Genomic DNA, 41,255 nt, shown 5'->3' with positions numbered 1-41,255 from the left:
ATATGTCTATTTTATTGCAACAAAAAAATGTTGGTGACTACTCTTATATGAGTAGCCCCAACATTTATTATAGAGCCTTTTTTTTGAGTTGGGATATGTACTGATGGTGTTAGTATATAAATCAATAATTGTATGATACAATAACGGTATATTAATGAGTAAAAGTGATGAATAATTTTAATACTATCGAATATTTAGGGATTTGGGAGAAGTTAAATAGTCCAGAATTTAACCCCCTCGAATTCGAGGGGTTTTAAATATGCAAGTGAAGCAGATATGTTAAATGTTTCCTTATTTGATAAATTGGCCACAATGCAATCCTCATTGAAAAAGGTTTAGAACAAAAAAAAGAATGATAGAACTTAGGATTCTATTTTTAAAATACGTGGTGAAAGATTAGGAATAGGGTAGAACGATAAATTTTTAAAGGAGTATATATGAATACAACAAAAGAATGGATTGAAAAATATGAAACAGTAAAACATTTATTAGTTGCCCCTATGAACTATGCAGAAGTTTTTGAAAAAAATGAAATTCATGGAAAAAAATTATTTGTTTTAGAAATGGGAGAAATCATATTTCCGACGGGAGAACTTTTGGTAAGAGATCCTTTGGTTTGGCTGAGTAGAGCAGAAAAACCTTATTTAACCAAAGTACCAAGAGGAAAGTATAGCATTGAAACTTTGGTAGTAAAAATCGAAGAAGAACACTATCGTTATGTACTTACAAGAGTAAAATTTAATGAAAATAAGCCAGTGATTTATTACGAAGCTTTAAAAGGTGATGAAAACCTAGAAGGTGTAGATAGTGAAAGTATTTTTGGATTTATGGTTGATGCAGGATTGGCAACTATAGTTGATGTAGAAACAAGAGATAAATATTGTGATTTTGTAGAGAAGTGGTATAAAGAAAATACTGAAAAAAATATTTATAATGATTTTTTTGCAAAGGAATTTAAAGAAAATGCCATGAAATATCCAAAATTTCAAAGAGAAGATGGAGACTGGATAAACTTTAAAATTCCTAATACAGATTTATCAATTCCTATGATTCAGTCTGGTTTTGGAGATGGACAGTATCCTGTATATTTTGGGTATGATGAAAAGGGAAAGCTTTGTGATATTGTTTTAGAGTATATACCGATAAATTAATTTCAAAGGGGGATATATGAACTATTTATTAAATAAAGAAGATTTTATTTATATGAATCTAAGTTTTCCCGAAGAAACTGTAGAAAGTATTATCCCTACACTTGGAATTGATGCAGAAAATGGATAGATGTAACAAGTTAATTTATAGAATAAATAAAAAGTGTAATGAGGTAGAATATGGAAAAAATAAAACATGAATTTTTTGGAGAATTAGATTTAGTAAATGGATTAGACGATGGTATGGGATTTAGTAACGATGTTGTTGTATTGTGGGAAGAAGAGGTAAATGGAATTAATACAACACTTTGGTATGGTAAACCAGCTAAAATCACAACAGAATTATTAGATAATTTTACGAAGTTTTTACAAAATTTTGGTGAATATAACAAAAAAGCTAGAAAAGTAATAGGAGAATATCTATTAGAAGATAATACATATATTACATTTCATAAAGAAGAATTAGAACTTGATTTACCAGAAGATGTAAATGAATTTGTACAATGTATGAAAGTTACGAATATTGGATTATGGACAGATGGAGAGAATGTAATGATTGTAGATTATATGATTTCTCCAGAAGAAAGTGATGAAATTTTAGCTGTTAAATTTGATGATAGTCTTGATATTATAGATATTTCTTGGGAAAGTTAAAATTTAAAAAGCAACAAGATAGCAAATTAAAATGCATGCTATACAGTATATAGGTTACTATATACGTTAGCATGCATTTTATCGCTTATAATTGTACTTTCACACCATAGATAATATTGACTAATTCAGCCATAGCCTCTGGTGTTTCCAAGCCTGGATTCAATAAGAACCATTGGGATGGTAAGAAAATAACTTTGTCGTTTTTCACAGCTTGTAATTGATTCCAAGCTGGGTTGCTAGTCATTTCTTTGGCAAAGGTTGCATTGATTTCATCCTTTTTACCCATGGTAACAACAAGGATTATATCAGGGTTGTCTACTGTTAATGTTTCTAAGGAATAAGGTACTGTTTTAGAAGTTACATTATCTTTTAAATGCTGTTCTACTACATTGGTAATGCCTAATTCATGAACCATAGATGCCGTGATTGCTAGAGGAGTTTCTGCTGTTACCGATTTACCAGTAGCTCGTAATACAGCGACTTTAACAGGTTTATTTTTAGGAATCGCAGCTTTGACGGCATCGATTTTTTTATTGTAATCTTCGATGACAGATTTGGCCTTATCTTCTGTATGGAAAATATTGCCTAATAATGTTAGCAAAGGAATATTATCATTGATGCCATCGTAATTAATAAGGATAGATGGAATATTATTGCTATCTAATTGACCTTTGAATTTTTCATGTTGGCTAGGTAAGCCTAATACTAAATCAGGATGTAGACCAACTAATTGTTCCATATTAGGATTGGCTGTATGGCCTATGCTTGGTAATGATTCAATTTCACTAGGTAACTTTTCGTTACTTTCAACACGAGCGATGGCTTTGCCACCTACAGCATAGATCATTTTAGAAATAGAGTTAGATAGGGCTACCACCTTGGATGGGTTAGCAGGAATTGTGTAGGACTGATCTTGGTAAGAGACAGTGCGAGTTGTTTCTGTTGTAGTAGGACCTGTTTTTGCGCATCCACCTAGTAACAAAGAAGTGGAAAGTAGAACAGCACTACAAATTTTTAAATATGTTTTCATTGTTTATTTCTTTCAAATAAGGGGATACGAAACGTATCCCCTTATGTTTTTAGTACTATAGTATTGTTGGTAAATTATTTTACTAATGCATCATATGCTTCGGAAGCACGTTCTGCAAAGATATCACGGATTTGTTGATTTTCACCAGCACCATGGATATAAGTATCTACAGTAAATCCTTCTTTCATAAGGATATTTTTATGAGAATCAGGTTCGTCACCAGCCATATCGTTGTTTGCATGGTCACCAGCCACCATCATTAATGGCATTAATGTAACGTGTTTGATACCTTTTTCTTTCAATTGAGGGATTACTGTTTCAAGGTTTGGCCATCCTTCAACTGTGTAAAGGTATGTATTTTGGAATCCCATGGAATCGATACGATCTTGGATTACTGCATAGTACGCATTAGATGGATCTGGAGTACCATGAGCCATGATCAATACAGCAGAATCTTTTGTTTGGATCATAGGGAATTGGGAAGAGTATGCTTTTAATGCTTGTTCAATATCATCGCGTTGTTCTTCTTGGCCCATCCAGTACATTAAAGGTAAACCTAATGTCATTTTTTTGAAATCTTGTTTATGATGGTTGAATACAGCCCCAGCATAGTTATATTCCATACCTGGAATCATATTTAATGTTGTTAAAGCAACACGAGTGTATCCATCAGCTTTTAATTGGTCTAATGCTTCTTCTGGAGTAGGGTATGTAATACCTTCATGGGCTTTAATGCGATCAATAATAATATGGGATGTGAAAGCAGTGACTACTTTAACATTTGGATGTTGTGCTTTGATTTCATTGATTGTTGCATCAATTGTTTTTGCACGAGTATCTTTGAAAGTAGTACCAAAGGACATAACTACGATAGCATCTTTGTTTTCAGCGTTTTGCATCATTGGATTTTCGTATGTGCGAACACCAATGGAAGCTGCTTCTTGTAATGCTGGAGTTGCATCTTTTACTTCAGAGTTTAACATGTACGCCGCATCAGTAGATTGAGAAACGCCGAAAGCTGCAGTTACTGCTAATGCCGCAATCATAGCGCTTTTAGAAAAGAATTTCATAATAATTCTCCTTACCTAAAACTAGAATATACCCAAAAGCATGAATTTTTATTTCTCTATTCATACTTATTTATTATTATATTCCTGCCTGTGATAAGTGTCAATGAAATATAAACATATAATCATGAAAGTTAGCTATAATCAAATGAAATATCTTAGTACTTAGGGTATCAATGAGTATCAACAAAAATGAAGGGATACAAACAGGCCATTCACTCTCTATTTAGACAGTAAACTACTATGATTTTATTGACTTAAAAAAATCACTGTGATAGACTTAACAAGTTATAAAATTATCAAGAACAATAAGAAGTCTGAGAACATAATAGAAAGGAAGACATAAGTATCTATGAAATCTATACATAATACAAAGAAAATAACAGCAATGACTGTTATCGTAGGGGCCATGACGGCACAAGTGATGGCAGATAATTCAGCCATGGTTGTTAGCGGTAGCGGTGCCAGTGCAACAGGTCACGTGGCATTGGCTGTGGGGGCTAATGCCAATGCATCAGGTAACCAAGGGGTGGCTATTGGTGCTAACTCCGCAGCTAGCGGTGGTAATGCGACGGCTCTTGGGTTAAATGCAACTGCAACACATACAGATGCACTGGCCATTGGTACAAAAGCAGAGGCAACGAATGTGAATACTACTGTAATAGGTGCGTATGCTGTATCTAGTGGAGATTATGGGGTGGCAGTGGGAGCCGATTCTTATGCGACAGGTAACCGTGCTATTTCTATTGGTGTAGCAATCAATGAGACAGAAAATAAACGATTTGGTGCTACCGGTGATCGCTCTATCAGTATTGGTAATGAAACACTGGCTTCTAGCACGCATACAACAGCTGTAGGAGATAGTGCTACAGCTACTAGTAATAGATCTGCTTCCTATGGGGCATTTGCAAATGCTACAGGAGTTCAATCTACTGCAGTGGGTCATGCATCCAATGCAAAAGCAAACCATAGCTCTGCCTTTGGTGATGCATCTATAGCGAGCGGTGAAACATCCGTAGCAGTTGGTTATGGTGCAAAAGCACAAGATGCAGAAACGATTGCAATTGGTTCTGGAGCGCAAACAAATGATAAAAATGCACGTGGTTCTATAGCGATTGGTAGAAGCTCTAATGCCCAAGCGGGATTATCTGTTGCGATCGGTGCCGATGCTAAAACAGAGTTAAAAAGCCCTATTAATATTCCCGATTTTTATGGCGCGACAGCTATCGGTACCGGTGCTAGTACAGGAGGTATAGGATCCACTGCGATTGGTAACCAAAGTCGAGCAAATACAGACATTGTGGGAGGAATTGTAAACTCTTACTCCACTGCGGTAGGTACATCAAGTATTTCTCAGGGGACTTATTCTTCTGCTTTAGGTACACACTCTAAAGCATTAGGCCATTATTCTATTTCCATTGGCATGCAGAAGGATAGAAAAGAGGGTACTGCGGGTGCACTTGGCTATGGGGCAGCCGCTATAGGCTTGTATGCAGCGGCAAATGGGATACAAAGTATTGCATTAGGACAAGAAAGTAAAGCAGATAAGAATCGAAGCATTGCTATCGGTTTGAGTACCATCACGGATGGTGTTGACTCTATTGCTATGGGGACTAAATCAATGTCTCATGCATCTAAAGGTGTGTCATTAGGAGCTGGTGCGACTAGTACAATTGAATCTTCCGTAGCATTAGGTGCATTATCTTCTACATCTGGTCAGGCTTTTACAGTGGGTTATGATCCAACTACAAAAGCGGCTATGGATATGAGTACAGTTGTAAAAGATGTAACAGCTTATGAGGCACAAAAAGCAATCATTAAAGAGGCGAATAAGACAATTGATACATCTAATGCCATACTTCGTACAGCTGAATATGATCGCATCTATGGAGCTACCTCTGAAATTCGCAATGCTGCAGATACTTTAACTGCAGAGCATCGAGGAAAGATTATTGATGCAGAGGCAAAAAAATTAGAGGCTATGGAGGCGATTAAAAATAATTTCCAAGGTGCTTCAGCGTGGGAAAGCTCATTAGGTGGAGTGTCCGTTGGTAATGCAGAGTTAGGATTAACTCGCCAAATTAATAATGTGGCGGCAGGTACATTAGATACAGATGCTGTTAATGTAGCCCAGTTAAAACGAGTGATTAATACAAGCATCAATAACACTATGGGTGACATTATGAACCAAACGAATACATTGGTGAATGGGGTACGTCAAGATGTACAGGCCCTTCGTAGTGAAAGTCGAGAAGGGGATGCTATGAATGCTGCCTTAGCAGCTTTAAAACCGGTGGCGTATAAATCGACAGAACCTACGCAAATTATGGCGGGTGTGGGACATAACTCTGGCAAAACAGGAGTGGCCCTAGGGGTAGCCCATTATACAGACGAAGGAACCATGTTTAATGCAGGCATTGCCTTTGCTGGCAAACAACGATCCTATAATGGAGGCGTTACTTTTAGAATTGGACATGGTAGTGACGATGTACCACAATATGCACCGCCTGCAACAATACAAGTACTTTCAGAAGAATTAGCACTAGAAAAATCTAATAATGAGTTACAAGAGCGTCGTATGCAAGAACAAGAGGCAAAACTCAATCGTTTATTACAACAAAATGAACGATTGCAACAAGAGGTAGCAGCTTTAAAGACGTTGTTAAAATAATACAATAGAATGCAAATAGTAGTTATACTACTACAAAGGCTATAGACTGAAAGTATCAGCTATAGCCTTTTTGTGTTAACCAAAACACGGTAATATATTTGATTATATTACAATGAGAGTAGTGAATGTATACTAAATAGTGACCAATATCACATAGCTTTACAATTCGTGAATCAAATGGAGCATTTAAAATCCATATGGAGTAGATGTGATATTTGATTAGGTCTATAATACAAATGATTAATATTATCAAATTTATTTGTATTTATAGGAAGATGGTGGAATGCTATGCATTATTCTAAGCCGTATCAGAAACGTTTACTTACTGGTGCAGTCATGAGTTGGATGGCTTGTTCTTGGTATCTACTTGGTGGATTAGCACCTGTACAGGCAGAAGGATCTGTGTTTGTTACAGCAGATCGTGCACAAGAAGAAGCAAAATATAACTCTCAACAAGTGCAAATCATTACTAAAAAAGATATTGAACAAAAGCAGGCTAAATCTGTGGAAGATATCGTATTTACACAAGCTGGTGTAAGTCGTACAGTGGACAGCATGGGTCGTGTCGGTGTATCGATTCGTGGCGCTGAACCTCGTCATACATTAATTCTTGTAGATGGACAGCCAGTGATGGGTGAATTTGCAAAGTACCAAGGTCAAGGTGATGAATTACAACGACTAGGTACAGAAAACGTTGAACGTATAGAAATTATCCAAGGCGCAGCCAGTGCAAAATATGGATCCGATGCCATTGGTGGTGTTATCAATGTCATCACGAATAAACCAAATAAAAATGCGAATATCCGCATCAATGGTGAAAGTATTCGTTCCCGTGGCGATCAAGGTTTGTTCCCATATAGTAACTTCTTTATGCGTGCTGACTCTGGACAACAAGGCAAATTACGTGTGAATATTCATGGTAGTAAACGTGATATCGTTCCTGTATATGCAGCGAGAGAAAGAAAAGAAGTTCCATTTGGTAATGCAGCTGTCAATGAACAATTTCCTAAAAATTCCTTACGGTATTACGGAACAAACTCCAATTTAGGATTGTCTGCGATTTATGATGTGAATCAAAATAATTCGTTTACATTTACAACCGACCGTTATAACGAAGATTTAGAACGTTTTGTAAAACGTACAAACTCTGAAGATGAACCACAAGTTCATTACAAACGTGATTTAGATAGAAATAAAAGTAACCTTTCCTATGCAGGACAAGATGAAAAAAGCAATTGGAAGGTTGAATTAAACTATACTCGTACGAAAGAAGATGATGTAACCTTAACAAGCGAGTATGGTCGCAGTAATTATGAAGGTAAAAACACATTGAACTATGTGGACAATGTGGACCATAAACAATGGAGCTTTAATATCACTGGAGACACTCAAGCCAACGACAATCACTTACTTTCTTATGGTTTTGGATATACTACTGAAAGTGGCGAAGGTAGCCGTCTAAAAAGTGCACCTCATACATGGGTTAGAAATATTGATCCATGGGACTATGATAAAAGTTTAGCTGTAAAACATGGTAAACCAGAGAGTACAATCTATCGTCATTCTTTCAAAGAAAATGAAGAAGGCGTATTACGTTGGGATAAAGAAAAAGAGTGGTATGGTTATGATCATACAGATAAAACAAGTATACCAGAATTTACCTATGAAGATTTCAAAAACTATCTTGACCCAGAAGCAGGATTAGATCCAGCTGCATTCCATGGACTTGTGTATAACTCTGGATATACACCAAACAATATGGAATCCCGTAATCCAGAAGCATTGAAACGATTCAAGGCATTCAACGATAAATTAAATGAAATTCCGTACAATAAAGAACTGATTGCTAAATATGGCCCAGGTCATCAAGGAACTGAAACAATTGATGGGGTCAAACCACCTGTAATTAATAAAGATTATTTAGCTTTATTCTATTACATGGAAGATCCGTCTTTCAAAATTGTACAACCTCAATTTAATGGCGGTCATTTCAAAGATGAATACAATAAACGTATCAATCAACAAACCATGGGTAGTGCAAGATTACGGAAACAGCACTTCTTCTTGCAAGACACATGGCAAATCAACAAGGATACTCTGTTACAACCAATTGTACGTTTAGATCATAGTGATTTATTCGGATCTCATATGACGTTCAATATGGGGGTTACACACAATGTAGGTGGCAATGCCCATCGTCGCTTGAAAGCCAATGTTGGTACTAGTTATACAGAGCCAGGTATGGGTGAATTATACTATAACTGGGAAATGTTTGGACCTACGGTAACGAATGTGGCTCCATTGTCTGGTGGACGTGCTCGTTTAGGTTGGTATTGGATTGGCAACCCAACATTAAAACCTGAAAAGTCGAAAAATATAGATATTTCCTTTGAAGGAGAAAATAAAAATACCTATATGAAATTGACGGCTTTCCGCAATCAAATCCGCAACTATATGACCATTGCCAATACTGGACATTTAATGGATTTCTATCCATATCTTGATGAAAGTACTTATTTTGGTGCTACCAAATATGCTCATGCTCCAGATATGCTATATACATTCCGCAACATCGGTAAAGCTCGTGTCAATGGTGTTGAACTAGAAGTGAAACAACGGTTGAATGACCATGCGAAATTGAAAGTAGGGTATACATATTTAGATGCAGTGAATAAAACAAATCCAGATATGCCAAAACGATTGTTGGACAAACCAATGCATAAACTCGATTTAGGTTTGGAATTAGAAGATAAAGTAAGTGGCTGGAGTGGTAATATTTGGACAGATTATTACTATGGTATGTTAGATAGTAACTCTGTTGCTGGTGGTGGTAACTATATTACATCACAGGTAAATCCAGAAAATAACGATAAGTCTATTATCACCTACGAGTTCAATACGAAAAAAACAGCGGATATGTACAAGAAGAAAACCTATGGTATTTGGAATATGATTGTACAGAAAAAAATCGATAAAGATTCCCTTGTGTACTTTGGCATGAACAACCTATTCAACCATCGTGATGATGATCGTGCTCTACAAGGACGTCAGTTCCGATTTGGTATGAACTTAAAATTTGGTTCCGATGGAACTAGCACTTCCAAACATACAGATGCTAAGGCTGTAGCAATGAATGGAACAACTCCAATCACTGAAGCTTCTGTATCGAAAGCTCAAGAATCTCTAACGCCGTTAGTATTAGAATCTCAATTTGATCAAAGTCGAGAAAAAGGTGCTACTGTAGTGGGAGATATCCGCTTTGGTGGTGACAGTCATTTAGGCAGTGATCGACCAGCGAACCGTGTGACAGCAGTAAGTTCAATTAGTGATGGAGCATTGAAAAACTTACAAGATAAAAATGAACATGGCTTCCATAGTCGCTTACGCTTAGGTGTTGATGCTCGTGTGGGCGATCATACGAATGTGAAAGTAGTCGCTACAGCACAAGGTCAAGAAGGCGTCGATGCATCCCATGTCACAACTGGGTCTAAAGGACTTTCTCATAGTCGTTTGGAAACATTAGATGTCACTAACCATCATGCTAAATGGGACTTTAGTGTCGGTCGATTGACTGAGAAATTTGGTATGACTGGCTATTGGTTTAATAAGGAATTTGATGGACTACGCAGTGTTTGGACTAGTGATAAAGACCAATTGCGTATTGGTTATGGTGACTTCCGTCATAGTACAGGTATTGAAGATTCTGCATATACCCATGCAATTTTCACTAAATTCAAACGACCTCCAACTGTTGATGAATTCGTAGGAACAACTTTTGATTACACGGGTCTTTCTGAAGAAGAGAAAAAATTAGTAGGTGGTGCAAAAGTTGAAAAAGTGGTGAAAGATGCACCAAATACAATTAATTTCTATCAACAGTTAAAAGCTTTACAAGGGGATTACAAATCACTAAGTGACAAAAAAGAAGAGTTTGCTAGTGATCTTGCTACCTTAAAAGACGAAATGGACAATGAATACATTGCCGACACACCTGAAAAGAAAGAGCAGTATCGTAAAGATATTGAAGCTAAAACGAAAGAACTTGAAGAAGTAACTGCTAAACTAGATGCCAATATCGATGCCCAATATGATGTAGTAGCACGTATGCAAGAGATTGTCCTTAAAGCATATGGACATGATAAAGGCTTTAAGAAATATAATGTAGCTAAAAAGGCGGATGAAGAAATTACGGTTCCGATTAAGTTGCCGGATATTGAATTTAGATATACTGGTACATCCATTCATCATGATGAAGATGAGGATACAGATTATGAAGATCCAGTGGATTCTAACACATTTTATACAAAACCTAAGGCCAACCCAAGCGGTGCAAACCTAGATAATCCACTATTTAAATTGAAAATTTCTGATTCGGCTGTAATGGGTAAAGATAGAAAAGAATATCTCAAAAAATGGTTTGAATCCAATAAAGAAGAAATCATTAAGGCCTACAAAGAACGAGCAATGGAAATAGCTAAAAACTCGGTAGGTGAACATGGTACAGTGAAAGATATTACCTTTAAAGATGAAGATTTAGCTAAAGCTGGTGATGCATTATACGAAATGAACTATTTAAATGTAGGCACACCAGGTGAATCTACGATCTCGAAAACGTATCAATCAGGCATGTATCCATACCTTGTAGCACAGTATTTCAATGAAATAGTAAGTGCTTTAGAGGCTACAGATGGTCATAGTAAATTACCACGAGAAGCATTTATTCCATATACAGGTGCTATTATTCCAGCGGAAGGTATCGTACTACAACGTGATGTAATTCCACCGATTAAACGAGCAGGATACGTACAATTACGCCATATGGTAGGTAAACAATTAGGCCTTACTGCGTGGTACTTGCGTTCTATGGGTAATGATACAAACACGGTGCAATTTGCTAGTGGTTTAGGCACTTCTAGTACGACTTTCAAAGGAGTGGCTAATGTAATCGGTATTGGGGCAAAATATAGTGCAGGTAATGCATCTGTATCCTTTGACTATGGTCAAAACAGAACTGACTTTGGTCGTTTTATGAATGGACGTACCGTGTATAACTATGTTCCAGGTAGTATCAACTTTACACCAACTGGCCGTGCTATGGGTGGAAATCCAAGCTTCTGGGTAGTACGTTTTGATATTGGTCAATCCGACTATAAACGTGCAGGTAGTTGGAATGGTTTTATCGATTATAAACGATTTGATCATGGCTCATTCTTTGGTGGTAATGGCAGTGGTTCTGTGCCAGATCGTTACCTAGACGGCATTAGTAGCTTTACTGTAGGTGGTGGTTACGTGCCTCGTAAAGATTTCTTATTAGAAGCATTCTACACATTTGATGCAAAAGCGACTGGACAACGTGATACATTGTATGGTGGAGAAAACTTTAAACTAGGAAATTATACAAGAATTCAAGGAACATATAAATTCTAATACTATCTTATTCTATACATCCATGATGTAATGTAAAAGATTATTTATAATGCCTAATGAGTGCGTATTTAGTGCTCATTAGGCATTTTATGTATTGACACTCATGTAATCTTAAAATAGGAAGGACTATAATTCTCTTTAATGGATCACCATAAAAGAGTGTGTAATGGTTATACGTATATAGGTAGACTTATATGTACCCTTTGTTGAGCGATAGAAATATATGCTAATAAACCTAATTTATATGCGTAGTACATTATAAAAATGAGAAATATTTACAAAAAATATAACTAAATGGGCTAATTGAAAACGTTTCGGAGTGGATTTGATAGATAAATTAGTATAAAATAAAAGCAAAATGATATTTTTTGTCATTTGTGTTATTATTTGTGTTAATTTTTTTGTATGTAGGAGTAGATTGCAATGACGACAAATCGTAGAAAGCAACAAAAATACTTCATGCTATCATGTGCGATTGCTACATGGATAGCGCTACCAGGTTTAATGTATTCTAACTCAGTACAAGCTGAGGGATCTGTATATGTTACAGCTGATAGAGCTCATGAAGAGGCTAAATATAACTCACAACAAGTGAGCATTATTACTAAAAAGGATATCGAGCAAAAACAAGCTAAATCAGTAGAAGATATCATTTTCACTGAAAGCGGCGTATCAAAAACTGTGGACTCCATGGGTCGTGTAGGTGTGTCCATTCGTGGTGCAGAAGCACGTCATACTTTGATTTTAGTAGATGGACAAGCCGTACTAGGTGACTTGGCTAAATTTAGTGGTGCAGCAGATGAAGTTATGCGCTTAGGCACAGAGAACGTAGAACGTATTGAAATCGTACAAGGTTCTGCTAGCGCTAAATATGGTTCTGATGCTATTGGTGGTGTTGTTAATATTATCACTAAAAAAGCGGCTAAAAAACCAACTATCCAAATCAATGGTGAAGGATCTCGTGCAAAAGGTGGAGAAACTGGCTATGGTAATACTAATTTCTTCTTGCGCGCCGATTCTGGACAAATGGGGAAAGTTCGTGTAGCTATTTCTGGTAGTAAACGTGATATTTTACCAGTATATGCTACAAAAGAAAGAAGAGATACAGGTGATAAGTTAGAAGGCGACTTTAAACCTAATGCACTTCGTTTCTACGGTGATACTTCTGATATTGGCTTTAATGGTATTTATGATATCAATAAAGATCATAATATTCAGGTACGTTTAAATCGTTTTACAGAAGACTTACAACGGGATGTTAAAAATAGTACATCACCAATGGAGCCTCAACGTCATTTCAAACGTGATAGTAACCGTAATACCTTAAATATGATCTGGAATGGTCGTGGTGGTTCCAGCGATTGGAAATTAGAATTGAATCATTCTCGCATCAATGAAAATGATGTTTCTTTAATTAACTATGTTGGTCGTTCCCAATATGAAGGTAAAAACGAATTACGTTATATTGATGATGTAGACCATCGTCAAACAGATATCCGCTTCAATGCAAACTCTGCGATCGGGGATAAACACACCTTAAGCTGGGGTATTGCACAAACTAAAGAAACAGGTTCTGGTAGTCGACTAAAAAGTTCTCCTAATGTAAAAACTCGTTATATTGATCCATGGGATTATGATAAAAATTTATTAGTAGCAGGCGTGGACCGTTTAGAACGTCGACCTGGTGATAATAGTTTACGTGTTTATTCTCATATCCATGATTATAAGTTTAAACCAAGTAAAGATGGTTTACCAATCTGGGATAAAGATTATGAATACTATGGTGCAGAAAAAGAAAGTGATATTCCACCGATTACCTATGAATACTTCCGTGACCATAAATTAGATGATCCTGTTAAAACAACAGATCCATCCTCTTGGTACAATAACTTAACAGATTTTGGTGTAGATGATGAGCACTGGGCAAAAATTCGTGATTTCAATGATGCATTAAAAAAAGAAAATAATATAAATGGATCATCGGTATATGTGAAATACTTTACCCAAGGGGAATCCTTAGATCCAGCAGAGCGTGCGAAAGCCCCAAAATATAAAGGTGTTAAGTTCCTAGAAAAATACCGTGAACGTGAACAACGCATTACGGAAGGCGAAGGTAGTATTAAGAAAAGTAATTACTACTTATCTGATGCATGGCAAGTGAATAAAGATTTATTAGTTCAACCAACGCTTCGTATCGATAAGAGTAGTTTATTTGGTTCTCATGTATCTTGGAACTTAGGTGCCACCTATAATGTAAACTCCAATGCTCATCGTCGTTTAAAAGCCAATGTAGGTACTGGTTATTCTGAACCTGGCATGGGTGAATTATGGTATAACTGGCAAATGTTCGCATCCAATCCAGTAGCGCAAGGCGTTGCAAAAATGGGATGGTACTGGGCAGGTAATCCAAACTTAAAACCAGAAACATCTAAAAATATTGACATTAGTTTTGAAGGAGAAGGTAAAAATGATTACGCTCGCATTGGCGTTTTCCAAAACCGTATTCGTAACTATATGTCCGTATACTTTACAGGAGAATTACAAGACTGGGCACCACAATTATCAAAACAAGATAAATGGATGCAAGCACCAGATTTAATTTATAGCTTTAAAAATATTGGTAAAGCAAAAATTACTGGTTTACAATTAGAATGGAAACATAAATTTGGTTCTAAATGGAGCACACGTTTTGGCTGGACTCGCTTGCAAGCGTTGAATCAATCTGATCCTACAATGCCGGCCCATTTATTAGACCGTCCAACTAATAAAATCGATTTCGGTATTACTTATGAAACTAAGAAGTGGAATGCACAACTGTGGGCAGACTATTATCATAAAATGCTTGATAGTAATACACAAAAAAATCGTTCTAACTACTGGATTAGTGGTATTGATTCTGATAGTGCCATCTATAATGTATCTAATGAGTACGAAGAAAAATCATTTGGTACATGGAATGCCATGGTACAACGCAAATTTGGCAACGATTCATTAGTATACTTCGGTGTTAACAACATCTTTGATCATCGTGATGATGATAGAGCTACTCAATCTCGTGTATATCGTTTTGGTGTTAACCTTAAATTCGGTGCAGGTGGAGATAGTAAAGCACAAGATGCGAAAACGCAAAATCCTGCAGCAACAAATGGTGTAAATAGTACAACTCCTATTACAAAAGTTCATGTAGATAAAGCTATAGCGACTGTGAATGGCGATGATATGGGACGTGAGCATCACTTCTTAGAAAGACCATTTGATGCCAAGAAAGAAAAAGGAACTGAATTTATTGGCGATTACCGTGCACGTTTAATGGCACATGGTGGTTCTGAACGCCCACAATCCTTGTACACAAGTACTGCATATGTAGGAAATGCTGAATATAATTTAAAAGATCAAAAAGAACATGGGTTAGAACAACGTATTCGTTTTGGTGTAGATGCAAGAATCAATGATACTACTAATGTGAAAGTTCTTGCTAGCGCTAGTGGAAATCACTCTGTAGATACAACTTCTACTACAGTTCAATCTAAGGGCCTAAATAAACAACGGTTAGAAAATTTAGATGTAACGAATACGAATGGACATTGGGATTTCTCTATTGGTCGTTTACATGAATCTATGGGCACAACAGGATACTGGTTTAATAAAACATTTGATGGAGTTCGTGCTGTATGGACGGACCAAAGAAGTCAATTCCGCACAGGTATTGGTTCCTTTAAAGCAAGCACTGGTATTACAGACTCTTCCTATAATCACAGTACGTACGCTACATATTTTAGAGCACCAACATTGGATGAATTTATTGGATTAAATAGTCAATTATATAATACGTTCAATGAAGGTATGTATGGAAATGAGTGGAAGACTCCGATTGAGGAAAAAGATGGAAAAAGAGTTCCTCAAAAAGGATCTTTTATGGAAAGATACTTAAATGACTTTAAAGGTAAGAACGAAAATTTATTTTTTGTAGAGCAATTGAGCGATATAGAAAATACAATGTCTAACTTATCAGAAGAAGAACGAGCTGCAAAACGTACTGAGATTGTACAGCGCATGGCTGAGATTGTTGGTAAAGCATATCCAGAATTAGCTAACTCTACTCACTTAGCATATAGAACTGAAAAGCCTGGAAAAGTTATAAATATCATGTATGAAGTAGAAGACGCCAATGGTACAAAGGCATACTTAATGGCTCAAATGGATTCTTATTCATCTGGTGGAAAATTTACGCCATATACTATTAATAAAGATGAAGCAGAAGATCGAAAAGCTGTTAAAAGAGAGAAAAACGAAATCTTAAAAGAGTTGTATGGTAAACCATTAGAGTCTGTTAATTCAAAATTTGCCGCAAGTTTGGGAGATCCAACGTTATTAACCAAGGAATACATTGATAAGAATAAAGCAAAATTAGAAGAAGGATACAAGGCTGCTGCAGAATGGGCTGCACGTAAACAATGGCTTGAAGATAATGAATATTCCTTAGACTCACGTGATGACAAAATAAAATATTTTGATAACTATACTCTTACTGATGATGGATATTATAAAAAAATATCTTCAAGCGCTCCTGAAGCGAAAAAACTTGATAATCCAATTAAAGAATATAAATTTAAAAGAGTTGTGAAAATATTTGAAAAAGGAGACTACGTATCTGGTAAAGGCAGTAAAATGAATGATGTTGATATTGCCGAAACATTAAAATCTGCGAATTTTGCGACAACAACCAGTGATTATACCGAAGGCAAAATGGAGTTTTTCCCAGAACTATATTTGAGAGAATTAATTAGAGTATTAAGATCTTCTGAACAAGGAAATACTTTGCCTAGGGCAGCTCTCGAAAAAGTAATTGGAAAACCAATTAAAGTGACTGGATTAAAACTTGAACGTGATACAATACCTGCAATTGATAGAGCCATTTTTGCACAATATAAAACACAAGTTAACCCTCGTTTAGGTTTGCAAGCATGGTTCTTACGATCCTTGAACAATAATGCCCATTCCATGCAAGCCGGTCATGTGAAAACTAAGATGGTAACTCATACAGGTATTACGGGATATAATACAGATTGGGCTGGAGATATCAATCCAGATGATCCTATTTATGGAGATGTAACATCTGAAGTTCCAGACTTTACTAATGATACATATACATCAAAACGCTTGGCTAATATCTTTGCCATCGGTGCACAATATCAAGTCGGTGATAACGCTCTTATCTCCTTAGATTATGGTTTCAACCGCAGTGATTTCGGTCGCTATATGAACGGACATACAAACTTTGATCATGTACGAAATACAGCTGACTTCACAGTAAAAGGTCACTCCATGGGCGGTACTCCACACTTCTGGACAGCTCGTCTCGACATCGGTCAATCTGACTACACAAGACCTGGTAGCTGGAATGCCTTCATGGATTACAAATACTTTGCTCATGGTTCCTTCTTCGGTGGCAATGGTACAGGTGCTGTGCCAGATCATTACTTAGATGGTATCCGTAGCTTTACATTGGGTGGTGGCTATGTTCCTCGTAAAGACTTCTTGGTAGAAGCATTCTACACATTCGATGCAAAAGGTATTGGACAACGTGATACATTATATGGTGGAGAAAACTTTAAATTAGGTAACTACACTCGTATCCAAGGTACGTACAAGTTCTAAGATAAAGGAATAGAAATCTTATAGATATTAGACTATGCCTGTATATAACTACATAGGAAGATAGGCTGGCATTCAGTACATCATGATACACCATAGAGGATAGTTAACGATGCAAGTTAGCTATCCTCTATTACCATGTTCTGTGCAAAAGTAGGGGAACATAGGACTGTAATCTATCTAGTGGCAAGGAATATTCTCTGCGTATCCTAAATTACATTGAGATACAACGACTACATTGCTATAAAAGACTACATTGCTATAAAAGATTACATTGAGAAGCAAAGATTGTCTGTTATAGAACAAAAAATGCATTGGAATGGAAAAAGCAATTTATTTTAATCAATGATTGCATTGGAATGCAAACTTAGGTCAAATGATAGTGAAGATTGCATCCTGATGTATTTTTGTGATATAACAAGATATTCTATAAGAGAATACAAAAACGTGCTGGAATGGCTGATAGAATAGGTATTTTTAAAATATTTTGTTGATGAAATGATAATAAAATGAGATAATACACATATAGATTGTAAGTTATAAGAAGGAGGTATTTATGGCAACGTCAAGTTTTTTAACAGAGTTTAAGTTTGATAAAACGGCAACAAATAAAATTTCTAAAATATTTGATGAAAATAAAAAATTGAATATTCCTTCGGATTTTGAGGTTGAACGCATAAGCAAAGAGGATATTCCAAAATTTTTAAATATGGAGGAATAAATGAAATATAAGCTTCTACAGTTGTGTGATATTTTATCTAATAAAAATGTATGCGAGAATCTGTTTAATAGATTTTCGTGTCCCATTAATGCTGATGTGGAAAATTTTTTGAAAGATAAAGCTGTTGAATATGAAAGAAAAAATTTGTCTCGTACATATTTTGTTTTCTATGATGATGGTGACACACATATATTAGTGGGATATTTTTCATTAGCTTTAATTACTATAGATGTGTCGTCTAATGTTTCTCGTAGTGTTATTAGAAAGATTTCTGGTAACGAAGGGAAAAAACAGTGCGTGGTTTTATTGCTTGGACAGTTAGGAAAGAATCAAAAAGATGGTATTCATAGAAAAAAACTAATAACTGGAAAACAATTACTAGGTATAGCTCAAAATATTATAAGGGATATTCAATATAAAATCGGCGGAAGAACATTATTAGTAGAATGCAAAGATTGTAGTGCTTTACGTAATTTTTATGAAGAATGTGGATTTAAACTGGTTAATAAAAGTTTAAATGAAGATTTGCTTAGATATTTTATATCTATTTAAGAAGATTGAGAAAATATGATGATATACAGGCTGATTTGTGTATCATCATTTTTTGTAGTTAATCTTGAGAATCAGAATAAAAACATACTACCTGAATTGAAATAATGCTTATCTCGTGATGGCATTAATTATCATAAATAAATGTTTCAGAATATGTATAATATAGGGGTGACAAGTGAAAGAAACAGTAACAAAAGAAGTACAAGAATCAACGGGTGTGATTCGTTATATTTGGATTGTATTAGGTGCTATTAGCTTTGGCTTAGGATCTTTAGGGGTTGTATTACCTTTATTGCCAACGGTACCGTTTTATTTATTCGCTGTATTTTGTTTTGCTAGAGGTTCCAAGCGATTCCATGAGAAGTTTGTAAACTCTAAGCTGTATGCAAACTATGTGGAACCGTTTAAGAATAAAAGAGGAATGCCACTGCGCACTAAGATTAATATTTTAGTGTCTGTGTCGATTTTATTAGGCATTGGTGCTTATGGTATGCGCAATATGCCGGTCGCTTTGTATGTTATGGGGGCTGTATGGATAGGTCATGTCATTGCCCTTGCGTTTATTGTGAAGACGGCGCCACCTGATGCTAAAGCAGAGCAATAGTTATTTTAGTAGTAGTGCAAGTTTATCATGTTTGTATTTTACTGAATATGATGTACACATACAGATAGAATAGTTGTATTAGCCAAATCATGAATGAATTTTCATTGTGATTTGGCTTTTGTTGTGTTGGGTGTATGTGGTATAGTAGTAGCAACGTTTAAATATAACTTGCGTCATTGGGTGTACTGGTAGAAAGTTATGTTACAGAATCTATCATTACCATACATAGTGAGTATTATGAAGTATACACTAAGGATGATTCAATCTACTTGATGACATATGCATTTATTGTTAAAATGCTTGTAGCAATACATAGTTGTGTATATGTATAGATTATAATTAGGAGCGGAATACTATGAAATCAAAACAACAACAAGGCCCTATACAAGGAGATCGATGTGGTATCTGCGTTCCTATTGTAGGACCTAGTATCGAGGAGATTCTTTCACAGGTACAAGAGGCCGTGCAAGCGAAGGTGGACCTTATCGAGTTGCGCCCTGATATGTGGATGAAAAATTCCCATATATCTGAGGAAGCGTACATATCCACAATAGTAAATTTGGTAGAAGAAGTGCATTCTAAATATGAAAAGATGCCTATGTTGTTTACATGGCGTACCTTAGCTGAGGGCGGAGAAACACCTTTAAGTAGTGAGAATTACTGTAAACTATTACAAGCAATTGTGGATCAAAATATAGTAGATGCTGTGGATGTGGAATTATTTGCCTATACAGATACAATGGGTCAAATTATCAAACAAGCCCATCATCAAGGGATTCAAACAGTAATGAGTTATCATAATTTCCATAAAACCTTGAATAGAGATACATTGCATCTCTATGCAGAACAAATGATATCTGCAGGAGCCGCAGTGATTAAGTTTGCCTTGATGCCAACTACGAGTGATGATGTACTTTCAGTGTTACAATTTACAAAGGAGTTAACTGAACAGTATCCACAATTGCCACGGATTACTATGTCTATGGGAAAATTAGGACAGATGACACGGACTTGCGGCCATGTGTTTGGAAATTGTTTGACCTTTGGTACACTGGGACAAGCATCAGCACCTGGACAGGTAAAGGTGGCGGTTTTAAAGCAATTTGTATAAGGCAAAAATCAACGTGATAGTAAAATTGTTTTATAATTACTATACTATGGCATCAAGAAGATTATTTTCTGCTGTTATGCATGGTAAGGAGTAGATATGAGATTATTAGTTTTTTCTGCGCATGTACATAGCTATAGAGACAACCTATAGGCTATACAGGATACTCCTATAAAAATTATAGAAAATTGTTATTATTCAGTAGACAAATGTATCTTAGTATGATAATATTTGATACATAATTTAATACTCGCCTAATAAACCGATGAGGTGGAGATAAAAATAGAACGTGCACTTCCAGAGAGTGGGGGTAGCTGAGAGCCCCGCAGAACGCAGTCTATTAAATGGACCACCGAGGGTATGGGGAACGGACAATTGTCCTAGTATAGCATAACGTGTCATGAGCGTTAATCGTGAGGGATATGATAGTATCCTGCAAAGGGGAATGCATGCATTCAAACAAGGTGGTACCGCGATTTATATGAATCTTTCTGCGCATTCGTGCAGTTATTTGGCATATGAACTCGTCCTTGACATTTACGTCTAGGGCGAGTTTTTTTATTGCAGGAGGATTTATGAAACCATCATTAGAAAGCGTAAAACAATTAGGACAAGGATATGACATGGTACCGGTGTATGTGGAGTTATTATCGGACATTCGTACACCTATCTCCGTACTGAAAGCATTAAAAAAAGTGAGTGCGCACACATTCTTATTGGAAAGTGCAGATAACACCCATCACTGGGGGCGATATTCTTTCTTAGGATATAATCCATTGTTAGAAGTAACTTGTAAAAACCATACGATGATGATCAAAGGAGATATGACACGTACGTTCACATGTCATAATCCAGCGGAAGAGATTAGAAATATTTTAAGTCAATATAAAAGCCCTAGAGTAGAAGAGTTACCTACTTTTACAGGTGGATTTGTAGGATATTTCGCCTATGAATACATACGTTACATTGAGCCTACCTTAGATCAACATATTAGTGATACAGATACTAGTATGGTAAACGATGTAGATCTTATGCTCTTTGATAAAGTCATTGCTTTCGACCATTACAAAAATAAAATCTATATCATCGGTCATGTACGTACAGATGATATAGAACGGAATTATGAGCGAACTCAATTAGAATTACAAGCCTTGGCAGACTTGGTGAAAGATGGCGAAGAAGCTCATATCGAATGTGGTGCACTGGAAAGTGAATTCACCTCTGAGTTTACGTCCGAAGAATACCAAGAGGTGGTGCGAAAAACACAACATTATATAACAGAAGGTGATATCTTTCAAGCGGTCGTATCCAACCGTAGAGAAGCTAAGTTCAAGGGCAGTTTACTCAATGCGTATCGTGTACTAAGAACGATGAATCCATCTCCGTACATGTTCTATATGAGTGGTAAATCTGTAGAACTCACAGGGGCCTCTCCGGAAACATTGGTAAAATTACAAGATAGAAGTGTTTACACTTTCCCTATTGCGGGCACATTGCCACGGGGCAAGAATGAAGAGGAAGATAGAGCGCAAGAGGCTAAGTTAAGTAAAGATGAAAAAGAATTGGCAGAGCATAATATGTTAGTCGATTTAGGTCGTAATGATATTGGTAAAGTTTGTGAGTTTGGTTCCGTCCAAGTAGAAGCGTTACATCAACTTCAACGATTTTCTCATGTTATCCATTTAACAAGTACTGTGAAAGGAACTTTACGAGAAGAGTTTGATGCTTTAGATGCTATTGGCGCTACTTTGCCGGCAGGAACCTTATCGGGAGCTCCTAAAATTCGAGCCATTCAGATTTTACAAGAGTTAGAGAAAAGCCCACGTGGGGTTTACGGTGGTGCTGTAGGGTACTTAGATTTTTCTGGCAATATGGATGTGTGTATTGGTATTCGTATGGCTATGGCAAAAGAGGGAAGAGTCTTTGTTCGATCTGGTGGTGGCATTGTGCGAGATAGTGTGCCTGTAAACGAGTACAATGAAACAATTCACAAAGCACAATCTATGGTGACAGCCATCACATTGGCGCAGGAGGTGTAACATGGTATTACTTATCGATCATTACGATAGTTTTTCGTTCAATATATATCAATTAATCGGTTCTTTAGTGAAAGACATTAAAGTCATCCGCAGTGACGAAATGACAGTGAAAGAGATTCGAGAGCTTGCACCAGACTGTGTCATCCTTTCACCAGGAACTGGACGACCAAGAGATGCAGGTGTGTATGAAGAATTATTAGAAACATGCCAAGGTGAGTTTCCTATTTTAGGCATCTGCTTGGGGCATCAAGCAATGGGTGAAGTGTTCGGAGCTACCGTAGGGTATGCAAAAGAAGTGATGCACGGTAAACAAAGTGTGGCGACCCAATGTTATCCATCCATATTATGGAAAGATATTCCTCAAGAATTCCCAGTAGCAAGGTATCACTCCTTGGCGGTGTTGGAAGATACATTAGGAGATGAACTAGTGGTAACAGCTCGTACAGCAGATGGAGAAATTATGGCCATGGAACATAGAACGCATCCGATATATGGGGTGCAATTCCATCCAGAATCTATTTTGACACCGCAGGGAACGCAAATGGTTAAGAATTTCTTAGAACACCATAAGATTATATAAGGGAGAGATAGAGTATGATTCAACAAGCAATACGCCTCGTCACAGAGGGTCAAGATATGCCGTATGAAGTGGCAAAAGCAACGATGAATGCGATTATGAGTGGAGACGTACAGGAAGTGCCTATGGCAGCCTTTTTAGGGGGCTTACAAGCGAAAGGACCTAGCGTTACAGAGATTACAGCCTTTGCTGAAGTGATGCGAGAAAAAGCGGGGGCTGTACCACATGACACTACCGTAGTAGAAATTGTAGGCACTGGTGGAGATGGTAGTAGTACTTTCAACATTTCTACCACATCTGCTATCCTATTAGCTGCAGCGGGTATCCCTATCGCCAAACATGGGAATCGTAGTGTATCTAGTAAATGTGGTGCCGCTGATGTGCTAGAAGCATTGGGAGTGAAATTGGAACTTAATGGAGAGCAAAATAAAAAGGTCTTAGAAGAAGCAAATATTTGCTTTATGTTTGCTCCTGTTTACCATGAAGCTATGAAATATGCTGGACCTGTACGAAAAGCTATGGGTGTTAGAACAGTATTTAATATTTTGGGGCCTTTGGCAAACCCTGCAGGTGCTACGGTAGAACTTATGGGTGTGTACGATCGGTCCTTAGTGGAACCATTGGCACAGGTCTTGTCGAACTTAGGTGTGCATCGTGGTGCTGTCGTATATGGTAGTGATGGACTAGATGAAATTACTGCTACAGGCACTACGACAGTGTGCGAAATCAATCATGGCAGGTTCAAGACCTATGAACTAGATCCTAAGGATTACGGGTTTACTTATGCTGAACCAGATGAACTAGTAGGCGGTGATGCACAGGTAAATGCTGAGATTACACGCAATTTACTAGAAGGAAAAGATAGAAGCGGTCGTGCTACAGCAGTGATACTTAACGCGGGCATGGCGTACTATTTAGCCAAAGAGGGAGAGGTAACCTTAGAGAATGCTTTTAAAACGGTGCAAGAGTTATTGTATTCGGGTGCTGGAGCAGAGGCACTTTCAAAATTTGTGAAAGCATCACAAAATGCTTAATAGTAGGTTAGAAATAGAGATAGTTATGATATTAGATAAGATTGTAGCAGTTACTGAAAAACGGGTTCGTGACGCAAAAGCTAATTTATCCTTGTCAGAGTTGCAACAGCAAGTAGAAAGAATGCCTATTACGAAGGACTTTCCTTTTGAACAGGCATTACAAGAATTAGATTTTAATTTTATATGTGAAGTGAAAAAAGCGTCTCCATCAAAAGGGATAATTGCAGAAGATTTTCCCTATTTAGAGATAGCCAAAGAGTACGAAATGGCAGGGGCGGCCGCTATTTCCGTATTGACAGAACCAGACTTCTTTTTAGGGAGCCCACAATATTTACAAGATATTGCTGAAGCGGTACATATTCCTGTATTACGAAAGGACTTTATTATCGATGAATACCAAATCTATGAAGCAAAAGTATGGGGTGCCTCAGCTATATTACTCATAGCCGCTATCTTGGATAATGAAACAATGGCTCGCTTTCATAAGTTGGCAGATAGTTTGGGTCTATCTTGTTTGGTAGAAACTCACGATGAAGTGGAAGTGTTGCGAGCTGTGAATATAGGGGCCCGCATTATTGGTGTTAATAATCGAAACTTAAAAGATTTCACTGTGGATGTAAATAATAGTATTCGCTTACGTAATTTGGTGGATGATTCTGTAACTTTTGTTTCTGAAAGTGGCCTAGATACAGCCGCAGATATCCAACGGTTACGAGACAACAAGATTCACGCTGCACTTATGGGTGAAAGCTTTATGCGAACTAACGATAAAGTTGCAAAATTAGCTGAATTGTATGGACCTATCAGACCGAAATGTTCTATACATAATAATACAGAACGAGACAGGTTCGGAACAGAAGATACATCTAACATAGAGGTACCAAGTGCACCAACAGTAGATGAAGCTACTCAATCTAGCTATGAGGTAAAGGTCAAATTCTGTGGCATATCCCAAGAAGATACAGTTCCTGTATTACTGGACACACAACCAAACTATGTGGGTTTTGTTTTTGCACCGAGCAAACGACAAGTGACGGTAGAACAAGTCCAATCTATTACGAGAAGTTTGCAAGATAGCGTACACACTACAAGCGGTAACAAATGCTGCTCACGGGTAGGCGTATTTGTGAATGAAATGATACCTACTATTGTAGAGATTGCAAAGGCAGTACCACTTTCAGTAGTGCAATTACATGGGGATGAAACCATAGCATATATTGAATTATTACGAATTCACTTACAGGAAGAACAATTAGGATCCATTCAAATCTGGAAAGCTGTTCAAGTGCAAACAAAAGAGGATATTATGCAATGGGAACAAGCGCCTATCGATGGACTAGTAGTTGATGCGTATTCTAGGACAACTAGAGGTGGTACAGGTCAAACGGTAGATTGGTCACTGTTAGAAGGTATACAGATGCCGTACTATTTAGCAGGAGGCATTGGATTACACAATGTAGCTCGTGCCATTCGTCGACTGCAGCCTTATGGGCTCGACATGAGTAGTAGTCTAGAGACAAATGGGCAAAAAGATGTGAAGAAAATAAAATCTATGGCACAGATTATTAAAACAGTAACAAATAGATGCTAAGAAAATGAAAACTATGGAACAGATTGTTAAGATAGTAACAAGCAGATAAGGAGATAGAGTATGACAACACATCGCCATGGCTATTTTGGTGAATTTGGTGGACAATTCATGCCAGAAACGCTAATGAATGCCATCATTGAACTGGAAGCAGCCTATGAAATGTATAAAAATGATTCTGAATTTATTAAGGAATTAGAAGATTTACATGTGTCCTATACCGGACGTCCTTCTTTACTATATTACGCAGAACAAATGACAAAAGATTTGGGCGGTGCTAAAATTTATTTAAAACGGGAAGACTTAAATCATACAGGATCGCACAAATTAAATAATGTGTTGGGTCAAATGTTACTGGCTAAGCGAATGGGTAAAACGAGAGTGATTGCAGAAACGGGTGCCGGTCAACATGGTGTAGCCACTGCCACAGTGGCGGCGTTAATGGGCATGGAATGCGAAATTTTCATGGGTCAAGAAGACTGTGAACGACAAGCTTTAAACGTATACCGGATGGAACTATTAGGTGCTAAGGTGCATCCGGTTACTTCTGGAACAGGTACCCTGAAAGATGCCGTATCTGAAACGATGCGAGAATGGACCAATCGAATGGCAGACACCCATTACGTGTTAGGATCTGTTATGGGGGCTCATCCGTTCCCTATGATGGTACGTGACTTCCAGTCCATTATCAGTCGGGAAGCAAGAGATCAAATTTTAGAAAAAGAAGGTAAATTACCTGCTGCCGTATTAGCTTGTGTTGGTGGCGGTAGTAATGCCATTGGTATGTTCTATCACTTCATCCCTGATGAAGGGGTACAACTCATCGGTTGTGAAGCGGCTGGCAAAGGTATCAATACAGAAGAACATGCTGCCACAATGACAAAAGGTACAGTAGGTATTTTCCATGGTATGAAATCCTACTTCTGTCAAAATTCCTATGGACAAATCGCACCTGTATTTTCTATTTCAGCAGGTTTAGATTATCCAGGAATAGGTCCAGAGCATGCTTATTTGCACGATAGTGGACGTGCTCAATATGTGCCGATTACAGACGATGAGGCAGTGGATGCTTTTGAATATCTGTCTCGTATGGAGGGCATTATTCCAGCTATTGAAAGTGCTCATGCCGTAGCACATGCTATGCGATTGGCACCTACGTTAGGTCCTGATAAAAGTATCATCATTTGCTTATCCGGACGTGGTGATAAGGACGTAGCAGCTATGGCGAGATACAGAGGGGTGAACTTACATGAATAAGATAACAATAGCAGAGGCTTTCAGCAAGAAAGCATTTATCCCTTTCATTACAGCTGGTGACCAAGGGATTGATACCACAGAGAAATACATTCGTACTATGGCGAAGGCGGGGGCCAGTTTGATTGAAATTGGCATTCCTTTTTCAGATCCTGTAGCAGAAGGCCCTGTCATTCAAGATGCCAGTGAGCGCGCTCTATCCACAGGTATTACAACAGATGATATCTTTGATATGGTAAAACGTTTGCGCACCGGTACAGAGCCGTTGACCATACCACTTGTGTTCATGACCTATCTGAACCCTATCTATGTGTATGGTGTTGAAAGTTTCATGACACGCTGTGAAGAAGTGGGTATCCAAGGTATTATTGTGCCAGATTGTCCGTTGGAAGAAAAACAAGAACTAGCTCATCAAGCGAAAACTCATGGAGTTTCTTTGATTTCCTTAATTGCACCTACCTCAGAGCAACGGATTGAGGAGATTGCTAGTCAAGCAGAGGGCTTTGTATATTGTGTGTCATCTCTTGGTGTAACAGGTATGCGCAGTGATATCAAAACAGACCTTGCTAGCATTGTACAACAAATTCGTCAATACACAGATATTCCAGTGGCAGTTGGTTTTGGCATTTCCACCCCTGACCAAGCAAGAGCAATGGCTTCACTATCTGATGGTGCCATCGTAGGTAGTGCTATTGTGAAACAAATAGGTGAATGGGGATCTAAAGGAGAAAAAGAATTATATAACTACGTTCGTTCTATGGTAGAAGCTGTGGGTAACTAATAGTAATGCATTCTAAGATAATGCATATGTATAATAGAGTTACGTGCTGATACTATTTTTTATATCATATTCTGTTATTTACGATGTCTTTTGAATAGCTGTGCAAGAAGTTTCTCTTGTGCAGCTGTTTTATATGTAAGAGAGTTAATTGCTTCTTCATGTATGTTTAAAGAATATAGTATGTAGTTCATAAAAATGTTATGGTAACATGCTTTGATATACTGTATACTTAATACTATACATAGTTCTTAACAGGAGACATAGGGTATGGAAAAAACAAGTATTGGCGTTGGGCGTGCTGCATTACATGTGGCTATCTCTGAAAGTCGCACCGAAGAGATGGCATTGCGGAAAGAGTTTGAAGTGCAGGGGATTCGTACGTGTGCTGTGGATTTTGGAGGAGCTTTCACAGAGATAATTCCTAAAATCATTGAACGGGCTGTGGTAGCAGCGGATCGACAAGGGTTGATTCAAGATGACCATGTCAGTAAGGGAGCTGTTGTGGGTGCTACAGCACAAGCCTTAGAGCAAATCAAAAATAAATGTGTCGGTCTCAATGTAGGCGGTAAAGTAGGAATTGCACGTAGCCAAGAACATCTAAGTGTAGCTATTTATTTAGGTGTTGGCGTATTGCATTTAGATGAGATTGCTGTGGCTATGGCACATCGAGCTGTACCAAGTATGTAGTGGTGCTATAAATTTTACAGTATTTTTGGTATAATGTTCTTTAGAGTTTATAGACAATAGCTAATCATTTTGGAGGTAACTATGAGTCAATTCGATTGGAAAGTATTAGATCGTAATTACGAAGATGTCATTTACGAAACATATAATGGGATTGCTAAAATTACAATTAATCGTCCAGAAGTGCGTAATGCATTCCGTCCTAAAACAGTGATGGAGTTAATCGATGCGTTTACCATTGCTCGTGAAGATGCAGAAGTGGGCGTTATCATTTTGACTGGTGCTAATCATGGTCAAGGAGAAGATAAAGAAGCATTCTGCTCTGGTGGTGACCAACGTGTTCGTGGAGATGGCGGTTATGTGGGGGATGATAAAATTCCTCGTCTAAACGTATTGGATTTGCAACATTTAATCCGTATTACTCCAAAACCTGTTATTGCTATGGTTAACGGTTTTGCTATTGGTGGTGGTCATGTATTGCACATCGTATGTGACCTTTCTATTGCCTCTGAAAATGCAAAATTCGGTCAAACAGGTCCTCGTGTAGGATCTTTTGATGCTGGTTACGGTGCTGGATACTTAGCGCGTTTAGTAGGCCATAAAAAAGCTCGTGAAATTTGGTTCTTATGCCGTCAATATTCTGCAAAAGAAGCCTTAGACATGGGACTTGTCAATACAGTAGTTCCATTTGATCAATTAGAAGCAGAAACAGTAAAATGGTGTGAAGAAATTCTTCAATTATCTCCAATGGCACTTCGTTTCTTGAAAGCTTCCTTCAATGCGGATACAGATGGTTTAGCTGGTTTACAACAATTTGCAGGGGATGCGACTTTATTGTTCTACACAACTGATGAAGGTAAAGAAGGTCGCGATGCATTTAAAGAAAAACGTAAACCTAATTTCAAACAGTTCCCTAAATTCCCTTAATGGGTTAGGTTATGAAGTGGTTATATAATCGAGCACAAACACATGGAGATAAGCTTTTTTTAAACGAGCTTACCTATGGTATTGTGTTGGATTTAACAATAGCTACAGCAAAACGACTCGCTCCTCATCTTCGAGGGGAGAGTCGTATTGCTTTATGGGCAGAAAATTCAGTATCCATGGCGATACACCTATTTGCTCTATCTGCATTGGGTATAGAAACAGTGTTGCTGAATACGAATCTGACTGAACGAGAAGTGACCGAACAGATGGAAAGTACGGGAGTTCAAACCTTATTGATGTCTGAAAAAATGACACAGATATGGCGAGCACAGAAGGGAGCCTGTGACATAGCGGTCACAGATGTTTCTACTTATGAGCATAGCCATAGTCAAATGGACCGACAGTATTTGTGCTTTTCTACATGCATAGACACTGATTTAAAGGCTATTTCTTCTATGCATAATGGCGGAGATGTTAGGAAAGAAACTACTAATGGTGTAAAATATGCATCTATCAAAATAGATAATGAAGAAAATCCTAATATGGACTCTTTTAGAAATAGATGCAATCATCTGGGTGATGTTAAAGATTCTACAGATTGCGAGAGTAATCTAAACTGGAATCTATCTGATGAAACAGTATTTTGCATCATTAATACCAGTGCTACAACAGGCAAATTCAAATCAGTCCCTGTCCGATGGTCTCAAATCGAGTTTCATGTGAAAGCTTCTGCGAAAGTGCTTGGCGTGGAGGAAGATGACAATTGGCTTGTTGTGCTCCCTATGTTCCATGTCAGCGGCTTATCTATTATTTTACGTACCTTGTATAATGGCACAAGAGCTACCATTCGTGAAAAGTTCTCGGAACAAGTTGTACTAGATGCATTAGACACAGAAGATGTTACCATAGTATCTTTGGTGCCCACTGTGTTACAACGCATAGTAGAGCGCATACAAGCACCGGCTTTACGGGCTATCTTATTAGGTGGTGAGTTCATTCCCATGCCACTGCTACAAGAGTGCGTACAACGAAACTTACCGGTCTATAAGACGTACGGCATGTCAGAAACCTTTGCACAAAGTACGACCTTTAGTGTTAAGGATTATCCGAATAAATTAGCCTCTGTAGGATATCCTTTAGAGGGGGTTACCATTGAAATTCGCAATCCTGATGAAGAAGGAGTAGGAGAAGTGTGGCTTTCATCCCCGATGCTGATGAAAGGATACCTTAATAAAGAACCTATTAAAGGCGCTTTTAATACAGATGACATTGGTTACATAGATGAAGATGGATTTTTATATCTTTTGAACCGCAGAAAAGACATCATCATTTCTGGGGGTGAGAATATTTATCCTAAGGAAATCGAGGATGTCTTATACGGAATGGACGGTATTTTAGAATGTGCAGTCATCCCGGTGTCAGATCCTAAGTGGGGACAAGTGCCAGTGTTGTGCGTAGTAACAAATCGTTCCGAAGAAAATATATCACAATATCTACTCAGTCGTTTAGCGAAGTATAAAGTACCGAAACGAATGATATATTTTGATGCATTACCGAAAAATAGTATGGGAAAAATATTGAGACAAGACTTGATTCACACAGTAGAAAGGGCATAGTATGAAGGAAACCTCTTTATTAGAACAATTACAAATAGAGACATTTCACTGTGCTGGACAGGCCTTTCAAAGTACTATGAGACTGTCATCCTTTCATGCACAACCCTTTGGGTTCGTCAACGGCGGCGTGTATTTGGCCTATGGAGAGGCATTGGCTGGTATGGCATCAAATGCGATATTGGCACAAGAAATGACGGAGCCTAGTAAAAGAGGCGTAGGTTCAGAGCCTATCAAACAACGAGTAGCGGTAGGTCAATCGGTGACGGCTAATCATGTGAGACCGAAACGATGTGAAGGATATGTAGTAGCACGTGGTCAGTTGTTACACAAAGGTGGTCGAAACCATGTATGGACGATTAATATCTTTGATGAAACCGATCAGTTGTTATCTCATATGACAGTGACAAATAGTATAATTAACGTGTAAGAAATTATGTTTATTAGTCGGAATTTATGTATAACACGATGTTATCGTTACATCCATGTTAATTGTACAAAAACATCTATAGATAGATTGGTAGTACACCGTTACACTTTATAAATAAGTAGCATAAGTCTGAATAAAATTAATATGTTATACAGTATTGTATTGACTAGAAAGGAGGTGCATAGTCCATGAAAATAGATATTATATCGTTGTTCCCAGAGTTTTTTGATGCCTTTTTTATCCATTCCATCATTAAACGTGCCTTACAGGCAAATCGATTGGATATGAAAGTGACTAATCCAAGGGAGTTTTCTCATAGCAAACATGGTCAAGTGGATGATACTCCCTATGGCGGAGGCGCGGGCATGCTCATGAAAGCACCTCCTCTCTTTGAAGCTGTAGAACATGTGTTGCAGATGCCTATAGAAGAACATCGTCGTACAAAAGCAAATCATAAAAGCCATGTTGTGTTTATGGGACCGACGGGGAAACCGTTTACGCAAGAAAAAGCAAGGGAACTAGCCGCCTACGATCAACTTGTCATCGTTTGTGGACACTATGAAGGGGTAGATTACCGGGTAGAAGAACACTTAGTGGATGAAACTATATCTATTGGAGATTATGTATTAACGGGCGGTGAATTGCCAGCTATGGTAGTGGCCGATGCAGTGGCGCGTATGATTCCTGGTGTTTTAGGAGCAACATCGGGAGCTATAGAAGATTCTTTTTATCATCCTGTACTTGAGTGTCCACAATATACGAAACCACAAGAATACAGAGGCATGGCGGTGCCAGATATATTGTTGAGCGGTCATCATAAACATATTGAGCAGTGGCGATTAGAAGAGTCATTGAAACGAACTGCTTTACTGAGACATGATTTGTTGCAACGAGAATTAACTGTAGATGAACTTAAGGCTCTGAAACGATTACTAGATAGAGTGGATTCTGAAGAGGAACAACAAGTACTTTCAAAATTGATAGAACAGTCTACTTTCACAGAGGAAAAGAGGAAATAAATGGCGAATTTATATATTGGTCTCGTTCATTATCCCATTATGAATAAACATGGTGAGGTGATCACGACGGCCATCACGAACTACGATATCCACGATATTGCCAGAGCATCCACAACCTATGATGTGGAACGGTATTTTATCATTCACAATGTACCGAGTCAACGTGAATTGGCAGAAACCGTCATGAGTCATTGGAAAACGGGATTTGGCAGTACCTACAACCCGGATCGAAAGGATGCTTTCAAACATGTGGAACTCGTCAATTCCATTCGACAAGCTATCGATATGGTGACAGAACTGGAAGGGCAGACGCCAATCGTGTGTACTACGGATGCACGGACCTATGATAATACCATTACCTATGCGTCGCTCCGTAAATCACTTGAAAGTGAGAGCCGTCCTGTGGTAGTATTATTTGGAACGGGGTATGGTATGACGAAGGAAACCATGGAAGATTTCGATTATATTTTAGAACCCATCTACGGACATGGTGAGTACAATCATCTTTCAGTTCGTAGCGCCGTATCAATTATATTAGACCGCTTACGAGGCGAAGCGTGGTGGAATAAATAGGAGGACAGTATGTCAGGACATTCTAAATGGTCAAATATTAAACATAGAAAAGGTAAAAATGATGCGTTAAAAGCAAAAATTACCACAAAAATTAGCCGTGAAATCACAGTAGCTGTGAAAGCTGGTGGCACAGATGCAACTGGCAATATGCGTTTGAAATTGGCGTTACAAAAAGCTCGTGAGAATAATATTCCTAAGGATAATATCCAACGTGCCATCGACAAAGGTGCCGGTGCAGGGGATGCGAACAACTACGAAGAAATTACATATGAAGGATACGGCCCAGGCGGTGCTGCCATCCTTGTAGAAGTGATGACAGATAACCGTAACCGTGCTGCAGCAGACGTTCGTCACGCCTTCTCCAAACGTGGTGGCAACTTAGGTGAAAGTGGCTCCGTTAACTGGATGTTTAAACGCAAAGGTGTATTCGTGATTCCCCAAGAAGGCAATGATGAAGAAACATTGACATTATTGGCTCTTGACGCTGGTGCAGAAGACATCAAAGTAGAAGACGATGTATTCGTTATTTATACATTGCCAGAAGATTACGATGCCGTAGAAGCTGCCCTAGCAGAAGCATCCGTCGCTACAGATATGGCACAAATCACAATGGTTCCAGATACTAATATGGAATTAACCGGTGATGACGCAGTGAATATGCAACGAGTACTAGACATGTTGGAAGACTTGGACGATGTACAAGATGTGTATCATAATTCAATTCTCAATATCTAGTAGTTAGAAATGCTATGAAGTAGCACTCTACAAAGGTTTTTGAGAGTGCTACTTTTCTCACTTATACCCTAAAATAAGTGAAAAATAAAACGGTTGCACAACCGTTGCACAACCTTTTCATATGATAACTATTACAGAAATCAGAATGAATATAAAAAATAATTAAATTTACATATCTAATTATTGGGGATTAATTTTAATAATTCAGGGTAATTAGATTATTTGTGATGTAAAGAATTTTTAGTGATTTTTCTCTACCTGGTTAGGCAAATTTTCAAAAATTTTTTAGCAAATGAACATTAATGAAAAGAGCACAGCTATTATGGCTGTGCTTTTTTTATTTCATAGAATGATTTAGATTTTCTCTATACAAAATGGCTTATGAGTACTACAATTACATTAAGAAAGGTGTTGGTAAATATGGATAACCAATATAAGGATAATCAATTTTGTATTACTGTAGAGTATGAAAAGTTGGAATCAAACCCAGAACAAATCTTTTTAGGCATAGCAAAATTAATAGAAGGATTACAGTATACAGATAAACAACTAGTTGGGTGTATAGCGAAAGATATAGAGCCAGTTGTATTACTAGATAATATTGAACAAGGTTCAATTAAGATATTTTTACGGTCTGTTATTGAGTCTATACCTGATGAAGGACTAGAAAAATGTGATATTAAACGTATCATAGGAGCATTCTTAGTGAAAGCTAAGTATGCTATATTGAAGGCCACTAGTCAAAATGAAACAATACAAACTCATCAATTGGATCAATTAGAAAAAGAAATTGATGTATATGCAGAAGATACAGGTGCTAGTATATTAGGGTGTTATACACAAGTAGATAGAGAAAGTATTATCACTAGTATGGCAAGGATTACAGATGCTGTGGATACAATGAGACCAACTGATCGTGTTAAATTTGAAGCGGAAATAGGTGGTAGCGTACATACTATCTCAATACCTAAAGAGTTACACGTGGATGATGATGTTACAGATTCATTGGCTAAACATGAAGTAATTAATCAGAACACCTTTATTTTAAAAATACACAAGGTAGATTTTATGGGAAACTCTAAATGGGAATTTAGATTAGGAAAAAGTAAAATTTCTGCACATATAGAAGATGATGATTGGTTAAAGAGGTATAAAACAGGTAAGATTGTATTAGTGCCAGGTGACTCTTTAAAAGTATTAATGGAAGTAAAAATGCAATATGGAAAAGGTTATGATTTAATTTGTACCCTATTTAAAATTATAAAAGTACTTGATGTCATACATACAGAAGAGCCAATAGAGGAAAACTTATTTTAAATGTAAAAAGCACAGCCTAAAAGCTGTGCTATTTTTTTGTAATATCACAAATATAAAAATTTGACAATTAACAACTAATGAATTATAATTAACACGTAAGTTAAAAAGTTTGTGGTTGTGTTTATTTGTAAGGGGTGTTAATTGTGGTTACTGACTATGGAAAGCTATTAAGGAAAATAAGGATAGACCATGATGAGATATTGAAAGACATGGCTGGTAAGTTAGAGATTACATCAGCCTATTTATCATCAATTGAAAATGGTAAGCGGCAGATTCCTATTAATATGACAAAAACTATTGTTGCGAAATATAAATTAGATGACTTTATGGCAGATAGTTTATTGGAGGCAGAAGATAGTATTAAAAAGAATGTAGAAATTAATCTAAATGCAGCAAATCAATCTCAGAAGACTGTAGTTTTATCTTTAGCAAGGCAATTTGAACAGTTAACTGATGAGCAACTTGAGAAAATACGCCAAATTTTGGAAGAGTAGGTGATGTAATATATGGCAGGCTTAATTGTAAAATCTCTAACATTAAAGGATATTCGTGTAATGTGTAGTAATATAAGAATGCTATTGGGAATTTCAGTAGATGAATATGTTGATATTGTAAAAGTACTTGAACATCAGATTACTTCATGGGGCGTAGAATTTGAAGTAGTTCCTGTTAAAGAAATGGGGCATATACATGGAGAATCTATATTAGAACATAATATAATACGAATACGAGAAGATGTTTACAATAGAGCCTGTGAAGGATGCGGTCGAGACAGACTTACGATGGCGCATGAATTAGGACATATAATACTGCATCGAAAAGAAGACATTACACTTGCAAGACGTGAAGGTACAATTCCACCATATTTGGATCCAGAATGGCAAGCGAATGCATTTGCAGGAGAATTACTAGCTCCGTTCAAATATATAAAACATATGGATATATTTGATATATCGACAAAGTATGGAGTTAGTATAGAGGCGGCTTCAGTTCAAAAGAAAAGGAGGAAATAAATGATTAAAATAAAAAAACAGCCACCAAGTGGCTGATTACTTGGGGCTGTGCAGTGGAATCTAAGTTAGATTCCAAAATCTGAACGTAAATGTGTCAGACTATAATAAAATACCACCTTTATTCTAGCATTTACTAGATGATTTTGCAACAGCCCAGAAGGGAGGCCCTTATGTGGATATTCTGTAAAGAATACACAAATCGATGGGGCAAACGAATGGTAGCCAGTGATTATGGCTATACATGTTGGCGCTTTTGGGTTCCATCTAAGAAAAAGAAAGCCTCTTAAGATAACTTGAGGCACATAGTGAAACAGTAAGCTACCCTGCTGACAATAGCATACTACACGAAGAAAGCCACCGTATTATGCGGTGGCTTTTTTGTTATTCAACCATACTCATCAATTCCTCGCTAAACTTCACAGGTAATGTATTAACGGCATCTAGGAATTGTTTTCTAGTCTTATGGGTATATACGTCACTGGTTACATCTCCGGTATGTGTATGACCTACAATGGATTTTAGAATATAGATATCCATATCGGCATTGCGTGCCAGGGTGATGAACGTATGACGTGTGTCATGTGGTTTATGCTTAGATAATCCTAAGGCTTCACATAAACGCTCTATAGGTCTTGATAGACGTGTAGGGATTAATTTAGGGGGAAGCAATGTTTCAGAACGTGAGAAATGTGCTTTACTGTAAATCTCTTTTATAAAGGGCATAATACAATCAGCTAAAGGAATCATACGATCTTTACCAGCAGCTGTTTTTGAACCACCAATTACATATTGTTCCTTTAGATTTACATTCTCTAGCTTCACCTGGTAGAGCTCAACAGGTCTCATTCCCGTATAGATATAGATTAGTACTACACGTACAAGGATATCGTCAGTATGTTGCCATAATATGGAAATTTCCTCTGGTGTAAATGGTTTATGTATGTTTGATTTAACGGCAGGAGGAAGTGTAATATCCAGAGCGTAGTTCTTTGTGATAATATCATTTTTAATAGCTTCTTTAAAAGCACCATTGATGGCCTTATAAATAGCATCATGGGAAGAACGTCCTAAATGCTTATATTGATCAATGATGTTCTGTAAGTGAATTAATCGAATGTCTTTTATAGGCATGGACCATATACTGGAAAGTTTAGGTTTCACAGCTTCAAATTTTCCTTTCTTTATATCTATACCTTGGCGTTGCTTTTCTAGTAACATCCAGTCCCAACATTGATAGAAGGGAACTGTATCGCGATGCACTTTCATAGGATCGTAGACATAATTAGCGATGGCATCGTAGGCTTCCTTTTGTGTAGCAAAGGTACCAATTGTTTTACGAATATTTTTTCCATTGCTATCTTGGCCAATATACACCATAGCACGATATGGCTTGCGTAATTTTTTATGTTTCATTTTATAAACGGACCCAGTTCCGTTTGCACGTTTCATTGCCATAACATAACTCCTGTAAAAAAATAACCCTCTCTATATAATAGAGAAGGTTATTTTCCATACAGGTCCCCTGAGGGATGATTGCACTTATCTTGTCTCTATTATATATAAGTCCATAAAATATATCAATAGATAGTAAAAAAACTCGCCAACCCTTAGGTTGACGAGTGATGTACTTTGCTCGTAAGGTCAGTACGTTTTCCCTAGTAACAGTATACTTAATGAAAAGATACTCGTCAATAAGTGTTATGGTATATGATACAACTTTATGAACAATTATAAGAAAACTAAGAATGAATATTTAAAAAGCATTATTAACTGGATATAATTGAATATTTTTATATGATTCAACTGCTAAGTTAGGACTAGTAAACAAATACTCTTTTTCTAGCCTGGTCACATTAGCAGAATATTGTAATGAATATGTAAAAGTTGGAAGATCCTTATAAATTTCATATATCTCATCAGTTTTATCATATGTTGTTATCCAATTATACTCATCGAAGCTTCGGATGGTCTGATATAACGATACGTGATCTTGATGAGTAAAAGAGTTTTTATAAAGGTTTTTACCTTGCCTATAATAAGGTGGATCAAAGAATACAAATAGTTCATTAGGTGGTAGATGTCTAATGACAGAAATTAGAAGATTAGAGGCATCTAAATTGTATAGCTGGATTTTATCTTTTTTGCTAGCGATTTGATATATTTTTTTTATTAATGTTTGCTTTGTAAAGCGACAGTCGATGGAATATTTTGAAGTCTGTTTTAGTCCCCCAATGGGACCACCAGTAATAATACCAGCTCTATTAGTACGATTTAAAAAGAAAGTAGCATAGGCAAGTTCAAAACTATAATGCTCATCATTGCAATGTTGTAAGTAGATTTCTCGTTGCTTGTGCCATTCCTCAATTGTTATAGGGGTATTGATGATAGACTCAATTAATTGTTCAGTTTCATTTAAGACAGCATTCCAAACAGAGAAAATACCGATGTCTAAATCATTTAGGATGATAGATTTTACTGTATCGGAAAGTAGAAGATCTATTGAAATCCCTGCTCCACCAGAAAACGGTTCACAATAAATCACTTTATCCAGTTGATTAATTGTTAAAAGATTGGAGACAAACTTAGAAAGACTAGATTTACCACCAGGATACCGTAGAATAGATTTTGTATGTGACATAATTTCACCTCCTTATCTAAGGATAACCCAAAATGACTAGTATTGGCCAATATATAAAAAGCATACTAATATAACTCATCTACAGCTTGAGTAAACTCTGTAATAAATGTATTGACTTCCTCTTGGTGTTCTAGTTTCCAATATTCTAAAAGATGTGTTTCTTTAAAAATAATTAGGAACTCGTTAAACCATTTTTTATATACTTCACGAGGGGGATGATTATCACATTTACGTTTTAAATCTTCACACATATTTTTAATAAAACTTTTTGTTATGTTGAAACGTTCAGCAGCTTCATTATCATAGTAATCATTTATAAATTCCGACTTACTTTGTAAAAACTCTAATAGACTTTTTTCTATTGATAATGATGTTGGTAATATAAGAATATGAGATTTCTGCGCATTTAATAATTTGATTTCCTCCACCTTAGATGTTTCAGTTCTAATATCTCCATCAATAATAATAACTCTATTGTTGAAAAAGCTTCTATCACACTTGGCTAGTGATATGATTTCATTACTACCAACATTTGTATCAAGTAAGTCTATTTTAGAAATATAATTATCAGGAATAAGCTCATTTATTAACCAACGAGCCTCTGCATCTTCTGAGATAATTTTCACCTTAGGTTTAGAAACCATAGAGATAGATTCAGTTAATAGGTCACGTATTTTATCAATATCTGGTGAGTCATAGTGTTTTGGGGATATTTCATGATTAGCTCGTGAAAAATAATGAACTAGAATAGGGGGCGTTGGTGTATTAGGATGTGATGTGTTATCGCGAGTTTTTATTGCATATTCTAGTAAAGAAATACTATGAGTGGTAAATACAATTTGTAGCGATAGTTTTTTAGAAATATCATATAAATATTTGAAAAGCTTAACTTGTGCAGAGGGATGTAGAGCAGCGTCAAGTTCATCAATTAGTAGCAAACCACCTTGGTAATCATCACCTTGTTTTTCCTTTAGTTTTGCAAATGATTCTACCGCTAATAAAATTTGAGCTAAATTATCTTGACCTGCAGAGTTAGAAATGTAATTATAGGTCGAGGTATTAACTCCAAAGGAAACCTTTTTTTGAATATCTGTTAGATGAACTTCGTTGGTATATTCAATCGTTTCATGTAGAGATAAAATGTCAGAGTATGTATTTAATAAGTCCTCAGATATATTAAATGGCTTATTTTTATTGGTAGAAAGTATAGCCTCTCCTAGAGGGTAAAGACGGGTTAAGCCTAAATATAAAACAGGCCATTTATTTTTAGCACTGCTTTTTGACCCATCTATTTCAGAATTAGGGATTAAACGCCCACGTTTTGTATCTTTCCCTTTATTTTTTTGCCAAGATATACGATAGTAGAGTTCTTTACCAGTATCAAATGTAACAGTTGCAGCCTTGGACTCTTTTTTGTCAAATTCTTGTGACATTTTAAAAATTTCACTAAACTCACAACGGAATTGAGGTTTTAAAATAGGAACTCCTTGTTTCTTTTTTAGTTCGCTAGAATTTCCTAATAGCCCTAAAATAGTAGATTTTCCTACCGCATTAGTACCTGTAATCACCGTAATTCTAGAACCTAGTTTAATTGAAGTGTCTTTAAATAATCGAAAGGAATGAATATCTAATTTAGTAATTTTCATAGAATAACTCCATAATATATAAAACAAGCAAAAGGATGGAATGCTTATAATGACTTTAAAAATAAAATATGCTCTACCAACTTAGAAAGTTGTTCTTCAGAGAAGTCCTGGATGAGATCTAGGACTTCTTTTTATCATTCCAATATCGTCAAGAAGATTTAGAAAGTTTGAGGAAGTTAATATAGTCAAATAGCTTATCATATTGTTCGTCGGTAAATGAAGCGGTCTCAGCAAGTAGAGTTTGTTGTTGAGGGGTGTATGTGATAGTCTTCTGTTCTATAGGATTAGGCTCACCTATGTAGCCAGGAGATGGAGAAGAGGTAGAATAATTATTTTGTGGACGTACGGATTCCATAGGAACATCATAGCCCATGAGCCATGCTTCATTTACATTAAGTGCTTTTGCAAGAAGATATATATTATCTTGTTTTGCTTTCCAACGACCTGATAGATACGAACTGATGGCGCCCCTGGATATACCTGATAGTTGAGCGAGTTCTATAGCCTTAATATTTTTTAGTTTTAAACTTTCCTTTAGACGTTCACTGAAAGTTGCAACAATCTTAGACATGTGTAATACCTCTTAATAATATAAATCACAAATTATATTTATAATTATAAACACCATGTTTAGATAACGCAACTATTTTTTGATATTTCAGAACATAATGTTTAGAAACCCAAAAAAACTATTGACACATAAAAAAATAAAAGGTAGAATATGTTTAGAAAATAAAACAAATTTTATTA

31 protein-coding genes are annotated in these 41,255 nt (G+C 36.8%); 25 read left to right on the top strand and 6 right to left on the bottom strand.

Annotated features, from left to right (window positions below):
• Positions 1-437: 437 nt before the first annotated feature.
• On the top strand, positions 438-1,151 hold the full coding sequence (locus tag EO121_RS07690; RefSeq protein ID WP_127061031.1) for a DUF4241 domain-containing protein: 714 nt from the start codon (positions 438-440) through the stop codon (positions 1,149-1,151).
• A gap of 177 nt (positions 1,152-1,328) precedes the next feature.
• Positions 1,329-1,802 (top strand): DUF2004 domain-containing protein, encoded by a 474-nt coding sequence (locus tag EO121_RS07685; RefSeq protein ID WP_127167223.1) that lies wholly within the window; start codon positions 1,329-1,331, stop codon positions 1,800-1,802.
• An 85-nt stretch (positions 1,803-1,887) separates the two neighbouring features.
• On the opposite strand, the gene EO121_RS07680 is transcribed toward EO121_RS07685, so the two are convergent.
• Both EO121_RS07680 and EO121_RS07675 read right to left on the bottom strand, forming a co-directional pair.
• A complete protein-coding gene (locus tag EO121_RS07680; RefSeq protein WP_127167221.1) occupies positions 1,888-2,832 on the bottom strand; it encodes an ABC transporter substrate-binding protein in 945 nt (314 codons plus the stop codon).
• A 74-nt stretch (positions 2,833-2,906) separates the two neighbouring features.
• Positions 2,907-3,878: a sirohydrochlorin cobaltochelatase gene (locus tag EO121_RS07675; protein WP_370447224.1), complete on the bottom strand. Its 972-nt coding sequence runs from the start codon at positions 3,876-3,878 to the stop codon at positions 2,907-2,909.
• Between the two features lie 373 nt (positions 3,879-4,251).
• Here EO121_RS07675 and EO121_RS07670 point away from each other — a divergent pair, with 373 nt between their 5' ends.
• The 23 genes from EO121_RS07670 (at position 4,252) to EO121_RS07565 (ending at position 36,221) form a co-directional block, all read left to right on the top strand.
• Entirely contained in the window at positions 4,252-6,570 is a 2,319-nt protein-coding gene (locus EO121_RS07670; protein ID WP_127167218.1) for a YadA-like family protein, read from the top strand.
• 288 nt (positions 6,571-6,858) lie between these two features.
• Positions 6,859-11,997 carry a TonB-dependent receptor domain-containing protein gene (locus EO121_RS07665; RefSeq protein WP_240629411.1) on the top strand — a complete coding sequence of 1,713 codons (5,139 nt, stop codon included), beginning with the start codon at positions 6,859-6,861 and terminating at the stop codon, positions 11,995-11,997.
• A 423-nt stretch (positions 11,998-12,420) separates the two neighbouring features.
• Positions 12,421-17,655: a TonB-dependent siderophore receptor gene (locus EO121_RS07660; protein WP_127167216.1), complete on the top strand. Its 5,235-nt coding sequence runs from the start codon at positions 12,421-12,423 to the stop codon at positions 17,653-17,655.
• 553 nt (positions 17,656-18,208) lie between these two features.
• On the top strand, positions 18,209-18,373 hold the full coding sequence (locus EO121_RS08675; RefSeq protein WP_164725895.1) for a hypothetical protein: 165 nt from the start codon (positions 18,209-18,211) through the stop codon (positions 18,371-18,373).
• The gene (locus EO121_RS07655; RefSeq protein ID WP_127167214.1) at positions 18,374-18,925 is read left to right on the top strand and encodes a hypothetical protein; all 552 of its coding nucleotides are present in this window, start codon (positions 18,374-18,376) and stop codon (positions 18,923-18,925) included.
• 175 nt (positions 18,926-19,100) lie between these two features.
• Positions 19,101-19,529: a YbaN family protein gene (locus EO121_RS07650; RefSeq protein WP_127167212.1), complete on the top strand. Its 429-nt coding sequence runs from the start codon at positions 19,101-19,103 to the stop codon at positions 19,527-19,529.
• 355 nt (positions 19,530-19,884) lie between these two features.
• The gene (aroD, locus tag EO121_RS07645; RefSeq protein WP_127167210.1) at positions 19,885-20,640 is read left to right on the top strand and encodes a type I 3-dehydroquinate dehydratase; all 756 of its coding nucleotides are present in this window, start codon (positions 19,885-19,887) and stop codon (positions 20,638-20,640) included.
• Between the two features lie 572 nt (positions 20,641-21,212).
• Entirely contained in the window at positions 21,213-22,676 is a 1,464-nt protein-coding gene (gene trpE, locus EO121_RS07640; RefSeq protein ID WP_127167208.1) for an anthranilate synthase component I, read from the top strand.
• Position 22,677: 1 nt separating this feature from the next.
• Entirely contained in the window at positions 22,678-23,256 is a 579-nt protein-coding gene (locus tag EO121_RS07635) for an aminodeoxychorismate/anthranilate synthase component II (RefSeq protein ID WP_127167206.1), read from the top strand.
• Positions 23,257-23,270: 14 nt separating this feature from the next.
• The gene (gene trpD, locus EO121_RS07630; protein WP_127167204.1) at positions 23,271-24,287 is read left to right on the top strand and encodes an anthranilate phosphoribosyltransferase; all 1,017 of its coding nucleotides are present in this window, start codon (positions 23,271-23,273) and stop codon (positions 24,285-24,287) included.
• Positions 24,288-24,312: 25 nt separating this feature from the next.
• Positions 24,313-25,878, top strand: a complete 1,566-nt coding sequence (trpC, locus tag EO121_RS07625; protein WP_127167203.1) for an indole-3-glycerol phosphate synthase TrpC — start codon at positions 24,313-24,315, stop codon at positions 25,876-25,878.
• A 60-nt stretch (positions 25,879-25,938) separates the two neighbouring features.
• Positions 25,939-27,132 (top strand): tryptophan synthase subunit beta, encoded by a 1,194-nt coding sequence (gene trpB, locus EO121_RS07620; protein WP_127167202.1) that lies wholly within the window; start codon positions 25,939-25,941, stop codon positions 27,130-27,132.
• Positions 27,125-27,910: a tryptophan synthase subunit alpha gene (gene trpA, locus EO121_RS07615; protein ID WP_127167200.1), complete on the top strand. Its 786-nt coding sequence runs from the start codon at positions 27,125-27,127 to the stop codon at positions 27,908-27,910. Before trpB ends, trpA begins: the two co-directional genes overlap by 8 nt.
• A gap of 267 nt (positions 27,911-28,177) precedes the next feature.
• Positions 28,178-28,597, top strand: a complete 420-nt coding sequence (locus EO121_RS07610) for a HutP family protein (RefSeq protein WP_127160903.1) — start codon at positions 28,178-28,180, stop codon at positions 28,595-28,597.
• Positions 28,598-28,678: 81 nt separating this feature from the next.
• Positions 28,679-29,521, top strand: coding sequence for a 1,4-dihydroxy-2-naphthoyl-CoA synthase (menB, locus tag EO121_RS07605; protein ID WP_009352753.1), 843 nt, complete (start codon positions 28,679-28,681; stop codon positions 29,519-29,521).
• An 11-nt stretch (positions 29,522-29,532) separates the two neighbouring features.
• Positions 29,533-31,137: an o-succinylbenzoate--CoA ligase gene (menE, locus tag EO121_RS07600; RefSeq protein WP_127167198.1), complete on the top strand. Its 1,605-nt coding sequence runs from the start codon at positions 29,533-29,535 to the stop codon at positions 31,135-31,137.
• A gap of 1 nt (position 31,138) precedes the next feature.
• Entirely contained in the window at positions 31,139-31,564 is a 426-nt protein-coding gene (locus tag EO121_RS07595) for a PaaI family thioesterase (protein WP_127167196.1), read from the top strand.
• Between the two features lie 188 nt (positions 31,565-31,752).
• On the top strand, positions 31,753-32,583 hold the full coding sequence (gene trmD / locus EO121_RS07590) for a tRNA (guanosine(37)-N1)-methyltransferase TrmD (RefSeq protein ID WP_127167194.1): 831 nt from the start codon (positions 31,753-31,755) through the stop codon (positions 32,581-32,583).
• The gene (locus EO121_RS07585) at positions 32,584-33,156 is read left to right on the top strand and encodes an RNA methyltransferase (RefSeq protein WP_009352767.1); all 573 of its coding nucleotides are present in this window, start codon (positions 32,584-32,586) and stop codon (positions 33,154-33,156) included.
• 9 nt (positions 33,157-33,165) lie between these two features.
• Positions 33,166-33,891, top strand: coding sequence for a YebC/PmpR family DNA-binding transcriptional regulator (locus EO121_RS07580; RefSeq protein WP_127167192.1), 726 nt, complete (start codon positions 33,166-33,168; stop codon positions 33,889-33,891).
• 381 nt (positions 33,892-34,272) lie between these two features.
• Positions 34,273-35,208 (top strand): hypothetical protein, encoded by a 936-nt coding sequence (locus EO121_RS07575; protein ID WP_164725894.1) that lies wholly within the window; start codon positions 34,273-34,275, stop codon positions 35,206-35,208.
• 209 nt (positions 35,209-35,417) lie between these two features.
• Positions 35,418-35,702 carry an XRE family transcriptional regulator gene (locus tag EO121_RS07570; protein ID WP_240629410.1) on the top strand — a complete coding sequence of 95 codons (285 nt, stop codon included), beginning with the start codon at positions 35,418-35,420 and terminating at the stop codon, positions 35,700-35,702.
• A 12-nt stretch (positions 35,703-35,714) separates the two neighbouring features.
• Positions 35,715-36,221: an ImmA/IrrE family metallo-endopeptidase gene (locus EO121_RS07565; protein ID WP_127167186.1), complete on the top strand. Its 507-nt coding sequence runs from the start codon at positions 35,715-35,717 to the stop codon at positions 36,219-36,221.
• Between the two features lie 381 nt (positions 36,222-36,602).
• Here the strand turns inward: EO121_RS07565 and EO121_RS07560 are convergent, their stop codons facing one another.
• The 4 genes from EO121_RS07560 to EO121_RS07545 form a co-directional block, all read right to left on the bottom strand.
• Complete coding sequence (locus tag EO121_RS07560) at positions 36,603-37,676, bottom strand: tyrosine-type recombinase/integrase (RefSeq protein ID WP_127167184.1); 1,074 nt, start codon at positions 37,674-37,676, stop codon at positions 36,603-36,605.
• A 298-nt stretch (positions 37,677-37,974) separates the two neighbouring features.
• Positions 37,975-38,859, bottom strand: coding sequence for a DNA adenine methylase (locus EO121_RS07555; RefSeq protein WP_127167183.1), 885 nt, complete (start codon positions 38,857-38,859; stop codon positions 37,975-37,977).
• Between the two features lie 65 nt (positions 38,860-38,924).
• Positions 38,925-40,505 (bottom strand): ATP-dependent endonuclease, encoded by a 1,581-nt coding sequence (locus EO121_RS07550; RefSeq protein ID WP_127167181.1) that lies wholly within the window; start codon positions 40,503-40,505, stop codon positions 38,925-38,927.
• Between the two features lie 148 nt (positions 40,506-40,653).
• Positions 40,654-41,076, bottom strand: a complete 423-nt coding sequence (locus EO121_RS07545; RefSeq protein ID WP_127167179.1) for a helix-turn-helix domain-containing protein — start codon at positions 41,074-41,076, stop codon at positions 40,654-40,656.
• Positions 41,077-41,255: the final 179 nt, after the last annotated feature.

Origin of the sequence: Veillonella sp. CHU732 (assembly GCF_003992085.1) — a bacterium.
GTDB lineage: Bacteria > Bacillota > Negativicutes > Veillonellales > Veillonellaceae > F0422.
Note: the sequence above shows the minus strand (reverse complement) of the source record. Positions and strands in the feature narration are given on the sequence as shown.

Bases quoted from the DNA above. Each gene is read 5' to 3' on its own strand.
- EO121_RS07690 (WP_127061031.1), top strand. From the start codon at position 438: ATGAATACAACAAAAGAATGGATTGAAAAATATGAAACAGTAAAACAT.
- EO121_RS07610 (WP_127160903.1), top strand. From the start codon at position 28,178: ATGGAAAAAACAAGTATTGGCGTTGGGCGTGCTGCATTACATGTGGCT.
- trpC (WP_127167203.1), top strand. From the start codon at position 24,313: ATGATATTAGATAAGATTGTAGCAGTTACTGAAAAACGGGTTCGTGAC.
- EO121_RS07655 (WP_127167214.1), top strand. From the start codon at position 18,374: ATGAAATATAAGCTTCTACAGTTGTGTGATATTTTATCTAATAAAAAT.
- menE (WP_127167198.1), top strand. From the start codon at position 29,533: ATGAAGTGGTTATATAATCGAGCACAAACACATGGAGATAAGCTTTTT.
- trpD (WP_127167204.1), top strand. From the start codon at position 23,271: ATGATTCAACAAGCAATACGCCTCGTCACAGAGGGTCAAGATATGCCG.
- trpA (WP_127167200.1), top strand. From the start codon at position 27,125: ATGAATAAGATAACAATAGCAGAGGCTTTCAGCAAGAAAGCATTTATC.
- EO121_RS07635 (WP_127167206.1), top strand. From the start codon at position 22,678: ATGGTATTACTTATCGATCATTACGATAGTTTTTCGTTCAATATATAT.
- EO121_RS07575 (WP_164725894.1), top strand. From the start codon at position 34,273: ATGAGTACTACAATTACATTAAGAAAGGTGTTGGTAAATATGGATAAC.
- EO121_RS07570 (WP_240629410.1), top strand. From the start codon at position 35,418: ATGGCTGGTAAGTTAGAGATTACATCAGCCTATTTATCATCAATTGAA.
- trpB (WP_127167202.1), top strand. From the start codon at position 25,939: ATGACAACACATCGCCATGGCTATTTTGGTGAATTTGGTGGACAATTC.
- EO121_RS07670 (WP_127167218.1), top strand. From the start codon at position 4,252: ATGAAATCTATACATAATACAAAGAAAATAACAGCAATGACTGTTATC.
- EO121_RS07680 (WP_127167221.1), bottom strand. From the start codon at position 2,832: ATGAAAACATATTTAAAAATTTGTAGTGCTGTTCTACTTTCCACTTCT.
- EO121_RS07580 (WP_127167192.1), top strand. From the start codon at position 33,166: ATGTCAGGACATTCTAAATGGTCAAATATTAAACATAGAAAAGGTAAA.
- EO121_RS07545 (WP_127167179.1), bottom strand. From the start codon at position 41,076: ATGTCTAAGATTGTTGCAACTTTCAGTGAACGTCTAAAGGAAAGTTTA.
- menB (WP_009352753.1), top strand. From the start codon at position 28,679: ATGAGTCAATTCGATTGGAAAGTATTAGATCGTAATTACGAAGATGTC.
- EO121_RS07555 (WP_127167183.1), bottom strand. From the start codon at position 38,859: ATGTCACATACAAAATCTATTCTACGGTATCCTGGTGGTAAATCTAGT.
- EO121_RS07675 (WP_370447224.1), bottom strand. From the start codon at position 3,878: ATGATTGCGGCATTAGCAGTAACTGCAGCTTTCGGCGTTTCTCAATCT.
- aroD (WP_127167210.1), top strand. From the start codon at position 19,885: ATGAAATCAAAACAACAACAAGGCCCTATACAAGGAGATCGATGTGGT.
- EO121_RS07660 (WP_127167216.1), top strand. From the start codon at position 12,421: ATGACGACAAATCGTAGAAAGCAACAAAAATACTTCATGCTATCATGT.
- EO121_RS07685 (WP_127167223.1), top strand. From the start codon at position 1,329: ATGGAAAAAATAAAACATGAATTTTTTGGAGAATTAGATTTAGTAAAT.
- EO121_RS07595 (WP_127167196.1), top strand. From the start codon at position 31,139: ATGAAGGAAACCTCTTTATTAGAACAATTACAAATAGAGACATTTCAC.
- trmD (WP_127167194.1), top strand. From the start codon at position 31,753: ATGAAAATAGATATTATATCGTTGTTCCCAGAGTTTTTTGATGCCTTT.
- EO121_RS07550 (WP_127167181.1), bottom strand. From the start codon at position 40,505: ATGAAAATTACTAAATTAGATATTCATTCCTTTCGATTATTTAAAGAC.
- EO121_RS08675 (WP_164725895.1), top strand. From the start codon at position 18,209: ATGGCAACGTCAAGTTTTTTAACAGAGTTTAAGTTTGATAAAACGGCA.
- EO121_RS07560 (WP_127167184.1), bottom strand. From the start codon at position 37,676: ATGGCAATGAAACGTGCAAACGGAACTGGGTCCGTTTATAAAATGAAA.
- EO121_RS07585 (WP_009352767.1), top strand. From the start codon at position 32,584: ATGGCGAATTTATATATTGGTCTCGTTCATTATCCCATTATGAATAAA.
- EO121_RS07565 (WP_127167186.1), top strand. From the start codon at position 35,715: ATGGCAGGCTTAATTGTAAAATCTCTAACATTAAAGGATATTCGTGTA.
- trpE (WP_127167208.1), top strand. From the start codon at position 21,213: ATGAAACCATCATTAGAAAGCGTAAAACAATTAGGACAAGGATATGAC.
- EO121_RS07665 (WP_240629411.1), top strand. From the start codon at position 6,859: ATGCATTATTCTAAGCCGTATCAGAAACGTTTACTTACTGGTGCAGTC.